Raw genomic sequence first — 56045 nt, forward strand, 5'->3', positions numbered from 1 at the left:
ATCGAACCACTGGTTTCCGGTATGCGCATGTTTGCCGGCTATGCCGAGTGGGGCCCGGGCCAGCTAGAAGAGGAAATCGAGGCCGGCGAATGGTTCGTCTCGCCCGCTTTGGCCCAAGACGTTATCACGCCGGGCGCAGCCGATCTTTGGGCCGACGTTATGAAGCGTCAGCCCATGCCGCTGCCGCTTTACTCCACTTACCCGGTCAACGTGGAAGACAATTAATTCCTATCGCGCTGCAGGCGGTGGGCTAGACTAGCCCGCATGCGCGCGGATATTTCTCAAGGATTACGGGATACATGGGCCGCCGCTATCGGCCTTATTCCCCTCGGCCTAGCTTTCGGCCTGCTCATGGTCCAATCCGGCTTCAGCTGGTGGTGGACACCGATTTTCTCCCTCGTCATCTACGCCGGCTCCATGGAATTCTTGGCCATTTCCATGGTCACTGGTGGGGCTACCGCCCTTACCTCGCTGGTTACTGGATTCATGGTGAACTTTCGCCATATTTTCTATGGACTCACCTTCCCCCGGCATCGCATTTACTCACGGGTGGGCAGGGCTTATTCCACTTATGCGCTTACCGACGAAACCTATGCCATCGTCTCCTCTCTCCCCACCGATGATCGACCGAGCGGAACGCGCATCCTCACCATCCAAATCTTTTGCCAAGCTCTGTGGATAGGAGGCGGCATCGTCGGTGCCCTTGCCGGTCAGGTAATCCCTTCTTCCATACAGGGCATGGAATTCGCGCTCGTGGCGCTCTTTGTTGTTTTGGCAATGGATTCTTTCCGCAATAATCAGGATTACTCTCTGCCGTTAAGCGCGGCGGTCTTGGGCATTTTTGCTGCCGCCTTTGCCCCAGGACAACTCCTCATGGCGGCGCTTAGCGCCTACTTCTTATTGCTAATTATCCGCTACCTGTCCCCGCGCGTCGACACCTTCCTCAGGCTGCGCCGCCCCGTGCACCGTGCGAATTCCAAGGAGTACCGCTAATGCCCGCTGGAGTATCACTCGCTGCGATAGCCACGGTACTGATCCCCGTTGGGATTATCACCGTTGTGCTGCGCCAGCTTCCCTTCTCCTTTGTGAAATGGATGAAGGACAGCGAGTTTTTCTCATTGCTCGGTTTGATGATGCCAGTGGGTGTCATGACGATTCTGGTGGTCTATACCGTTCACGGGCAGGCTGGCGCCCCCGGTGGCATCTGGGCGGCTTTACTCGGCGTGCTCGTTACCTTTTTACTCCACCTGTGGAAGCGCGAGTCAGCGCTGTCCATCTTTGGCGGGACCGCCTTCTACATGCTCCTCGTCAACGTAGTCTTTTAGTCTCCGCAGTTCCTATAGCCCGAACTTGGCGGTGGCTTCGGACCAGAGGGCGTCGAACCGAGACTGGTCCACGTACTGCGCGTTAATGTCTGGGAAGTCATCATAAGTGTCTGGGTGTGGAACGACTTCTTGCGGCTGATCAACGTTTCCCGTGGAACTATGTGGCGTCGCCACTCCGACGATGGCATCCGATGGATCCAGGGCAATCATGCGCACCATGCGACAGTTGCGGGCATCTTGTTCTTCCATCTCCGCCATATGGATCGCAGAGCCTACCCCAGGCACATTCAGTTCGGTCCGTATGTATAGGTAATTCGTCATGGCACCTAAGTGTAGCTACGGCGTGGAGCGTTGAGCGTACCGGGCCGCTAGCCATGAGCACATCATCAGTTGGACTTGGTGGTAAATCATCAAAGGAAGGATTAGTAGGCCAAGGGACGCTCCACCAGAGGAAAAAATGACTGAGGCCATCGGGAGTCCAGTAGCCAAAGACTTCTTTGAACCACAAAACTCAATCGCGATAATATCTGCGCGGCTAAATCCTAGCTTTTGGCTCACCTTTTTAGTCAGCCACAGCATAAATGCGACGAAAGCTGCCGCGAACCCTACTAGGAAAGCTAATTCCCACATGGAGATGGACGTCCAAATTCCGTCCACTACCCCTTTGGAGAAGGCGGAATAAACAACCATCGCGATGGATCCGCGGTCTACTACCTTGGTGGCCTTGCTTTGGGCGATCTTTCCTATCCAACGCCGTGAGAGCTGTCCCAGAACGAAGGGTGCCAACAGTAACAGGGCGATTTCTCCAAATACGGAAGTATCGATGTGGATCCCTCCCCCAGTTCCCATCAGGAGCATGACGAGAAGCGGCGTGATAATGACGCCCACCAAGTTGGAGGCAGAGGCTGAGACTATTGCACCGGCCACGTTTCCCTTCGCAATCGAGGTAAAAGCAACCGAGGACTGCACTGTGGACGGAACTAACGTGAGAAATAAAATGCCTAGGTACATGTCGTGCGACACGACTGCAGTAAGTGGGCGCAGCGCGATACCAATGAGCGGATAGACCACGAAGGTAAATGCCAGGATGGTCAGGTGCAGGCGCCAGTGCTTTAGTCCGTTGAGGGCCTCTTGAGTGGATAACCTAGCTCCATACAGAAAGAAGAGAACCGCAATCGCTACGTTCGTCAGTTTGCCGAATATTTCGGCAAAATTTCCCCTAGCCGGTGCGAGAACCGCAATGATGACTGCGAGAATGATGAGGACAATGAGCGGGTCGGGCTTTTTTAGGCGCTGCAGCATGCTAAGAGTGTAGACCCGTCTTCGCCCCACCCGCATGAAAAACGCGGCGCGCACAATGTAATGGCCTGGTTTCACGTGAAACCAGGCCGGGGAGCGTTTAGGCGGTAGTGACGTTTGAACCGTCTTGTTTTACTTCGTATTCCTCCAACGGGTCACGGCCAGGGCCGGAGATGACGCTCCCGTCGCTGAGGTTATAGGACGTGTTATGCGCAGTGCAGGTCGCTGTCATGCCTTCAATCTCGGTGATCGGATTGCGTTGGTGGGGGCATGTTTGGGAATAGGCCTTAAACTCCCCTTCTTTAGGCTGGGTAAAGATAACTCCATCCACAATTTTTGCAGAGCCAATCGGAATATCGGTTGCAGCGATCTCCGCGGACGGTGTTGAGCCGCAAGCCGCCGCGTAAACGCCTGCGAAAGTCGTTGCGGTTCCGAGCAAAAACATTCGGCGCGAGCACATAGTCATGCCTCTACTCTAGTCCGCTGTGGCCCCCTAATGTGAGCGAGTTAAGGTTTCGCCCAGGGTTTGAGTTTCACGTGAAACACAGTAGTTTAACCGGCTAGAACCCCTTCCCATGTTTCGGGAGAACCGTTAGAAGTTGGAGTGAGTTCGTAGGTGCCGGAGTCAATACCCAAGTCGTTTACAATGGCACGTGCGGATAGCTGGGTCTGCGCTTCAGCGACGTTAGGAATTTCCTTATCGCCTTGCTCGGCATAGGCCCCAATGGCAAAGGTGGAGGCGGCGATGGCTGCGAGGGCGGTTCTTTTCTTCATGCGTTTCATTGTGCCCTTATTGTCGTGCTGGGCGCGTTGAGAAATGGAATGTTAGGAAAGCTATACGCAAGTTCTATCCTTATTCGCAGGAATTGCAATGAGGGGTTGCGCCAATAATGAATAAGAGCAATCATTGCTGTTTTCAATCGAAAACCTAGGAGGGTTAATTGTCAGTGACTAAATAGGAGGGACAAAGGTCATACGATTAATACCGTCACAGTGTCTAATATGAGGTTTCTTCCTAAGCAATGGAATGTGGGACACAGCAGATAGAAGTATCCCCCTCCGGATGAAGATTGAAATTTCTCCGAAAGGGGTGAGTAGCGCAGTACTGTTTTCTACTTATCCGATTCACGCGCCGCGTGGCGGAGAGCGTTGACATCGACTTGGGGAGTGGCTGTCTCGCCAGCTGCTTCCCCACTGCAGCCGTCCGAACCACAGTTGCAAGATTCCCCGCAACCTTCTTCATTAGCGTGTGCTTGTTCATAGAGAAAAGCGGCGCGCGACCCGAGATTGGATCCGATAGATAGGGCAAGAATCGCTGCAACGAAGGTCAGGGCTGGAATGAGCCACATCCACCCTTCAGCGCGCAGGGCGACTATCCCACCGAAAACCAGGCATACTCCGCTGAGAATCCAAAATGGTCCAGCAATGCGATGGGCATTGTCCCATGCCTCGCGGGATCTGCGAATTTCTTGTAGACGCAAGCCAATGTAGCTATTTCCGGGCAAGCGCCTAGTTGTAGCGAGGGTTCCCACAACGATGAGGAATACGGCGAGGACTAAAAATATGATTCCTACTGCGATCATGTATTCAGTTTAACCTTGTAGCGCCTAGATAGAAATTGCCTCTGGGGTGAATGTTCTGACTATGCGATGTGTCGGGTAGTATGCCTTTAAGGTCGAGTGATAGATATTATCTCGGCTGTTGCCACTGCACAGCTTTGTTTCGTCTCGGTAGTTTTCACCCGAGGTGGAACACTCAACATTGATTGTAAGTACATGAATCTCAAGAAGCTCTCGGAATCTTTGTTATTCCGTATTATCGTCGCCATAATCCTTGGCGTGGTGGTGAGCCAATTCGCGCCCGAGTGGTTTGGCCGCGTATTTGCCACCTTCAATGGCCTGTTTAGCAACTTCCTCAATTTCTTTATTCCGGTCTTAATTTTTGCGCTAATTGCGCCGTCGATTGCGGGTCTTGGACGCGGTGCCGGAAAGTGGTTGGGTGTGACTGCCGGCATTGCTTACGGCTCAACGATTATTGCCGGTCTTCTTGCCTACGTACTTGCGCACTGGCTCTACCCCACTATGCTCAGTGGCCAAAACTTGATTACCAATGTCTCCGATATTGATGAGGGCGCGCTCTCTCCTTATTTTGAGGTAGAAATGGCGCCGCCGTTTGAGGTTATGACGGCCCTTTTGCTGTCGTTTTGCATCGGCGTAGCAATGACTACGGTGAAGTCTGACACTTTGTACGCCGTTACGAAGGAATTGGAGAATGTCGTAGTCAAGGTCATCTGGGGCTTCGTCGTTCCGATTCTCCCCTTCTATATCTTTGGCATGTTCCTAAGCTTGGGAATGAACGGTAATTTGGGCGATGTGCTTTCGGCCTTTGCCAAAGTACTGATCTTGGCCGTTGTCATGACCTTGGTTTACCTGGTGGTCCAGTACATCATCGCTGGTGTGATCACGGGTAAGAACCCCTTTAAGGCCCTGCGCAACATGATGCCTGCGTACTTTACCGCCTTGGGCACCTCCTCCTCGGCTGCTACTATTCCCATTTCTTTGGAGTCGACGCTTAAGAATGGCATTTCAAGGCCCGTAGCTAACTTTGTCATTCCCTTGTGCGCAACCATTCACCTATCCGGCTCCATGATTAAGTTGACGCTCTACGCCTTCGCGATTGTCTATATGGCGAACCTAGATATCAGCACGAGCACCGGTTTGGGCTTCATTTTCTTGCTCGGCATCATGATGATCGCTGCTCCGGGTGTTCCTGGTGGTGCTGTGATGGTTGCAGCTGGCCTCTTGGCAGACATGATGGGCTTTGATGATGGCATGGTAGCGCTGATGATCGCTGCGTATATTGCCATCGACTCCGTCGGTACCGCAGCCAATGTCACCGGCGACGGTGCTATCGCGATGATCCTTGACAAGTTCGCGGGTAATCGGGAGGACGCTACTAAGGAAGAATCAGCAGACACAACCGCCTAGGATTTTGTCTCAGCGAAACCCCTCGTCAGTGCGGAACAGTTCGGCACTGACGAGGGGTTTGCTGTATTTGGGAGAACTACTTTTGTGTGGCGGCTTTCATGCGGGAGACGAATTCGGTGAGCTCTTCATGTAGTGCTGTTTCATTATCAATGCGCCCAGGCGTTCCTTCGAGCGGAATGCCATCCGTATCGGTTTCACGTGAAACGTGTCGGTCGATTATTTTGGTCATGGCGGAACCAGTAATGGCACCAGCCGCCCCAGCGGCGATGGCGTCCTGAACATGGGTAGGCTCGGAGATGCCGAAGCCAAGCAGGACCGGTGGACCGTCGAAGCGCTGTATATTTGATACGACCTCTTCGAGACCGAGCGTCTCGGATTGCTTTTCGGTACCGGTTACGCCATCGCGGGATATTGCGTAAATATATCCCTGCGAACTTTTAGCGACGCCTTTCAAGGTCTCCTCGGCGGCGCGTGCAGGGGCAATAAAGATGGGATCAATATCGGCCTTCTGTGCCGCCGCAATAAAGGGTGCGCCTTCGCGTACGGGGACGTCGGGAAGCAAGATGCTATCAGCACCGGCCTGTGCGAACTCCGTGTAGAAGCGGTCGAAGCCGCGAGTGAATGCGACGTTGCCGTAAATCAGCATGCCAATGGGTAGCTCCGGAAACTCGGTACGAATGGTGCTAATCAGCTCCAAAGCGTTGTCCACCGTTGCGCCGCCATCGAGCGCCCGGAGGTGAGAAGCCTGAATGGTCGGGCCGTCGGCTACCGGATCCGAAAAAGGCACGCCCAGCTCGAGCGCGTCAGCTCCCGCCGCCACAACGGTACGCACAATCTTCAGTGAGTCCTCTGGCGTCGGGTCACCCAGCATGATGAAGGGGACAAACGCGCCTTCTCCTCTTTCGTGCAGGGAGCTAAATAGGTTTTCGTAACGGGGGCTCATTAGTTCTCCTCCTGGAGTTCCAGTTCAGGGTGGGTGTCTAGGGTATGGCGGACATGGTCGATGTCCTTATCGCCGCGGCCGGAGAGGGAGACGAGGATGGTGATGTCCTCGTCCTTACGTTTTAAGGCATAGGCTAACGCGTGCGAGGATTCGAGGGCGGGAATAATGCCTTCTCTCTTGGAAAGAAGCTGGAATGCCTCGAGGGCTTCGGCGTCAGTAATGCCGACGTATGTGGCGCGGCCGCTGGCGTGTAACTGGGCATGCTGCGGCCCAACGCCTGGGTAGTCCAACCCAGCGGAGATGGAGTAGGATTCTTCCACTTGTCCATCCGCATTCCGCATAAGGTAGCTGCGGGCGCCGTGCAGGATGCCTACCGTCCCGTTATTGATGGTGGCACCATGCTTGCCGGAGTCCAGCCCTTCCCCGCCGGGCTCAGCGCCGATAAGCTCCACGCCTTCCTCTGCGATGAAGTCCGCGAACATGCCGATCGCATTGGATCCGCCACCGACGCAAGCAACCACGACATCGGGTAGCCCACCGGTACGCTCCAGCATCTGTGCCTTGGCCTCTTCAGAGATGACCTTGTGGAATTCTCGGACGATGGTTGGGAATGGGTGCGGTCCGGCTGCGGTCCCGAGGAGGTAGTGGGACTCGTGAAAGGAGGCGGTCCAATCTCGTAGCGCTTCGTTCACCGCATCCTTGAGGGTTCCGGATCCAGTATCGACGGATACCACCTTCGCCCCCATCAACTCCATGCGGAATACGTTTGGCTGTTGGCGTGCTACGTCTTTGGCGCCCATATACACCACGCACTCAAGTCCCAAAAGTGCGCAAGCGAGGGCCGTAGCCGTTCCGTGCTGGCCCGCTCCGGTTTCCGCGATGATGCGGGTCTTTCCCATTCGCTTTGCCAGCAGTGCCTGACCGAGGACTTGATTGGTCTTATGCGCGCCGCCGTGGACAAGGTCCTCACGCTTGAGGAAGATGCGTGCCTTTCCGCCGAGGTTCCTCGCCTCCGTAATCGGCGTGGGTCGGCCAAGATAGTCGCGCAATAAGGTACTCAACTCTTCCTGGAAAGATGGGTCGCTCTGTGCCTCAACAAAGGCCTTTTCTAGTTGGTCTAGGGCTGGGATGAGGGATTCGGGGACGTATTGTCCACCGAATTCGCCAAAGTACGCTGGGAGGAGCGTTTCACGTGAAACGGTCATGGTTCTGTTCTTTCTATGAGTGGGTGTAATTTCGGATAGCGCTAAAGGCTTGCGAAATGAGTGCGGAGTCCTTGCGTCCGGGCGCGTATTCCAGGCCTGAGTTAAGGTCTAAACCGGCCGTGCCAATGGACAGCGCCTCGTCGAGGTTGCCAATATGCAAGCCGCCGGCGAGGAAAGACTTGCTCTTTACCTCTGTAGGGGCGGTCCTCCAATCAAAACGCGTCCCAGTTCCGCCGTTTCCGGAGTCCAAAACGAGCGCGTCAACTTCAGGGAAAAGCTGCCCCGAAAGTGCAGCAAAGTCGGCCTCGCGCATGTCCACGGCACGCCATATATCTAAGCTGCCGGCTGCCTCGCGTGCGCGGCGGAGGAGCTGCCTCTCCCCTTCCAAATCACCTTGGAACGGGGCGTGTAATTGAAGGGCGTGCAGGCCGGGAATGCCGGCTAGCCTTTTCAGTTCCTTGACATCTGTAGAGCGCGTCACAGCGACGTAATCCAATCCCGGCTCCGCCGCGATGATGTGGTGCGCGGTTTCACGTGAAACACTGCGCGGAGAATCCGGTGCAAAGATAAGGCCTCCGTAGCGGGCTCCTGCAGCGCGTGCGGCCTGTGCAGTCGAAGAGCTCGTGATGCCGCACACCTTATTTCTTCCAAACACGAGGTCCCGGGCCGCGCGGTCAATGTCTCGCTGGGAGGTGAGATGTGAGCCTACGAGGAAGGCGTGAGCGTGCGAGCCTAAGCGACGAACAGTGGCGTTGTTGCGGATGCCCGACTCGGAAACGATGACCTTTCCAGATGGAATACATTGGGCGAGGCGTTCGGTGCGTCCTAAGTCGATGCTGAGATCGTGAAGGTTACGGTTATTAATCCCGATGATATCTACACCGAAGCTCACCGCTCGGTTCACTTCTTTCTCGGTAATGGCTTCTGTTAGCACGTCTAGGCCGAGCCGGTCCGCCAATGCCTTGAGCTCGCCATAGGTGTCATCGTCCACGATGGACATCATGAGCAAGATGGCATCGGCACCGTAATAGCGCGCAGCATAGACCTGAATGGGATCTACGATGAAGTCTTTGCACAGCACGGGCAGGTGTGTGGACTGCGCAACGGTCTGCAGGTGGTCATAGTCGCCGCCAAAGCGCTCGGGCTCGCATAGCACCGAAATTGCTGAGGCATAGCGCGAATAAATGCGGGCGATATCGCCGGGGTGGTATTCCGCGCGAATAAGGCCGAGGGACGGCGAGGAAGACTTGCACTCCATAATGAAGCGGTTGGTGCCCTGGAGGGCGTCGTAAAGTGAGCGCTCCGAGCGTGGAATATTCTTCAGATCTACATGGGCTAGGCGCTCCCTAATCGCGGGCAGGTGCGTGCGGCGCTTGGCGACGATCTCTTCGAGCACCGTGGGCAATCTATTCTGGACCATCAGGACTCCTCCCCTTGTGCGTAGTTCGCGGCTTCGTGGATGGCGAGCCACCTTTCAACGTGGCCGCTATCGATGAGCTCCTTGGCGTGCGTGACTCCGACCGCGATGGTGTCCGTGGTCCCGTTGAGATAGAACATCGCACCGGCGTTGGCGGTAATAGCGTCATAATGGGCGGGGGCGCCGTGGCCGGCAAATACCGCACGGAGAGCTTGGGCGTTCGCTGCCCCGTCCCCACCGGCGAGCTCTGCTAGGTCGTGGCGTGTAATCCCGAGGTCCTCCGGCGTCAGCTCGTAGGTGGAAATCTCACCATCCTTGAGCTCCCACACCAGCGTGGTGCCGTGGGTGGCAATCTCATCGGTGCCGGTGCCGTGGATGACAAGGGCCCGTTCGCGTCCGAGCTCGCGGAACACCTCTGCAATAAGCTGGCCCTGGTCCGGCTTTGCGATTCCCATGATTTGTAGTGCGGGGTGGCTAGGCGAAAGTAGCGGGCCGAGAGTGTTGAAGATGGTAGAAATCCCCAGCGCCTTACGCACTGGTTGCACATGAGCCACCGCCGGGTTGTAGGCGGGAGCAAATAAGAACGTGAAATTCGAGGCTGTAAATTGGCGGACGGCTCGCGCGGCATCCAAATCGAGTGGGATATTGAGTGCCTCGAGGACATCGGCTGAGCCGGACTTGGACGAGACCGACCGATTGCCGTGTTTGACCATCTTTACTCCCCCAGTGGCGGCAACGAGGGAGGCACCGGTGGTGATATTGATGGTATTGGCGCCATCGCCCCCAGTGCCAGCCGTATCCATGAGGCCTGCGCCGGTGATGGGAAAGGGATAGCCCACCTTCAAAAAGGCTTTGGCTGCTCCCGTCACGTCGGCGAAGGTCTCGCCTCGGGTTCGGATGTGGGTAAGGAGCGCCGCGATTTGGATATCGTCATAGTCGCCGACCGCCAAGGGGGTAAATGCCTCGGTGGCCTCTTCGACGGTGGGCTGGTTGTTGTCTAGGAATGCCTGGAGGGTGTGTAAAGGGGTGTGTTTCACTTTAATGCTCCGAATCTATAGTGGGTGATGTTGAAAGTTGGGTAATACAACGCTCGAGCATCAGCGGTCCGCTCGGTGTCAGGATGGACTCTGGGTGAAATTGCATGCCGAGTGCTAGACCGTCAGTTGTTTCGGCGGCCATGGTTACCTTGCCTATGTCCGTTGCTGCATGCGCCAAGGAACGCATGCCTTGAGGGACGACCCTGCAGCCGAGGGAGTGATAGCGTGCCACCGGAACTTGCGTACCGTGCCTGCCAGGTTGATCGGGACCGGTATCGATAGCAAGGCCTTGGAAGACGGGATGCTGAATGCCGGCTTCGGTAAGGACCATCGGAACGGATTTGCCATGTACAGGTCCGCACGGCGTGACCGTACCGCCGTGGTGCTCAAGCAGCGCCTGGAAGCCAAGGCAGATACCGAGGATGGGAATGGTGCCAAGGGTGGCACCGACAAGCTCCCTCATGCAGCCTGCATCGCGAGGATGTCCGGGCCCGGGGGAAAGAATAATTATGTCGGGCTGTGCGTGGAGCACGTCCTGTACCGAAACGGTATTGCGGAATACGGTGGTATCGAAGTCTGCTAGGGCATCAACCAGGTTGTAGACAAAAGAATCGTGGTTATCTAGTAAGACAACGTGTGGCGATTTCATCGCTGTACCTCCAGTTCAGCCCCGTGTGCCACCGCAATGGCATTGAGTACGGCGTAGGCTTTATGCACAGTTTCATCGGCCTCGGCCTGTGGCACGGAGTCCTTGACCACTCCGGCGCCGGCCTGCACCACCGCCGTCCCGCCTTTGACATAGGCCGAACGGATGACGATGCAGTTGTCCATGGCACCGTCACCGCGCAGGTAGCCCACCGCCCCGCCATAGGATCCGCGGCGTTTGCCCTCAATGCGACGGACTAGCTCGGTCGCACGCAGCTTGGGCGCTCCCGTCAAGGTGCCCATGTTCATGCAAGCGCGGTACGCATCGAGCGCGTCAAAGTCTGGGTGAAGCCGCGCCGTGACCCTGGAGACTAAGTGCATTACGCGGGAATAACGGTCAACCTGCAAGAGCTCCGCAACCTGGCGGGTGCGGGGTACGGCCACGCGCGCTACATCATTGCGAGCTAAATCGACCAGCATCGTATGTTCCGCAATCTCTTTTTGATCGGTGCGCATTTCCAATTCATTGCGGATATCAAGTTCATGGTTCACGCTGCCATCTGGGTTGAGACCACGCGGCCGGGTACCTGCGATGGGATAGAGCTGCACTTGCCTATTTCCCGGTGTGAATTTGAGGTTGGATTCCGGTGACGCCCCAAAGAGTTCATAGTCGGCGCCGCGGGCATAGAACATATACGGCGAAGGGTTGGTTTCCCGCAGCGTGCGGTAGGCGGCCAAGGCGTCTGGGCATTCCAGAGTGAAAGAGCGCGCTGGAACCACTTGGTAGATATCTCCGGCGTGGATATTGCCTTTGAGCTTATCGACGCCCGCGCGAAACGCCTCATCATCCATATCGGCTACCGCCTTGACCCTTTTTCTTCGCGGTCCTACAGGGGCGGCAGCCGTCGGTATTGCTGCCAGAAAGTTCAGCTCCTCTTCCAAGCGGCCTTGGTCAGTGTCCCAGCCTTCCAGTCGTGCGGTGCCCTTTAAGTGATCTACCGTTAAGACGGTTTGCGCTACCAAGAATTCAAAGTCTGGGTACTCATTGGGACTGGGACCAACTTCTGGCAGGGATTCGAAGGTAGCCAAATAGTCATAGGCAAACCCACCTGCCAGAAAGGGCAGTAAGGAAGATGAATAGTCCGCCTTAAGTTGCAGGAATCGGAGGATATCTGCGGTTGATTCGGCTAAGAGCCGTTCCCGCTCGTCAGCTTGCGTGGCAATCTCGAATTCAAATACAGCGGTAGTCGTTTCACGTGAAACCAAGCGGTGGCGGAATCGGTTGGCCAAGGAAGGCAGGAGCGCCTCGCCCGCCTTTGTCAGGGCGCGGGTCTCCACCCGCTGGCCGTGACACGTGACCTTTAGAGCGGCCGTGAGTACAGCCAAACAGTTGAGGTTCTTCTTGGTTTCGATGTCCGCACTTTCAAGCAATAAGGAATCTCTTGGTTGTGCTAGTGCGTCGAAAAGTGCGGCCGCGTCGCGGTCATAACGTATATCGCGGGTGGCGGTATATGGCATTGCAGTGCCCTCTCGGAGGTGTTGGGAAGGTAGGAACGGAATATGAGCTTCCGCGAGCAGAGGCACTAAAACGCCAAAAGGCCCGCAGAATGCGAGCCTGAAAATGGGTTGTGAAGAAAGGCCCGCGGGTTACGCGTGCCACCACCAAGCAGTAGTCATGTTCTTCATATCGGTCATACTAACCTAAATTTCTATAGCGCGGAAGATAATGCTGAGAAATATTCTCGAGTCACCGTCTGGTGGCCAAAAGTCATGGTTGGTACGGGGTACCCAAGTGGAATGAGTGCGGTACTGTTGGGTCCATTAAGCAAGAGAGGAAAGGTGATGTAAATGACGTTGAATACAAGTGAGGTATTGGCAAAGGTTCCAACCAAGCTTTTGATTGCCGGCGAGTGGCGCGAGGCATCCTCTGGGGAGACCTTCAACGTAGAAAATCCGGCTACCGGGGCGACTATAGCTACACTAGATTCTGCGAACTCCGCTGATGCGGTGGCCGCCCTCGATGCTGCCTGCGCGGTTCAAGATGAATGGGCACAAACCACCCCGCGTGAACGGGCCAATATCCTTCGCCGTGCATTCGAGCTGGTGCACGAACGAGCTGATGAGTTCGCGACTTTGATGACCCTTGAAATGGGAAAGCCTTTTGCCGAGTCTCAAGGTGAGGTCACCTACGGCGCGGAGTACCTCCGCTGGTTTAGTGAGGAGGCTACCCGTGATTATGGGCGCTACTCCCCCGTTCCGGAAGGCACGCTGCGCATGGTCACCCGCCGCAAGCCGGTAGGGCCTTGTCTGTTGATTACCCCGTGGAACTTCCCTCTTGCGATGGCCACCCGAAAGGTGGCCCCTGCCGTAGCAGCAGGCTGCACCATGGTTCTAAAGCCGGCTAAGCTTACTCCGCTAACCGCACAGTACTTCGCACAAACCATGCTTGATGCTGGCCTTCCTAAGGGTGTACTCAATGTAGTTTCTGGCAGCTCTGCGTCGGCCATTTCGGAGCCCCTGCTTGCCGACGCCCGTCTGCGGAAGCTCTCTTTCACTGGCTCCACCCCAGTGGGCAAGACCCTCCTTAAGGGTGCCGCAGATAATGTACTTCGCACCTCCATGGAACTCGGCGGGAACGCACCGTTCATCGTCTTCGAAGACGCGGATATCGACCAAGCCGTGGCGGGGGCTATGGGGGCCAAGATGCGCAATATTGGTGAGGCATGCACTGCGGCAAACCGTTTCTTGGTGCACGAGTCCGTCGCTGAGGAATTTACGCAGAAGCTCGCCGCTGAGTTTGAAAGGCTCGTCGTTGGCAATGGCATGGATGAAGGTGTTACTTGCGGCCCCCTCATCGAAGCCAAAGCACTCGATAATGTTGCTGGCCTAGTGGAGGATGCTGTGAACAAGGGCGCCACTGTGGTTACCGGTGGCAAGCGTGGCGAGGGCGAGGGCCATTTTTACGAACCTACGATTTTGAGCAATGTTTCACGTGAAACTCGCGTGGCTCAGGAGGAAATCTTTGGTCCCATCGCACCGATCTTGACCTTTACCGAGGAGTCCGAGGCCTTAGAGATCGCAAATGATACGGAATACGGACTCGCCTCCTATGTCTTTACGGAAAATTCTGATCGCCTCTGGCGCGTGGCCGATGGCCTTGAATTTGGACTCATGGGATTCAACGCCGGTGTCGTCTCGAATGCCGCAGCCCCATTTGGTGGTGTGAAGCAATCTGGTCTAGGCCGCGAGGGTGGCGCCGAGGGCATTGAAGAATACACCACTGTTCAATATCTGGGCATCCGCGATCCCTACGCCAATGTCTAGAGAGCCCACGGCTTAGCGAAGGCAAGAAAACCGGCCAGGCCCTCCGTGGGCCCGTCCGGGTGGCACACATGTAAACACTCGGCCCGCGATTAACCCAAATTTACAAAAATGTGACATAACTGGCCGCAACTTGTTGTTTGGCCAGTTCAGACGGCCTTGTGTGATTGCGGCCAGCCGCAAAAACTCGGCGTCGACAAAGCGCTTTAGAGCCTTTTGATTAACTTTTGAAGCCGCCGAAGCGTATAGTTCCTCACCGAATAATTTAATTTGTATTTCCTTCGTCCACGTTGCGGGGCTTTTGCCGGCACGGGGAGAGGGAATTTTCTTTTTGTTATTTGGAGTGAGTTTATGACGTCTACTGAATCTGCGGCGGGTAAACCGCGGCTGCTGACTCCCACGTTCGCCTTAGCGTGGGTGGCCAATTTTTGTCAGTTCTTGGTCTTTTATTTGTCCGTGACCACCATGGCCCTCTATGCGGTAGAAAGCTTTGGGGCATCGGATACAGTCGGCGGCTTTGCTTCCAGTGCCTTCGTTTTGGGAGCTACCTGCATGCGCGTGTTCTCAGGCTGGATCGTGGATCGTGTGGGCCACAAGAAGGCAGCCCTGACCTCTTTGGTCTTCGTCACAGTTGTTGCTGTGGCGTATTTTTTTGCGCATAATGTTGCGGTCTTAATTATCGTGCGTATGTTGCACGGTGCGGGCTATGCTTTGACCTCTACCGCGCTCATGGCAGTTGCGCAATCCGTCATCCCGCATGAGCGCCGTGCGGAGGGCACCGGCTACTTCGCATTGGGCACTACCCTGGCTACTGCGTTTGGCCCAGCAATCGGCCTCTTCTTGGCTAATAACATCGGCTACAACACACTGTTTAGTGCTGCGCTGGCCGCTAATATTGTCTCTTTGGCGCTGGCCCTTATCCTGCGCTACCCAGCTGAGCCTGCCGGCGAGGAGAAGCCATCGTTCAGGTTGCGCAATGCCATACACCCTGACGTCGTTCCCATCGGTGTATTTATGCTTCTTGTGGGTATCGCCTACTCTGGCGTGGTTACTTACCTCAATGCCTATGCGCGCAAGGAAGACCTCGCTACCGGTGCTGGGCTCTTTTTCATTGCCTACGCCCTAGTGATGCTCATTATGCGTTTCGTCCTCGGTCGCATCCAGGATCACCACGGCGATAACGCGGTTATGTACCTCGGGCTGGGTTCCTTTGCCATTGCCCTTCTAATTATGGGCTTTCCTACGAACGATGCCATGTTGGTTGCCGCCGGCGCTTTCACCGGCTTGGGCTACGGCACATTGAGCCCAGCCTGTCAGGCCATTTCGGTGCGTTCCGTGCCCGCTACGCAGATGGGCGCGGGTATTTCCACCATGTTCCTGTTGATGGATTTTGGAATCGGCGCCGCCCCCTTTGGACTGGGGCCCATTGTTAGTGCCACCGGATTCGGGGCGATGTACCGAATCCTGGCCGGGCTGATCGTCATCGCGGCCGCCTACTACTTCTTCGTCCACGGCCGTCTTCCCAAGGCTAAGAGCCACCACTTGGAATATGACAACGTTTAATATTCAACCGCTCTCCTACTCCCCGGCCTAAGCGAAAGCACGTCAGCTATAGAAGCTGACGTGCTTTTGGTTTGCTTTTACCTTGGTTGTTGGAGCGAACCATTCGGATACTGTGGCTGGGGCCAAACGACTATCAGCAAGACGATCGCCGGCTTCTGCGCTGAGCTAAAACCGTGACAGAGCCTTCGGTTCTGGACATAGAGTAGGCGGCTAATGGCCACAGGATGAACGTTGGCAGTAGTTTGTCAGCTCCGGAGTCTATTCGCGGAGAAACAAACATCTCACGCCGCAAAGTTGAGGAGTGCTACCCGCTGCTTTGGAGAAAGATACCGATGATCTAGCAACTAGAACGCGGGCTGGGCGGAGATTTTGTCAGCATTGCTGATATCGAGGGTGCGTGCTCTAGCGGGTCTGATTAGTCCAAGATCAGGCAAGCTCACGCGTGGCGTAATGGCAGATTATCAGCGACTCTGCGGTTAAGTACGAAGCCTATTTTGCTGGTGAGCGGGCAGGCAGCCGGCATCAATAACGCGCTGGGCAAGGGCACGATCGCCCATTTTGGCGGCAAACGCCATGCGCATGGTGATGTCGTGGCTGGGCGGGGCATCTAGTTCGATGGCATCGCCGGGGCGGATGCGGCCGGGGGAAATGATGCGCAGGTAGGTGCCGCAGTCGCCGCGCGCGGTCCAGCGTTTGAGCCAGCCGCGCTCGCCTAGCCAGCCGGCAAAGGTGGCACACGGTTGGCGGGGCACAGACACTTCAAGTACAGCGGTGCCGATGCGAAGGCATTGGTTGATGAGCAAAGCGGAGAGATCGATGCCCTGTGTGGTGAGGTTTTCACCAAAGCAGCCGGATGCCAGCGGGCGCGAGAGCTCGGATTGCCAGTAGTCGAGTTCCTCGCGGGAGTAGGCGTAGACGGCCTTATCGTTGCCACCGTGATGTTGGGCGTCACCAATAATATCGCCGTGCACGCCGGAGCCATCGCCATAATCGGGTCCGGGTGCTGCTACATCAATGAAGTCTTGGGGCTTTTTGTCAATGCCCGAAAACTCATGCCGCCCGCTCGGGTCCGGCCGGCGGACGGCGACATTGGTGGAGATGACCTGCATGCCTGCCACTCTAGTTCAGCGTCAGCGCCTCTGCGGTGAGAATATCGCGATAAAACAGCTGCGGGGCGAGTGAGACGGCCTCGGCAAGCTGCGGGAGGGCGTCGTCAAGCGTGGCGGCGAAAGCAGGGTCAGCCAGCTTCCCATTGGCCACGCCGCGTGCCGTGATGGCGAAGACATAGGAAATAAACGGTATCCACGCGGAATCGCCGAACTCCGCATTGCCATCGCCAAAGGCATCAAGCGCGAGCAGGGTGTGCAGGACGGACTTATCGACGCCCAACTGTTGCAGCGTTACCCGCAGCTGCATGGCGGTGCTGCGCAGCTTGGAGATGGTGCCTAGGCGGGTGAGGGCAAGGTCGTTGGCAAAGCACTCACGTAGCGCGGCAATGCGGTGGGCATCATCGCAGAGCTGATCACTTTCCGTCGACGGCGTGGGAGCTTCGCCCGTGGCGCTCATCAGCAGCATCGGGCGGGTGACATCATCGACCCCAGTGGACGGCACGCGCGCAAGCGAGGCGGAGCCGTGTGCTTCGACGTAGTCATGGGCGGCATCGGCAAGCGCGGCTAGTAGCGAGGAAGGCTCACTGGCTGGTTCTTCGCCGCGGAAGCTGCGGGAGACCAATCCGGTGCGGACAAAGGCGCGCATGCGCTGGCCCGGCTCAAAATCCGCGGCCATGAGTGCATCCATGCTGGCGCGCGGGTCGGCCTCAATATCCTTGATGAGTGCCTCAAAGGTCTCCTTGGTCTTCGGCGCAAGGCGGCGCATGGCCGCGTAGGTGGGCCACATTCCCTCAGAGTTTTCGGTCTCACCGTCTTGGAAGATGATGAGTGCGCTGGCCGGCGGATACTGCGGTGCGGCCAAGTCGCTGGCCGGCTCATCCTCGCGGAAGTCCACGATGAGATGGCCGGCGTCCAGCAGCTCCTCGGGCAGTTCAAAGCCGTCCTCAGTGGGCTCCAGCGGCAGCGGCTCGCCCGCGGGATTGCCCAGTGGCCAAGCCCAAGCCAGCAGCTCTACCTCTTCCTCGTGCGGCTGCTCGGGGACGAGGATGCCGGCCTCAATGGTCGCGCGGGAAACCAACGGTGCCTTGCGCACGGTGGCGATGGCGGCATAGATGAGGTCGCTAGCCGCAGTGGCCTCATACTCCATGACGCGACGCTCTACGCTGCGCTTTTGGTGCGCTGCGCGCTCCTTCTCCGGCAGGCCCTTTAGGTACTCCTCATAGGACAGCGTGGACCACAGGAGGTAAAGCTCCAGCGAGGTCTTTTTTGTCAGCGCAGACTTCAGCGCGCGGTTTGGTACCGATAGGCTGGTGGCTGCTTCCGTGGAGCCATTCGCGGTGACAAGGTCTCTAATCTTTTGGTTCTTATCAATAACCACGAACTTCGCCAGTGGAAGCGGCTCTGGCGAGTGGATTGTGAAAAGTGCATCGGCATCGAGCTGGTCTGCCAGAATGACCTGTTTATCCAGATAATCCACGGGTTCGGCCGCGGTACGCTTGACGCGGGTACGAATCGTCGCCGGTTCCACCTGGAAGGTCAGCTCATAGCCAGCCTCGCTGCCGATGGTCTCTTCGCGCACGCTCTCATCCTCACCAAAGACGCGCTGGCCCTTTTCCATCTGGATGGACTTGCCCGGTGCAGAAGCCAAGGCATAGCTAAACGGCGAAAGGTTGCCCAGGGCGTCGATAAAGCGGAAATTAGTGCCGCGCGGACCCTCGTTCTTCGCGCGCATGTGCAGTGATTCTGCGAAGTTGAGGTACTGGATATCCACCAGTTCCTCGTCCTTGTACAAGGTGAAGCGGTAGCGCCCTACCCAGGGATCTTCAAAGGTGTCTGCTGGGAGCACCTCATGAATGCCCTCCGGTAGCTCGTCCTCCAGCACGGCCTCCTCTTCCCCACCAATAGGGACGTAGGTCAGCTCCATGCTGAGTTCGGTATTGGCGATGACCCGCGGCGACTGGGTATAGACCAGCTCGCCATCCAGCCCGTGGGCATTGGGCAGAGACTTGACGGCCATATCCCAGGCAAAGTCGGGGCTGCCGGAGACCTTGATAGTGGCAGGCTCCTGGCGCGGAACCTCCACGGTGAAAGACTGGCTCACCTCTAGCGGGAGGATGGACCAACCTTCCCACGCGCCGTGCGGGCGAGCTTCACCAGCTTTAGCCTTGGCGATTTCGGTACCAGTGGGGGCGATGAAGGTATACGAGCCCTTAGATACCGCTGCGGTGGTATCGACCGGCAGATGGGTGGAATCCAGCAGCAGGCCGCCATTGGCCACGCCGGCAAACTCCAAGGTGTGCTCCTCAAAGGAGACACTGAGGTGGCTGAAGGGGCTCGGCATGCTGATCCACAGCCCGGGCTCCTCGCCCTCCACATAGTAGAATTTGCGGGTGTCTTCGCTACCATCGAGCAGCTGAGAAGACACGGTCCACTGGGGATCTTCTGGCTCATAACCTGCGGTTACGGCTGGCAGGTACAGCTCCAGAGTGTGGGTAGCTGGGGAGAGGCGCAGGTGCGGAATCCCCTGAAATACCGCTGCGTCTGCAAAAGATGAAAGCTGACTGCGAAACTTCTCCTGGCTCATTTACCCCAGCCTAGATCATTTTCATGCAGATCTGCATTTTGGCTGCGAGCGGGGGAAATGACTCCAAAAGCCGGAGCTCTTCCGGCTAAAAAATAGGTGCGCTTGTGAAGGGGAACGCGGAAAGCATAGGGAACTACCCCGCGCAGGGATGCGGCTATTACACTGTGTGACTATGACTACCCAGAGCGATTCCACTTCGTACCGCTATACCCCGGAGCTGGCGAACCAGATCGAGAAGACCTGGCAGCAGTACTGGAAAGACAATGGCACCTTTAATGCCCCGAATCCGGTAGGCGAGCTCGCCACCAGTGAGGGCGAGCTGCCTAAGGAAAAGCTCAATGTGCAGGATATGTTCCCTTACCCGTCCGGTGCGGGCCTGCACGTGGGACACCCCCTAGGTTATATCGCTACCGATACCTATGCCCGCTATAACCGTATGCTGGGCAAGAACGTGCTGCACACCTTGGGCTACGATGCCTTTGGCTTGCCAGCCGAGCAGTACGCCATTCAGACCGGTACCCACCCACGCACCACCACTGAAGCAAATATTGAAAACATGCGCCGCCAGCTGGGGATGTTGGGCTTGGGGCACGATCCGCGCCGCTCCGTGGAATCCACCGACCCGGAATTTTTCAAGTGGACCCAATGGATTTTCCTGCAGATTTATAACTCTTGGTTCGATGAGGAGCAGCAAAAGGCGCGCCCAATTGCGGAGCTCATCAAAGAGCTGGAGGCCAATAAGCGCACCACCAAGGACGGCCGCTATTACGAGGTCCTTACCGAAGAGGAAAAGGCCGCGGCTATCGATGAGTTCCGCTTGGTGTACCTGTCTAATTCCACGGTGAATTGGTGCCCAGGCTTGGGCACCGTGCTGGCAAACGAGGAGGTCACCGCGGAGGGCAAGTCCGAGCGCGGCAATTTCCCTGTCTTCCGCAAGAACTTGTCCCAATGGATGATGCGCATTACGGCCTATTCCGATCGCCTGCTCGATGATCTAGAGCTTTTGGATTGGCCGGAGAAGGTTAAGTCCATGCAGCGCAATTGGATTGGGCGTTCCCGAGGCGCAGAGGTCTCCTTCCCAGCTGAAGGCTACGAGATCGAGGTCTTCACTACCCGCCCGGATACCCTCTTCGGCGCCGAGTACGTGGTGCTGGCCCCAGAGCATGAGCTTGTCGACGCCCTCCTCTCCCCCATCCCCTATGACGATGACGTGGATGAGCGTTGGACCTACGGCCACGATGATCCGAAGGAGGCCGTGGAGTCCTACCGCACCGATATTGCCGCCAAGTCTGATCTAGAGCGCCAAGAAAATAAGGAAAAGACCGGTGTCTTCCTCGGCACCTATGCCACCAATCCAGTTTCCGGCAAGAAGGTGCCGATCTTCATCGCGGACTATGTGCTGACCGGCTACGGCACCGGTGCCATTATGGCCGTTCCAGCGCACGATACCCGTGACTACGAGTTTGCTAAGACCTTCGGCCTGCCCATCACGGAGGTTGTCTCTGGCGGAAACGTAGAGGAAGAAGCCTGGACCGAGGACGGCGCGCTGGTCAATTCCGCCAATGACAAGGGCCTAGACCTTAACGGTCTAAATAAGGCCGAGGCCATTGCCAAGGCCATCGAATGGCTGGAGAAGGATGGGTTCGGACGCGAAAAGGTGCAGTACAAGCTGCGCGATTGGCTCTTTGCCCGCCAGCGTTACTGGGGCGAGCCCTTCCCCATCGTCTATGACCAAGATGGCTTCGCTCACGCCCTGCCGGAATCCATGCTGCCGGTGGAGCTGCCGGAGGTAGAGGACTATAAGCCCGTGTCCTTCGATCCGGAGGATAAGGACACCGAGCCACAGCCACCACTGGCTAAGGTGCGTGATTGGGTCGAGGTAGAGCTGGACCTTGGTGACGGCCCCCAGACCTACTTCCGGGATACCAATGTCATGCCGCAATGGGCGGGTTCTTCCTGGTACCAGTTGCGCTACATCGATCCCCGCAACGACAATGCATTCTGCGATTTAGAGAATGAGCGCTACTGGACCGGCCCACGCCCAGACCAGCATGGCCCGCAGGACCCTGGCGGCGTAGACCTGTACGTCGGCGGCGTCGAGCACGCCGTGCTGCACCTGCTCTACTCCCGCTTCTGGCATAAGGTGCTCTTTGACCTGGGCTTTGTCAGCTCTCAGGAGCCCTACCGCCGCCTGTACAACCAGGGTTATATTCAGGCCTATGCCTACACGGATTCCCGCGGTGTGTACGTGCCGGCCGCTGAAGTAGAAGAAAAAGATGGCAAGTTCTACTACAACGGCGAAGAGGTCAAGCAGGAGTACGGCAAGATGGGCAAGTCGCTCAAGAATGCCGTGGCCCCGGACGATATCTGCCGCGACTTCGGTGCCGATACCCTGCGCGTTTATGAGATGTCCATGGGCCCGCTGGATACCTCCCGCCCGTGGGCTACCAAGGACGTCGTAGGTTCCCAACGCTTCCTGCAGCGCCTGTGGCGCCTGGCCGTCAATGAGGATACCGGCGAGCTGGCTACTACCGACGCCGAATTGAGCGAGGACGATCTCAAACAGCTCCACCGCACCATTGCGGGCGTGCGCGATGATTACGAGAACCTGCGGCTGAATACCGTTGTGGCCAAGCTCATCGAGTACGTCAATTACCTGACTAAGACCTACCGCGCCCAGGCCCCGCGCGCCGCCATAGAGCCGATTGCACAGTTGGTCTCCCCCATCGCCCCGCACATCGCGGAGGAGCTGTGGCAGCGCTTTGGACATGACGAGACCATCACCTACCAGCCTTTCCCCACCTTTGAGGAAAAGTACCTGGTAGACGATGAGATCGAGGTGCCGGTGCAGATCAACGGCAAGGTAAAGGCCCGCATCAACGTAGCTGCTGATGCTGACCAGGATGCGGTCTTCGAGGTTGCCCTCGCCGATGCCAAGATTGCCGAGCTGACCAACGCTAAGAACGTAGTCAAGAAGATCTACGTCCCTGGCCGGATGGTCAACCTCGTGGTCAAGTAGAGGGTAAATCTAGTCCCAAAATTCCGTGGCGCACAGCGCAATGCCGTGCGCCCGGATTCCTTGGCCGACCTCCAGCTTTTCGTTCACAATCAGCGGTAGGCCGTCGAGGTCGCATACCCAAAACTCCCCCATGCCTAGCTCGTTGCTGTGCTTGGCGACGCCCCCAATAGTCCCCGCCACCTCCACCTGCGGGTTCAACATGCTGGGCTTTAAGTTCCGGTAAAAGCGTTCGGTAGCGGGCGAAGTGAAGGAAAACTCCTCTGGCTCCCCTACTTCGTAATTCAACGCCGCCACCGTCGGCCGCAATGTCCCCTCTAGCTTTTCTCCGCCGACCGGGTTGCCCGCCGGCAGCGCAAACGGTGCATCCGTAAGGGCCGCGAACCGCAAATCCCCCGTTTCTACAATGCCGATATAGGGCGTTGCCCGGTATATGGTCCCCGGCGTCTCTTCCCCACCGCGATACGAAGGAACAGCAGCCCATTCCCCTTCGTATTCCATCCCTGTGACCGCCATGCCGGACGGGTCCGCGTAGAAAATCACCCGATCGAATCCTGGCGCATCCCACAGTTCGTGTTCTGTCGGCAGCTCCGCAATGAGTTCATCTATATCTAAAAAGTCGAATCCGCACGTGCCAAATAGCTTATCCATGACCGCAATTCTAAACGCTTCGCTCCATTTGGCCGGTCGCGCTTAGTGCCCTTGCGGGCCAACTTTAATCGGCAAACCTCATCACCCATTCAATTTCTAACCTAAGACTATCCCGTTCTACATAGTGGAATATCTCTAGAGATAGCTATACAAAAGGAAACAAAATATGTTTTCTAGCCAAATATGTTGGCTGATGAAATTGTTGTCTATGTATACCCACCCCGCAGGGAAGTAGTAGGAGTTGTCATATCAACCCATATGGCAACGATGAGTTGCTAGATCAACCTTGCTGTATAAACTGTTAAATACAACCGACTCTAGGAGGACGCGATGCGCTTGGAGCAGAGTGCAGCATGGGGCGACTTTGTCGCCATGCAAGAGGCGTTGCATGCGCGGCTGTCTGGACAGCTCCAGAGCGGCTCTAACCTGAGTGAAGCGGACTACGCGGTTTTGGCGGTGTTGCAGCGTCGTCGAAAAATTCATACGAGACCGCATGAATTGGCGGTGGAGCTCGGGTGGGAGAAGTCGCGATTGCATCGTCAGCTGTTGCGCATGGAGTCCCGAAAATTGGTTTCCAGGCGGGACGCGCCGGAGTTGGGAACTCGAGCTATTGAAGTCACAGTGACGGAAAAGGGAAGTGCCGCTTTCAGTGCAGCCATCGCGCGCCATACCGCCGCAGTCGATGAAATAGTAGTGGGCACCCTTAGTGACGAGGACCTACATACTTTGGGCAGGATCTCCCGTAAATTGTTGAGAGGGGTTGCTAAAAGCGGGGCTTCGGAAAGCTAGCTGTCCGCGCTGACCGGTGCATGTAAAAAGGCACCCGCCATAACAGCAGGTGCCTTACAAGATTGGCTAGGCGGGATCTAGGAAATCTTAAGAACGGTGCGTCCGTGGTGGGTGCCCTCGAGGAGGGACTTGGATTCTTCGACGACGTCCGACAATGGAATCGTATTGGTCAGGGACTCAAGGATGGACCGGTCCAGCTTGCGTGCGAGCAGTTGCCAAGCGTTCTGGCGGTAGTGCAATGGGGCGTCTACAGAGTTGACGCCGGCAAGGTGTACGTTGCGCAGAATGAACGGCAAGACGGTGGTGGGCAGGTCTGGACCGGCGGCCATACCGGTAGAGGCGACGGTGCCGCCCCACACAGTGCGGGCCAATACATTTGCCAAGACGTGGGAGCCGGAGGTATCAACCGCACCGGCATACGTTGCCTTCTGCAGGGGCTTTCCGGCCTCAGCAAATTCGGCGCGGTCCACAATGGTATGGGCACCAAGCTCGTGGAGGTACTGGGAATAGTCATCCGGGCGGCCGGTCATCGCGTGAACCTCGTAACCGGCATTGGACAGCAGATTCACGGCGATGGAGCCCACGCCACCGGTGGCGCCGGTGACCAGGACGGGGCCATCGGGAAGTCCGCGCAGGGAGTTAACACACAGGGCGGCTGTGTAACCTGCGGTTCCCACGGCGGCCGCCTGTTCTGCGGTGAAGTCTGCTGGCAGCGCGACGGTCGCCTGGGAATTCACACACTGCTTTGGGGTGTAGCCACCGTGGCGAAACTCGCCTAGGCCATCACCGAAGGAAGCTACTAGGGTGCCAACTGGGAGGCGTTCCACGCTGGATTCGGCAACGGTGCCGACCACGTCGATGCCCGGAACCAGCGGGCTGGTGCGCATGACGCCACGATCGCCGGCAATCGCCATGGCGTCCTTGTAGTTCAGCGAAGAATAAGACACATCGACGGTAAGGTCGCCCTCGCCGAGGAACTCTCCCTCTTCAAAGGAGGTCGTAACGGATTTATCTTCGTTGCGAGTAACTAGTAGAGTGCTCATGCTCACCATCGTACGTTAAATGTGATGCAGACATTTAACAGCGAATCTCACGGAGAATTTTCAGGCTCGCTTGTTAATTTGAACAACATGACGATGACCACGATGCCTACCCGCGCCTCGCGCCAGATTGGTGCGCGTGGCATGCCAGCTAAGCGCACGCTGTGGCGCAGTGCAGCCGTAGCCTGCGTGGTTGTCATGGTGGCTATTGCAGTAGCTACGGTGGGCAAGCCTTTCATAGATATCCCCGGTGTGGTCGATGCGTCAGCGCACGCACGCCGCAGCCTAGATTTGCAGATGTTTAACGGGTTTAATAACCCTCATCCGTGGTGGGGTCCGTGGACCAATACTTTGGGTAATGTTTTCCTCTTTATGCCGCTGGGTGCCTGCTTGGTGGTGATGGGACAAAATTCGCGGCGCGTCCGCTTCGGACGCGGCGGCACCATCCTTTTAGGGATGATGCTCAGCCTAGGCATTGAAATCGCCCAGTACATATTCTCATTGGGTTTCAGCGATGTTGATGACTTGGTTTTCAATACGCTTGGCGCGTCTTTGGGCGCGTTCCTAGTAAGCCGCAGCAGCGCGAAAGCGCAGCTACGAACCGTACGAGTAATCGGGTGGCTGGCAGCGTTGGGCTTGGGTGCTTTACTGGTTGCCGTTATTGCAGGGATCGTTGTCTAGAAGCTAGACGAGTGGACGCCCGCACGCGCTGGGGTAGGGCGGTGAGCGGTGAGCCCTAGGCCGGTTGCAGCTGGTTGGGATCCTCTGGAGCCGGACTTTCATGCTGAGACTGCTTGCGCTCTTTAACAATGCCTGCCGTTAAGGCGCAAAGGCCAACCGCAATCCAGGCCAGGAGAATCCATACTTCGGCGCTAATCGAAGCGATGGGGAAGTAGTTTGCCGAGCGGGTTAGGGAAGCGGTGGCCGCATTAGGGAAGAACTGACCTACGGCTCCCCATGGTTTGGCAATGAATTCCTTGGGGGCCATCGTTCCGGCTAAGGGGTTGCCAATCAGCATTATGGCAAGTGCGCCGAGCCCAAACCCTGCAGTTCCGAACAAGGCACGGAGTCCAACAATGAAGGATGAGGAGGCGGCGATGCCAAGAGTAAACACGCCCGCTGAAGTCCAGAAGCCAGCCGGCAGCAGATCGAATACCCCGCTAAAGACCCAGGAAACGAGGAGGCCTCCGAGCGGTGCGTATACAGCGAAAGCGAGCAGGCGTTGGGTGTTTTTCTGCAATGTGAAGGAGATCAGTGCCGCGCCGATCATGCCGCCGATAGCAACGGGCAGGATAGAGACGTTGATGCCCGTTCCTTGTGGATCCCGGCTATCCAAGGGGGCTACATCTGTTGCTTTGACCTCAACGGAGGGAACTTTGCTCTCAGGAAGACCCTTAGCTTGAGCGGCGGCCTTGGCTTGGTGGTTTGCCATCTCACTCAATGGCTGTGACAGGTTTTTGATGATATTCGCCTGGGGCAAGCCCGCTGCCGAAGTGAAAAGAACCTCGGGCTCTTGGCCAAGGACGATTGCACCTGATACCTCACGTTGTTGAATGAGCCGTTCAGCTTCGGCTCGATCCGCGGCGGGCTGTGTCTTAAGTAAGCCGGGTTTCTTCTCATCGAGAGCGTTTTGTATCTGTGTAACTTGCTGCGGCTCGCCAACAACAGCGGTGGAAATATCGCGGGGTTCCATCGTAGCCATCGGCCAGAGGAAGGCTAGAAGGAAGAGCGTGAGCGCTAAGGGGGCGAGAATCCCGACGGTTAGCGCCTTCTTTGCGTTTTGCATGGGGTACCTGCTTTCGGTTCGTACGGGGAGTCCGTTAACCGTAATTCAACGGACGTTGAACATGCTAATTCAACACCTGTTGAAATTCAACAGGTGTTGAAAATTCTCGATTGGGTAGCGGTAAAATAGCCGTCATGGAAAACAAAATTGCAGGGCGTCGGCCTCGAAATGAGGAGACTCGAGAGAGAATTCTGTCTGCAGCATGTACGCGCTTTGGCGACGTAGGCTTTGAAGCCACAACAATTCGGAGTGTGGCAGCAGAAGCCGAGGTAGACCCCGCGTTAGTGATGCACTACTTCAAAAACAAACAAGGCCTATTTGGCGCAGTCGTCTCTAGCCTGCAAGAACTTCCAGGGCAATTAGAAGACGTTGCAGACCTAGAAGGCTTTATTGCCCAGTACTTAAGGCTTTGGGAAGCAGAAAACATGGGCTCGCGGTTGAAGGCGGTTTTGCGCGCTGGAGTGGGCTCCTCTCATGCCGCCGGAGTTTTGAGGCACTATATGGACGAGCAGTTTTTGGAGCTGGTGTCCCAATCTAAATTGGGTTCAACGGTTTTCAATACGCCAGAAAAACGGCAACGCATTCCCTATATCGGCGCCATGCTGGTTGGCGTCGCAACTACCCGCAACGTGATTCTCGTTCCCTATTTGCGGGAGAAAACCGTAGACGAGCTAGCAGAGATCTATGCAGCGGCATGCGAGGCGATTTTGGAGGCGCGTTCTTAGGCGGATAATTCCGCTCGGTGACCCCATTCGAACATGGCGGTGGCTGCATCGGTGCCGCTCAAGCCCTCGAACATAGCGAGGGGAGACGTGGGGAGCATTCCGGTGACTTGTGATACCCCGTAATCCTCAACGAGTACCGGGGCCAGTGGGGTAGTGGGGCCTAGGATGACATTAAAGGCATCGCGGGAGAGCTCCAGTAGGCGGGGAGCGGTCTTATTCACAAAGGCGGACCCGGTAATGAAGACATAATCGCACTCGGGCAGTATGTACTCGGCAGCGGAATCGGGGTAGTCGCCCTCATTGAGCGAACGCTCCAGCATATAAAAATCCGCCGCTTGGGTGAGCGCCTTGGGCGCAAAAGGGAAGTGGCCAATGACCGCGACCTTCTTTCCAGCGACGGCCTCGCGGAAGGGATCGAAGATGTGGGGCCAAGGGGCGTCGGCAAGCGTAAAGCCATGCGAATCTGCCACGGAGGGCGTGGCGTAATAGGAATTCAGCGCGGCCATGCCAAAGGAAGCCTCCGAGAAATTCCAACTCTTAGCTAACTGTGCGATGGCGCGTAGGGGAACCCCGGAATACTCGGCGCGCATCTGGGCTGGGCGGGAGGTGGCTGACATCGTCATTGCCATACCGCAGCTAGGGCTTTCGGTGAATATGCGGGTCCACCGTGGGCCTTGGGCGGCGCGGGAGACCGTAATGTCACGGGGAATGGCATCGATGAGGTCATCGTAGAGATCCCAGGCAGACATGTATAAACCAGCTTTCCCAAATCGTGTCGCACTACCTGCCAAAAGGCAGTTTAGTCGAATTAGCTGGGACTAACCTATTGCTTTAGTCACATATATTCGCGACGTCCTGCGCTGCCTGCTTGGCAAAGGGGCTAACGCCAGTAATGGTTGCGGAGCCTGGACCGGTCCAAGTGCCATAGCCCACGAGGAAAAGGCCGTCGACGGTGGGGGAGGTGCCGTCGAGTAGCCGGCGAATGGGGCGGAGCGCGGGACGGAAACCGGTGCACCAAATGAGGTGATCTGTGTTGACTTCATCAAGAGAAGTAAACATCGGGGTGGCCTGCAAAAGCTCGGAATCCCGTGCGCGTAGGACCGGTGGGACCATTACGATATCGCCCAGATTGGTATCCGCGCCGGGGTCTGGTTTGCCGCGGAGCATGGCGTTGAGGCGGGCGCGATTGCGCTGAAAGAGCACGCGGCCGTCAACGTCGTCGGGCATCCACCGCGGGGAGTTGCGGGTATACCAGGTTGTCTTCACGCCGGAGAGAAGGAGCTCGGCCGAGATCTGGGCGCCGGAATTTGCTGCGCCCACGACCGCCACGGTGGAGCCAACAAAGGCCTCGGGGCCGGGGTAGAAGGCTGAATGCCATTGCCTACCGGCAAAGTCGCCGGGGTAGTAGGGGATAAAGGGCGCAGACCACGTGCCTGTGGCCGCCACGACCGTGCGCGAGGCCAGATGCTCTTTGCCGGCGAAGACGTGAAAGCACGAGCCATCATGGTCGACCTTATCCACTTTGACTGGCCGGCGAATGGGCAGCTCATAGCGCTGTTCATAGCGTGCAAAATAATCAATAACGTGGCTAGCTGGCGGAAAGCCATCGTGGTGGGGCATGGGCCACCCAGGCAGGTTGGAGGAGGCGGAATTGCTAAAAAGCGTGAGTGAGGGCCAGGTATGGCGCCAGGCCGCGCCGGGGCCGGGCTCTGCATCCAGAATGACAAAATCTAGGCCCTTTTTGCGCAGGTAATAACCCACCGCAAGGCCCGCCTGGCCGGCGCCGATGACTATGCAGTCCAGCATTAAATGAGCTTTCGCTCGCGCGCCACGGTGACCGCAGCGGTGCGGGTTTCCACGCCCAACTTTTGAAAAATGTGGATGAGGTGGGTTTTTACCGTGGCTTCAGAAATGAATAGCTGCTTGGCTAGTTCCTTATTGGAGGAACCGCTGGAAAGCGCCCGCAGGATTTCTAGCTCGCGGGTGGAGAGCGATTCTTGCGGCCGGCCCACACGTTGGGCGAGGAGATCTACCACCTCCGGCGCCAAGGTGCGGCGGTGCGCGGCGGTATTGAGGACGGCCTCGTGCAGCGCCTGCTCCGGGGAATCCTTGAGCAGATAGCCCATTGCGCCGGCCTCCACGGCGGCGAGAATATCGGCCTGCGTGTCATAGGTAGTCAGGATGAGCACCGGTGGGCCGCCGGCCTCCACCACACGCTTGGTGGCTGCGATGCCATCCATGCCGGGCATCTGGATATCGCAGACCACGGCGTCTACCTGCGGGGCGTCATCAGTAAAGAGCTTATCCACATCAGCACCGGTGGAACCTTCCATGACTACCTCGACATCGGAGAAGGTATTGAGGATAGCGCGCAGACCGGCGCGGACCACTGGGTGATCGTCGATTAGCATGACATTAACCATTGCTTCGCTCCTTCAGGGGGATACGGACGGCTAAGGCAGTGCCATCGCTAGATTCTAGGTTCATGGTGCCACCTACACGCTCCACACGGGTGCGCAGGCCCGCGAGCCCGAATCCGTGGTCCTTCTCGCCGGTACTAGGGGAGGCGGATACGCCGCATCCATTATCAACGACGTCCAAGGTCACCGCATCCTCGAAGAGGCCGAGCGTGACCACCGCGCGCGAGGCATGGGCGTGTTTGATGACGTTATTGAGTCCTTCCTGCGCAGCGCGTACGATGACCTCTTTGATTCGGCCGGGTACCTTGCCGCTTCCAGATACCACCAGTTCGAAGGTGGTTTCTTCCCCCAAAGCCTTCACGCGGCTGCGCATCTGGGACAGCAGGGAAGTGAGCTGGGTTTCCAGTCGCTCATCGGGGCCAGCGAGTTCGCGGACAAAGCGGCGGGCCTCGGCCAGATTCTCGCTCGCGACATCCTCGATGACCGCCAGCTGCTCTTCTTTGGTGCGGGGATCATCGGTGCCGCGGGCCGCGCGGGAGAGTAACAAAATGGAGCTAAGGCCTTGCGCGACGGTGTCATGGATCTCGCGGGAGAGGCGCTCGCGCTCCTCCAGCCGGCCGGCTTGGTGCTCGCTGGCGGCCAGCTCGGCTTGGGTTTCGCGCAGCTGCTTGGCGATGTCCCTGTGGTGCGCCGCTTCTGCTTGCAGCCGCCGCTGGATGAAAAAGACCGTTGCCGCAAAGGCGGTGCCGATAAGCGGTCCCACGGCCGCAGCGATGGACCAACCTTCTGGGTGCAGCCAGGCGGGGATGAACGCAGCCGCTGCCCACAGCACGGCGATGGAGATCAGCCCGGGCACGGTGGGCAAAGCGCGCAAAAAGACAAAAATAAGCGGGAATTCCAACCACATGAAATCCTGCGCATGGACCATCAGGCCCAGCCACAGCAGGCATAGCCCGCCTAGCCATAACCATGTGGGCAGCCAACGTTGTGCGGCGTACACCACGGCGAGGGCGATGGCTAAGCCGATAACCCGGGCGTCGAGCCGGCCATCCACATAGGCGCGCGCCACGCCGAAGACCAGCAGAAACGCGAACATGGCGTGCAGGCCATAGACCCATAATTTCTGTCCTCTAAACACAACCACCCAGGATATCCGCGCACGGGTGGACAGTGAATCAACCACTTGGTTGAGTGGAGGTTCAGCGAGCTGGCCGATTACTTCTGACCTGCGCAAAGCAAATATAGAAGTATGTTCCTAGCAATCAGAGAAATCACCACAGCGCGCGGCCGCTTCGCGCTCATCGGCGGCACGGTTGCGCTCATTACCCTTCTACTCGTGATGCTCTCCGGCCTGACGGAAGGCCTTTCCAAGCAAAATACCTCTGCGCTGGAGGCCTTGGAAGAGGATTATCCATATATTTCCTTTTCTACCGAGGATCCTTCTTTCAGCGAATCCGAGATGCACGCTGGCGATATCGCCAGCGATGGCATTCCTCTAGGCGCAGCCCAGACCAAGCTGGAGGGTCATGGCGGCATTGCCGTTCTCAGCCTGCCGGCCGGCACGCAGGTTCCGGGAACCGATAAGTCTATTCCGGAGCAGGGCGTGCTCCTGTCGGATTCCATCGACGAGACTGATTCAGTCACCTTGGGCGGCACCGACTTCTCGGTGGAGGGCACCGTCCCAGAGACGATGTATGCACATTCCGAGGTGGTATGGGCATCTACCGAAACCTGGCAGCGCATCAGCCACGCTCCGCAGGGCGTGATTGGTACGGCAGCGCTATATAAGCAAGAGGTTCCTGGCTCCGTAAAGATGTCCAAGTCCTTCTCCGGCTTGGCGGCCTATCAGTCTGAGCGCGGTTCGCTGCTGACCATGCAGGGCTTCTTGTACGGCATCTCCGCCCTAGTCACCGTGGCCTTCTTGACTGTGTGGACCATCCAGCGCACCCGCGACCTTTCGATTCTGCGTGCGCTCGGCGCCACTGTGCGTTACCTGCTGCGCGATGCCTTGGCGCAAGCGGCCATCATTTTGGCCGCCGGCACCATTGCAGGCGCCGTTATCGGTTGGGCGCTCGGTGCGCTTGCCTCCGGCACCGTGCCATTCGATGTCTCCCTGCGCACCATTGCCGTACCCGCCGTTGGTATCTGGGTCCTCGGCATGGCCGGTGCCCTCGTCGCAACCCGCCGCGTAGCTAAAGCTAACCCACTCGATGCTCTTGGAGGAAATGCTTAATATGTCCACCATTCTTGATATCCGCAACGCTACCGTGACCTACCAGGACGGTGAGACAACGACTACCGCGCTAGCCGATGCCTCCCTCAACGCCGAATCCAATTCCCTGACCGCCATCGTGGGTGAGTCCGGTTCCGGCAAGTCCACGCTGCTTTCCGTCGCCGCCGGGCTTATCACCCCGGATTCCGGTTCCGTGCAGGTGGATGGCACCCGCTCCATCATCTTCCAGCAGGCCAACCTGCTGTCCTCGCTCAATGTGCGCGACCAGCTGCTGATTATGGACCACATCGCCGGCCGCAAGTTGCGCCCGCAGCGCGCCGATGAGCTGCTGGAGTTTGTGGGACTAGCGGGCATGGGGAATCGCCGCATGGGCCAGATGTCTGGTGGCCAGCGCCAACGCGTCAATATCGCCCGCGCGCTGATGGAGCAGCCAGACCTGCTCTTGGCCGATGAGCCTACCTCCGCGCTCGATTCCCACCTCTCGCAGGAGATCATCCGCCTTTTGCGCGATGTCACCCAAGAGATGAAGACCGCCACCATGCTAGTAACCCATGATCGCTCCTTGCTGAATTTTGCGGATCGTGTGGTAGAGGTCAAGGACGGTCACGTCTCTGAACAGGAGAAGGTTTCCGCGCTCAGCTAGCGCTGCATGGCGAGCAGCCGTGCGATTGCCTGCGGCACGGCTGCGGCAATCTGGGAGGCGGAGCAAATCCCAAAGCCGTCCGGGGTATGGGCGGCAATAGCGGCGGCATGCTGGTGTATGGCCGCGGCATGCAGGATTTCCATAATTACCGCCTCCGCACTTACTTCAGCGATATCCAATTGCGCGAGCGTCGCGCCGAGGATGCCGGAGAGCACGTCGCCGGATCCGGCGGTGGCTGCGTAGGAGTGCCCAGCGTTCATGCCATAAATGTCCTGGCCGGGGGCCGTGACCGTGGTGATCCGGCCCTTGTGCAGAACAAAACAGTCGAGCGCAGAGGCAAGCTCCTTTAGGCGTATTCCGAGCCCTTCTGAAAGATCGAGCTCGCGGCCGAGCGCGGCCTTATACAGCCGCTCAAATTCCCCGGCATGTGGAGTCAGGACGGCGCAGGGGTGAACGCGTACGAGTTCGCGTAGATCCCCATAGGTCGAAAGCACTGTAAGCGCATCGGCGTCGATAATCGTGGGCAGGCCGCGTTCTAGCACGGTACGCAACTCTGCGGCCGCTTCTGGGTCGGTGCCTCGCCCTGGGCCGATTACCCAGGCTTGGGCGTGGACTTTTTCTTGTGCGCTCGCATGGGGCACTACTTCGGGCAGGCTTGTGGTTACGGAGTCGTTGCCCACGACGCGAACCATCGAGGGCGTGGCGCGCACCGCGCCCGTGGCAGCGAGGATTCCCGCGCCGGGATAGGCGCTGCTGCCAGCGCATACGGCGGTGACCCCGCCGGTGTACTTGGTGCTTTTCGCCCCCGGCGTCGGATCCAGAATGGGCCCCGTGCACCCTACCGGCTTCGGGGCGGTAACCACGCCCTGCTCCCCCGTGAGGACTGGTTCAGATGGCCACTGATAGGGCAGGGGGATGGTGGGTTCATTGGCAATATGGCCTACTGGTTTAGCGGCGGCAGAAAGCTCTTCTGCAAAGGAACGCGGGGCACCTGGCAAGAGCAGATCGCACAGCACTACTGCGCCGCATTCCGGGGCAAAGATATGCCCGGCGCGGGCCCAACCAAAGCTAATGGTCACGTCTGCTTCCACCGCCTCGGCTGCAGCCAACCCGGTATCGGCGTTAATACCGGAAGGGATGTCCACTGCTAGAACCGGAACACCACGCTTTTTGGCTTCGCCGTAGGCTCGCAGCGGCGCGCCGGAAAGGCCGCGGGTGGAGGCCAGGCCGGCGACGGCGTCGATAAGCAGGTCGGCTTCCCCTAGATGCTCGGCCACGGTGCCGCCGGCCCCGGTAAAAGCCTGCAGCGCGGGTTCGTGTGCGGCATCTGCCGCGAGGATAGCCACTACTGAATAGCCTTCCTCCGCCAAGAAAGCGCCAGCGTAGAGGCCATCGCCCCCGTTTCCTCCCGGGCCAGCGAGAATAGTCACGCGCTGCCCTGGGGCAAGCATGGCCGTGGCCGTGGCGGCCACACCCCGAGCGGCTAGGCGCATGAGCGCATCGGCATGGTTCTGCTGGGCTAGAAGAGTGTCCTCCGCTGCTCGGACGGCAGCAACGCTATAGGCATGTCGCATGCCCGCCAGGATAGGCCTTTAAGGAGCAGGTTGGCAGGTGGGGCACCAAAATAGGTTGCGTCCCTCCATGACCTTTTCCGCTACTGGAGTGCCACAGATATAGCAGGGCAACCCGGCGCGGCGGTAGACGTAGACCTCCCCGCCGTGGTCGTCCTTGCGCGGTTCGCGGCCCATGGCCTCGGGTGAGTGCTCGGGGCGTACTGTATCGATGCGGCCGTGCTCCACCCCGTACTCCATCAAATCCACCAGGTCCGCCCATGTGGCGTCAAAAGTTTCACGGGAAACCTCACGGCCAGGCAGGAAAGGGGAGAGACCGTGGCGAAAGAGGGTTTCCGCGCGGTAGATATTGCCCACGCCGGCATAGAGGTGCTGGTCCATCATCAGCGAGCCAATGCTGCGCCGCGACCTGTGTACCTTGGCCCATAAAGCCTCCACATCGGCGTCCGCGCGCAGCGGATCTTGGCCCACCTTGGCCAGCTGGGTGCGATACTCTTCTTCCGTGAGCAGGCGGCAAAACTGCGGTCCGCGCAGGTTAGCGGCCTCGGTGCCATTATCGATGCGCACTCGGATCTGGCCGGCAGTCTCTTCCCGCGGTTCGAAGCGCAGCTTTCCAATGAGCCCCAAATGGATATAGAGGATATGGCGTGGGTTTTCTGCGTTAAAGTGCACAAAAAGGTGCTTGCCGTAGGTCTCCGCCATCTCGATGCGCTCCCCGTCGAGGATCTTCGATTCTTCCGCGAATCGTCCCTGCGGGCTGGTCACGCGCAGCGGCATGCCGCGATAGTTCGCGTTGAATTTATGGGCTAGGCGGTGGATAACGTGACCTTCAGGCATGAGATCTAGTCTAATCGGGAGGATTTTTCGGCCAAACTGGTGCTCAACCAGCCCACTTATTTGCTGGCTGCCTTTAGCGTAAACTCGAAATGCGGAATGATTTAACTCAGGGGAAGGCTTTCAAATCATGACGCAAAAAATCGGCTTTGACCGCGAGAAATACATTGAGCTGCAGTCGAAGCACATCCACGCCCGCCGCGAGGAAATCGGCGGCAAACTCTACCTAGAGATGGGCGGCAAGCTTTTTGACGATATGCATGCCTCTCGCGTGCTGCCCGGCTTCACCCCGGACAATAAAATCGCGATGCTGGAGCGCATTAAAGAGGACGTAGAGATCCTCATTTGCATCAATGCGAAGGATATTTCCCGCCAGAAGGTGCGCGCGGACTTGGGCATCCTCTACGAAGATGACCTGCTACGCCTCGTGGACGTATTCCGCAGCCGCGGATTCTTGGTAGAAAACATCGTCATGACTCAGCTCGAGGAGGGCAACTCCCAAGCCGAAGCCTTCATTGACAAGGCGGAGCGCCTCGGCCTCAAGGTGGCCCGCCACCGCGTTATCCCTGGATACCCCACCAATACTGACCTCATTGTGTCCGAAGAGGGCTTTGGCCGCAATGAGTTCGCGGAGACCTCCCGCGACCTTGTCGTTGTCACCGCGCCGGGCCCTGGCTCCGGCAAACTGGCTACCGCGCTTTCGCAGGTCTATCACGAGCATCAGCGCGGCAATAATGCCGGCTACGCCAAGTTTGAAACCTTCCCTATCTGGAATCTCCCCCTTGAGCACCCCGTGAACCTGGCCTATGAGGCGGCCACGGTGGATCTTAATGATTCCAATATTATTGACCACTTCCACTTATCCGCCCACGGCGAGTCCACCGTGAACTACAACCGCGACGTGGAAGCATTCCCGCTGCTGCGCACCCTTTTGGAAAAGCTCACCGGCACCACCCCGTACCAGTCGCCGACGGATATGGGCGTGAACATGGCCGGCTTCTGCATTACTGACGACGCCGTGTGTAGCGCGGCCGCCCAGCAAGAAATCATCCGCCGCTACTTCAAGGCCCAAGTGGAAGAGGCCCGCGCAGGGTTGGGGACTGAGCAGTCCGAGCGCGCCGCCGTCGTCATGGCCAAGGCCGGCATCAAGGTAGAAGATCGCCCTGTGGTGGCGCCTGCTCGCCAGCGTGCGGAAGAAACCAGCGAGCCTGCCTCTGCTATGCAGCTGCACGACGGCACCATGATCACCGGCCGTACCTCGCCATTGCTGGGTTGTTCTGCAGCTATGCTGCTTAACGCGCTAAAGCACTTGGCGGGTATCAATGATGATATCCACCTGCTTTCGCCCGAATCCATCGAGCCGATTCAAACGCTCAAGACCAAACACCTAGGTTCCAAGAATCCCCGCCTGCACACCGACGAGGTGCTCATCGCCTTGTCTGTATCTGCAGCGAAGGATGATAATGCCCGCAAGGCGTTGGAGCAGATCAAGGAACTTGCTGGTTGCGACGTCCACACCACCACCATCCTGGGCTCTGTGGATGAGGGAATCTTCCGCAACCTGGGCGTGCTCGTGACCTCGGATCCGGTCTTTGCCCGCAAGAAGGCGCTGTACCAGAAGCGCTAGATCCCGCGTGCTAAAGATTCGGCCCTTTCAGCCTGTGCTGGAGGGGCCGCAGTCATATAAAGGAAAGGTACAAGATTGGGGATCTGCACAGCTGCGGGCCTAAGATTGGGGCGTGACTATTGGCAAAGTTCTCCTATATTACTGCTTTACCCCCATCGAAGATCCCACCGCAATCATGCTGTGGCAGCGCACCCTGTGCGAGTCCCTGGGGCTCAAGGGGCGCATCCTCATTTCCGAGCATGGCATCAACGGCACCGTTGGCGGCGATATGGAAGCCTGCAAGCGCTACGTCCGCCAGACCAAGGAATACCCAGGCTTTAAGCGCATGCAGTTCAAGTGGTCCGAGGGCGGCGCGGATGACTTCCCACGGCTTTCGGTCAAGGTGCGCGATGAAATCGTGGCCTTTGGCGCGCCGGGCGAGCTGAAGGTCGATGAAAACGGCGTCGTCGGCGGCGGTGTGCACCTCAAGCCGGAAGAGGTAAATAAGCTGGTAGAAGAGCGTGGCGAGGAGGTCGTTTTCTTTGACGGCCGCAACGCCATGGAGGCAGAGATTGGCAAGTTCAAAAATGCCGTCGTGCCCGATGTGAAAACCACGCATGACTTCATCGAGGAAATTGAATCCGGCAAGTATGACTGGATGAAGGATAAGCCGGTGGTGTCTTATTGCACCGGCGGCATTCGTTGCGAAATCTTATCCTCGTTGATGAAGAACCGCGGCTTCAAAGAGGTTTATCAAATCGACGGCGGCATCGTGCGCTACGGCGAAAAGTACGGCAATGATGGGCTGTGGGAAGGCTCCATGTATGTCTTTGACAAGCGCATGCACCACGAATTTGGCCAAGGACTCCAAGACCCAGGCTTTATCCAGCTGGGCCACTGCGTGCACTGCGGTAAGGGCACCAATACCTTCCACAATTGCATCAATGAAGACACCTGCCGCCAGCAGGTACTCATCTGTGATGACTGCATCCAGCACGTAGAGACCCAACACTGTGGTCGGCCGGATTGCGTCGAGGTGGCAGCGCACCTAGCTAAACAGGAGAGCTAGTCGCGCTCCGTTTCCTTGCGGAAGCAGCCCCACCACCATTGTTGCCACGCGGTGGTATGCGGGCTGTGCGGGGGATGGATGATGCCGGTGGGGGCGTGTAGTTCGCTGACCGGGCTAATGCCGTGGAGCGAGTTGAGGAACCACAGGGGGAATTGCGCCGCGAGCTCTGGAGTGAGTGGGCGCGTTTCGGTATGCATACCTAGGTCCGCAGCGCGCTGAGTGACTTGGCGCAGGGTGATGCTGGGCAGCGCCTGACCAGTGTGGAGGATGAGCGTCTCCCCATCCCAAGCGACGAGCGCGCCGGTGGTGGTCTCCGTCATGGCACCGGAGGCATCCACGATGGCGGTGTCATCGGTGCCATCAGCCTGGTACTCGGTGCGGTAGCGGGCCAGCGCTGGGAAATCAGGGCCCTTGACTAAAGGTTGTGAGCGCGGGTCGGCGGCTTGCACATAGGTCAGCCGGGTGGTTCGGCGCGCAGGGGGTGCGGGGCGAATATCGAGGCGCAGCTGCCCAGAGGCAAGAGAAATACGGGGAAAGAGATCGTCGGGGCCGAAAAGTTGAAGCATCGCGGGGACGAACCCGGCGGGAAGCGGTCCGGTCACCGACTCGAAGCGCTGGAGGTGCAGGGGGAGGGCGTTTGAGTGGGCGTTGCCAAGCATCCGCCAAGAATCCGCAACGTCAAAGGGGCCGGGGTGGGGTTGGCTTGGAATAAAGCGGCCTTCGCGCCAAAGGTAGGTGCTCATTGCCACGCCCCCAACACGGATTGCGTCTTGAGATTGCGCTCCTCTAGCTCGGCGGCCGGATCCGAATCCAGGACGATGGCCCCGCCGGCGCCGATGGTGATCTCACCGGCCGCCCGCACGGCCGTGCGGATGACCACGCTGAGATCGGATTGCCCATCAAACCCCAGGTAGCCCACCACGCCGGAGTACACGCCGCGTGGGCCCGTTTCGAGTTGGTCAATGATGTCGCAGGTGCGCAGTTTCGGCGCGCCCGTCATCGATCCGGGAGGGAAGGTGGCGCGGAGGGCATCGACCGCCGTGGCACCGGTGCGCAGCTGCCCAGTAATAGTGGATACCAACTGATGGACGGTGGCATAGCTTTCTACCTGCATCAACTTGGGCACGCGCACGCTGCCGGGCTCGCATACCCGGGAAAGGTCATTGCGCAGTAGGTCGACGATCATGAGGTTTTCGGCGCGTGTCTTCGGGTCCGTGGTCAGCAGCGCGGGATCCTGGTCGGCCGAGATAGTGCCCTTAATCGGCTTGGCCTCTACCTTACGGCCGCGCACGGTGAGGAAGCGCTCGGGTGAGGCGCTGCATACTTCCACGCCGTCGAAGACGAGGTGCGCGGCGTAGGGAGCGGGATTGTGCGCGCGCAGTTGGGGATAGAGCTCCCCCTCGGCCGCGGCCGAGTAGGTATCGGTCAGGCAGACTTCGTAGCTTTCGCCCGCGTGCAGGAATTCTTGGGCGCGCTTAATCCGCTCCAGGTAGCCGGGGCTGCGCCAGAAGCCCGCGCTTAGCGACGCCCCACCGTCCTCCCCCGTGGGCCGTGGTTCCTCCGTGCCCAAGGCGGCTTCCAGACGCTCAAGCAATTCCTCGGCGCCGTCACCGGCAAGGCAGCACAGGTGCGCGGTTTCTGTGTGGTGGTCATAGACGATAAAGGACTGCGGCCGCACAAAGTAGGCATCTGGGTAGGGAGAGCGGTGGCTTAGCTCAATCGGCAGGGTTAACTGGGCGCATTCGTAGCCTAGGTACCCGATGACCCCGCCGGTAAAGGGGAGGTCTGGGGCATTGTCGATGCGGGTGGCGAGCTCGCGGTCGAGGAGGGCGAGGATATCGGGGGCGTCGCCAAGCCGGTAGCGAAAAGAGCGACTCAACGCGCCCGCTGTATCGCCGAGGATCGAATAGCGCCCGCGGGGATCCGCGGAGTCAAGGAAGAAGGCATCGTTGCCTTCGGCGCGCAGGGCGGCAAAGACCCGCGGGCAGTCCACCGCGCCGGGCACCTCGCGGTGGAGCAGGCGGAACCCGCCCAGAAAATTGCGCATAATGTCCCTGCCGTAGTGCGTGAGCACCGACTCGGGGTGGAATTGCACGCCCCAGTGCGGCAGCCCATCGACCTTGAGCGCTTGTATGACGCCATCCTCGCTGCGGGCATGGACGGTGATGCCGGGAGCCTCTTCTATGTGCAGGGAGTGGTAGCGCACCACTTCGAAGTCTTGCGGGATTCCGGCGAAGATGCCTTCGCCAGAGTGGCTGATGGTAGAGCCAAAACCGTGGCGCGGCCGCGGCGCACGCGACACCCGGGCCCCAGCGAGTAGGCCTAGCCCCTGATGGCCAAGGCATACGCCCAGCACTGGAATCTCGGCCGACGCTGCGGCGGCAATAATGTCCCGGGCAGTACCGAAATCCTGCTCCCTCTCTGGCGTGCCCGGGCCAGGAGAAATCACCACGTGAGAAAATTCGCCCGCACGGACGCGCTCGGAAAGCCTTTCTGTTTCGCCGGCGGGAACAACGAGCGGCTCGCGGCCGGCTACTTCCGCAATGAGGTGGGCGAGATTGAAGGTATAAGAATCGTAGTTATCAAGCAGAAGGATCATGGGGCGGGATATTCTATGCGGCAGCCGAGTCCATGAGGAAAAGCTGGATATCAGTGATGGTCCACAGCATAAAGTTGCAGGCCATCACCCAGAAAATGGCCATCCAACTGCGCCACCGCAGATAGCGGTGCAGCTTGCGCACCATGATAACGGCGCAGCCAATCATGCCAAAGAAGGGAATGATCGGGGTGGTAAGGCTAAAGAAGGTGCGCTGGCCTTCGGTGCAGAGCCACGCGGCGGTGCCATTTTCACACAAGGGACCGCCGGAGAGCCGAGTGATGAGCGCGACTGCGAAACCATAAAGCGCGGAGAGAACCAGAACACCGATCATGTACCAGATGGCCTGGCGGGTAGAGCGGCGGTTGGCGGCAGCAACCTCTAAGGGATCCGGTTCATCAGCCAGCTCATCAAAGCTCCGCGGTTCCGGGCGGCGCAGGTTGGCATAGTCCGCATCGGAAGTCAGATCGTTTTCGGGATGCTCTGGTCGCAGGCTCATGCCCCAATCCTAACCACAGGCTGGGTGGACTAGGATAGGCACCCGAATATGCGGCAGGAGCTCCGTGGCGGTAGATCCCAAGAACACGCGGGCGATGGGGCCTTGCGGGGTGGAGGCCATAAGCATCAGATCGCCCTTCTTCCATTTGAGCGAATCCACCGCCCCACCCCAGCCCGCACCAGAACCGATTTCTGAGGTGACATCCAAATCGGGGAATTTTTCTTGGATGCTATCGCGGGCGCGGTCCAACATGGCAAGGGAATCCTCGAGCCACTCGGCTGCCAGCTTGAGCGCCATATCGTACTTGTCCTTTGAAGGGGTGTTGAGCAGTCCCTTTGCCGAAAAGGCAAGCAGACGCAGTGGCAGGTTCCAGCGATTGGCAAGTTCCGCCGCGGCGAGCATCTCATGGTCCTCGCGCGGGCTGCGTTCGGTGATGGCGAAATTAAAGCGGGTGACGCCGTGCTTGGACAGCTTTACCTTGCGGGGCACCAAACCCAACGGCTGAGGGGAATAATGCAGCAGGGTATCGGCCGTAGAGCCCGCAAAGAAACGGCCCTTGGGTGCTGCCTGGTTGGGCCCAAGGATAATGAGGTCTGCCTTGAACTTCTTGGCCATTTCCGTCAGCAGCTGGGGACGGGAGGGCCCGTCCACCAACAAAGAAGGTTTCTCATCCCAGCAGGTGCGCGGGACCCCGGCCTCATCGAGGGCGGCACGGGTAGCGGCGGCGCAGGCTTCCTTTTGGCCCTTAAACCACTTCTTATACTTCCCCCCGAGTTTGCTGAGGGAAGTCGTAGTCCACGGCTGGAACACGGTAGAGATGACGCGTACTTGGATATCTGCGGTGCGGGAGAGCCACGCGGCGCAATCAAGCGCCTCGGTACCAGAGGAGGAAGGACTCCAAGAGATGAGAATACGAAGGGGTTTATCGGCCGAGCCCTTGCTCAAGGCCGGAAGATGCCCATCGGAAGAATCTGTTGCCATAGGGTGTGAACTAGTGAGAGATTACGGTTTTCGCTTCTCTCAATTATCGCGGTATTGCGAAGAAAAATGAAATCACCGCGGGCGAAACTAGCGCTGTTCGCCGTTCATTGTGGGGCGATAGACATCTGCGAGCTTTGAGATAACGGTGGCAACTTCGTGCGCGGTGTCCAAATCTTTCGGATCCAGCCACCGCATGATCTCCGCCAAGGCGGAGGCGCGCTGTTGTGAGACGATGGCAAGCTCAGATTCGCCCAATTGCGTCAGCGCTACCAGAACACCGCGACGGTCCTCTTCATCGCGGTGTCGTTCCACAAAGCCACGGCGCTCGAGCTGATAAAGCGCGTTGGACGCAGTAGGCATGCGGATAAGCTCCGCCTGCGCAATGGTGGATACGCGGGAGGGACCGCGCATCCGCAGCTGGTTCATGATGGATACCTGCGAGGTGGTCAAAGATGATCCCTCAGCCGTGCGCTGGAAAATAAGGATGAGCTTATTGAGCGCCGGCTGGATAGAACGCGCGACCTCGACCGCATCCTCGTATGTAGATGGGGACTGAGCGGGGCCTTTCTCATCATGTTGCTGCGTCATGGAAAACGATTGTATAGGCCAGTTTCCTCGCGCGGTAGTTCAGGAGTAAAAAAGTTAGCTTCCGTTAATAAAATCTTCTAGCTCGGCGCGCGCCACATCATCGGCCTTTTGCACCGGTGGGGACTTCATCAGGTAGGACGAGGCCGGCAATACTGGTCCGGCAACGCCGCGATCGAGGGCAATCTTGGCCGCACGTACGGCATCAATAATGATGCCTGCCGAGTTAGGGGAGTCCCAGACCTCCAGCTTGTACTCCAAGTTCAGCGGTACTTCGCCAAAGGCAGAGCCTTCCAAGCGGACATAGGCCCATTTGCGATCATCGAGCCATTCCACATAATCGGAAGGTCCGATGTGTACATTGCGGTCCTCGCGTTTGCCGGCGATGGGCGAGTTGTGCAGATTAGAGGTTACGGCCTGCGTCTTAGAGATCTTCTTGGATTCTAAGCGCTCGCGCTCGAGCATGTTTTTAAAATCCATATTGCCGCCGACGTTGAGCTGCATGGTGCGCTCCAAGCGCACGCCGCGGTCCTCAAAAAGCTTGGCCATAACGCGGTGGGTGATGGTGGCGCCCACCTGAGACTTAATATCATCGCCGACAATGGGGAGACCAGCATCTTCGAACTTTTTGGCCCACTGCGGGTCAGAGGCAATAAAGACCGGCAAGGCATTGACAAAGGCGCAGCCGGCATCGATGGCCGCTTGGGCGTAAAATTTATCCGCCTCCTCGGAACCGACGGGTAAGTAGGAGACTACGACGTCGGCGCCGGACTGACGGAGTATAGCGGGGACGTCGGCAAGCGGGGCTTCTGATTCCGCGATGGATTCCTGGTAGTACCGGCCTAGGCCGTCCAAGGTAGGGCCGCGCTGCACGGTAACGCCCAGCTCAGGGACGTCAGTAATGGAAATGGTGCAATTGGGCGAGCTGCGCGTAGCCTCTGCGAGATCCTTGCCCACCTTGTCCGCATCCACATCGAAAGCGGCAACGAATTCCACATCGCCTACGTGGTACGGACCGAATTGTGTGTGCATTAAACCGGGAATATCTGCATCTGCTGCAGCGTTGCGATAAAACTCCACGCCTTCAATGAGGGACGTGGCGCAGTTGCCGACGCCCACGATGGCGACCTTTACTTTTTCAGACATGTTGTACTCCTTTATATCCATGAGTTGTGGATGCCAGTGACTGCGCAAGACTAAGCCGAAAATTATGCCCTGTGGTGGCATAACACCATGTGGATCGATCAAGAAGAGGTAATTAGGATGATCCGGGTGAATTCCATTGCCTACAAGCATGTGCTCTCCCATGAGTGGGAACGCGCCTATCATCTGCGCGAATTTCGCGCCGGGCAGCTCACGCGGGAGGACGTGTGTGATGCCGATTTTCTGCTGCGCGCCGCAGCCGAACACCACGGCCGCACCATGGATAAGGAATGCCCAGTCTGCGGCGAGCCTTTGCGGCTAACGCGCTGGGTCTATGGAGAAAACCTTGGCAGGCGCGCCGGGAGCGCCCGCAGTGAAAAAGAAATTGCGGAATTTGTGGCCGAGGGCTTGGAGTTTACGGTGCACGAGGTGGAGGTGTGCCGCAGTTGCCGGTGGAACCATTTGTTGCGTTCTGCTACTGCTTTTAACGCGTGTTAGTTTCCGACGCACCGCCTTAGGCAGTAAGCTGCAATTATTTAGTTTGTGATCAGGGATGAATGAGGACACGAATCAGTGACCGAGAAGGAATCTACCGGCAAGTCCACTAAGGTGGCTCGCCCCAGCAAAAAGCAGGCGAAGAAGAAGCGCCGCATCTGGCCGTGGGTCGTTTTGGCGTTCCTACTGGTCTTTGTGGCACTGCCTGCAGGACTTTTTGCCTACGCATACTCGCAATACTCCGTTCCGGAACCAAAGGACTTGGCCAATAACCAGGTCTCTACCATTTACGCTGGCGATAACCAGACCCAGCTTGCCCGTTTGGTACCGCCGGAAGGCAACCGCACCCACGTGCAGTTGGACGAAATTCCAGAATACGTGCAGGACTCCGTGCTTGCCGCCGAGGACCGCGACTTCTGGGATAACTCCGGCTTCTCCTTCACCGGCCTCGGCCGCGCCGTGGTGGGTAAGGTAACCGGCAACGAAGACGCCGGTGGTGGCTCCACTATCACCCAGCAGTATGTGAAGAACACTCTGGTGGGCAACGAGTATTCCTACGTGCGTAAGATTCGCGAACTTATTTACTCGGTGAAGATGACCAATGAGTGGGACAAGAAGGATATCCTCAATGCCTATCTCAACACCGTGTATTTCGGGCGCAATGCCTACGGAATCCAGGCAGCGTCTAACGCTTACTTTGATAAGGACGCCAAGGAACTCACCCCAGAGGAAGGCGCTATGCTCGCCGGACTCATCCAGTCCCCGTCCGGACTTGACCCGCGTGTAAACCAGGAGGCTTCCGAGGACCGCTGGAATTATGTCCTTGACGGCCTAGTGGGCATGGGCGATCTCACTCAGGAACAGCGCGATGGCATGGTCTTCCCGGAGACCCGCGATCCGGCCGAGTACTCCGCCTACACCGAGGCCCCAGGCGCTAATGGTCATATCAAGGACCAGGTCATTCGCGAGCTGGAAGAGGTAGGCATCACGGAAAACGAGGTGTCCACCGGTGGCCTGCGGATCACCACCACCATTGATATGAATGTGCAGAACAACACCATTCAGGCGGTAGATGATCAGATGGCTCCGCTGCAGGAAGATGCGCGTGCCGCTTCCGTAACCATCGATCCGAAGACCGGTGCGGTCCGCGGATACTTTGGCGGCCACGATTCCAATGGTTGGGATTATGCTAATGCCCCGCTGCAGACGGGCTCTACTTTCAAGATCATGGCGCTAGCGGCCGCCCTACAGCAGGGAATTGGCTTGGACACCAACTACTCTTCTGCCCCTTATCAGCTGCCGGGCTCTGACTTGGTAAACAACGTGGGCAGCGGTTGCGGCGTGTGTAGCTTGCGCGAAGCTACCAAGCAGTCTCTGAATACTTCCTTCCTCCGCCTGCAGGCGGATCTCAAGCACGGTACGCAAGACACTGCGGACATGGCACACGCCCTTGGCGTGGCCAAGTCCTTGCCCGGAATTGATAAGACCCTGACCGAAAAGGGTAAGCAGCCATTCGAAGGTATCGTGCTGGGCCAGTACCAGTCCCGCCCGCTCGATATGGCTACAGCCATGTCCACCTTGGCAAACCAAGGCGTGTGGCATAACCCCCACTTTGTTCAGCGCGTAGAAAATGCCGCCGGTGACGTGCTTTATGAGCACCCAGATGATGGCGGGGAGCGCCGCGTATCTTCCAACGTGGCAAATAACGTCATCGAAGCCATGGAGCCGGTTGCCGCATGGTCCAATGGCGCACTTGCTGGAGGCCGTACCTCGGCCGCCAAGACCGGTACCACCCAGATGGGCGATACCGGCAATAACAAGGATGCCTGGATGGTGGGTGCTACGCCGCAGTTGGCTACCGCAGTGTGGGTAGGCACCGCGGATAATACATCTGCCATCTTCGATCAGTACGGCGGCATCATGTACGGTGCGGGCGCACCTACCAAGATCTGGAAGGCCGTCCTGGATAACTCCTTGGCGAACGCGGAGTTCCAGAACTTCCCAGCCGCTTATCCGATGGGATTTGGCAACACGGGCGCCGGAACCGCGGCACCAGCCTATGACCCAAGCTGGGATAGTGGAGCCGAAGATACGCAGAACTACGAGACCCCGGTTGAGGAAGCAGCTCCGGAAGAAGAGACCAAGCCGGCCCAGCCGCAAAAGAAGCCGGAGAGCCCGAAGCCGGCCCCGAGCCCGCAGCGCGGTAATAATGGCAACAACAACCAGCCACCGGCCCAGCCGGAAGCCCCGTCGTTGGATGACCTCCTTGGCCCCGATGGTGACTTGGCCGATCTCCTAGGGTAGGCGGCAGTGACAGCGAATCCGCAACAGCGCATTCCCGCTTCCGCAGAACCCATGGCCCGCGGGGTAATTGAATTCCTCGGCGGGCCAATGGGCCGTTTTGCAGGCGTTCGCCGCACCCAATGGTGGACCCCGCTGCGTGCCATCATCGCCGTCGGCTGGGTTTTCCTGGCTTGCGGATTCCTTTCCAAAGCCAATTGCGCCGGCGGCACCCGCGGCGAGGACGGCGTCATTAGCCTGAACTGGGCGGGCAACCGCCAATACACCTCTTTTTGCTATAACGACATCATCCCGCTGTACGGCGGCCGTGGCCTAGATGAGGGCGGCTTCCCTTATGCCTTTTCATGGCAGGAGGGCGACCTGACCCGCTACATGGAATACCCAGTACTTGCAGGTCTATTCCAGGGATTGATGGGTTGGATCGCTCGCCATACATACTCACTGGTTGAATGGGCCGGCATACCGGAGGCTGGGTGGTACTTTGGCCTAACCGCCTTAGTCATGTCCTGCATCTGGGTTGGTGTGCTGTACATGGTCTACCTATTGGTGGGTAACCGCACTTGGGACACCATCTTGGTAGCGGCCAGCCCGCTTATCATCATCCATGCTTTTAGCAACTGGGATATTCCCTCCATCGCCTTTGCCGTGGGCGCGTTGCTGGCCGCCGCGCGCAAGCGCCCTGTGTTGGCCGGCGTTCTCATCGGTCTTGGTACGTCTTTTAAACTCTGGCCGCTCTACCTCTTGGGAGCCTTCTTCGTCTTAGCAGCGCGCAATCACCGCTGGGTGCAATTTTTCCAGGCCGTACTCGGCACTGCTGGGGCTTGGATTGTAGTCAACGTACCGGTGGCACTGAAGTACCCGGAGGCATGGCGCGAATTTTTCCGCCTCAACCAAGAGCGCGGTGCGGAGTGGACCACCATCTACTCGGTGCTCAGCCGCAATACTGGGATTAGCTTTAGCCCAGAGTTTCTCAATACCTTCAGCCTGGTGGCGTTTTTGGCTCTATGCGCGGCGATTGCGGTTCTGGGTTTGCGCAGCTCGCGTACTCCGCGCATGGCCGAGTTGGTCTACCTCATCGTTGCAGCCTTTTTGTTGGTCAATAAGGTGTGGTCGCCTCAGTATTCGCTGTGGCTGGTAGTTCCCGCAGCCCTAGCGCTGCCGCGGTGGCGATTGGTCTTTAGCTGGGCGCTTGTTGACGCCCTGGTGTGGCCGCTACTTATGTGGCACATGCTGGGTACGGATAACAAGGGAATTCCGCACGAGCTTCTCGACGTCGCCATTATCGCCCGCGACGCCCTCATTATCACCATGGCCGTACTCATCATTCGCCAGATGTGCGGCAAGACGGCGGATAAGGTGCGCGATGCGCATGGCGGCCGTGACCCATTGGCAGGAACATTCGCATGATCATTACCTATATCGGGATGGCATCCATCTTTTTAGGCTTCCTCTGCGTCATGGGGGCTTTTTGGCTCTTTCACAACCGCGAGGATCGGCGGGGTCCAATCACTTTAGGGCTTTTGGCTATCCTTTTCTTGACCATTATTCCGGCGACGGCTGCTGTGTTCTTCGCCGCAACTACCACTGGTTAGATTTCTTTTCGCCGGTCACTTGCGGTACTGTAGTGGGGTTGCTTGACGCAACGTACCCTCCTGCTGCATCCGCAAAGGTGATGCAGCCGAAAACTACTAGACCATAGGAGGTGATGAGGTCCGTGCGTCACTACGAAGTCATGATCATTCTGGATCCTAATCAGGATGAGCGCACCGTAACCCCGTCCCTGGATAAGTTCCTCGAAATCGTCCGCCAGGAAGGCGGCAAGGTTGAGAACCTTGATGTATGGGGCAAGCGTCGTCTTGCATACCCCATCAACAAGAAGGAAGAGGGCATTTATGCCGTCGTCAACCTGGAGTGTGAGCACACTTCGGTTGCCGAGCTCGACCGCCGTCTGAACCTGAACGACACCATCCTGCGTACCAAGGTTCTGCGCACCGACAGCAAGTAGCGGATACTGGGATCAAGCACAATCCACGTAACCGATAAGGAGTAAAGACATGGCACAGGGAGATACCAATATTACGGTGGTGGGCAACATCGTTGCTGACCCCGAGCTACGCTTCACCCCGGCGGGTGCGGCTGTAGCAAACTTCCGCGTCGCCTCCACCCCTCGTCGCTATAACTCGCAGACGAACCAGTGGGAAGACGGCGAAGCTATGTTCCTGACCTGCAACGTATGGCGTCAGGCGGCGGAAAACGTCGCGGAGACCATGTCCAAGGGCATGCGCGTCATTGTTACCGGCCGCTTGAAGCAGCGTTCCTTCCAAACCCGTGAAGGCGATAACCGCACCGTATTCGAGATTGATGTCGACGAAGTCGGCCCATCCCTGCGGTACGCCACCGCTCAGGTAAACCGCAATCCTCGTGAAGGCGGCAATAACTTTGGCGGCGGCGGCCAGCAGCGCTCGAATAACAATAACCAGGGCGGTTTTGGAGGCGGCCAGCAACAGCAGTCGCAGCAGAGCCAGGCTCCTTCTGAAGATCCGTGGAACTCCGCACCACCTGCTGGTGGTTTCGGAGGCGCTGATTCTGAACCTCCGTTCTAAGTCTGTCACCCGCAACTATTCAACTAACTCAATTGAAAGGCAGGGATCATGAAGCTGATCCTCACCGCTGCCGTTGAGAACCTCGGCGCCGCTGGCGAAATTGTTGAGGTTAAGGACGGCTACGGACGTAACTACCTGCTTCCTCGCGGCCTGGCCATCGTGGCTACCCGCGGTGCAGAGAAGCAGATTGAGGGCATCAAGCGTGCCCAGGAAGCTCGCGAGATTCGCGACCTGGATCACGCACGTGAGGTCCGCAACCAGCTCGAGCAGCTGACGGATGTCAAGGTAGAGGTCAAGACCTCCGAATCCGGTAAGCTCTTCGGTTCCGTTCAAGCAGAAGACATTGTCAACGCCGTCTCCAAGGCCGGTGGCCCCAAGCTGGATAAGCGCATCGTTGTGCTTCCTAAGGGCCTGGTCAAGAAGACCGGCAACTACCAGGTCGAGCTGAAGCTGCACGCTGATGTTATCGGCAAGGTGAACTTCTCGGTCGTTGCTGCCTAACTGGGCGCACGACGGTCCATATAGACCCAAAGACAACAGCAACGCTTTAGGCCTCAAGTTCCTGCTATGTGAGGTGGCAGGTTCTTGAGGCCTTTAGCGCGTTTTTACCAGGTTGTGGATAACTGTGGAATTTTGTGGATAACTGGCTCCCCAGTTTACTTTCCGTTAAAGCGTACGCTGCTTTCTTAACCCGCAGGTCAGAGCTTCTATCCACGGATCTGTGCTTATTTTCACACCCTTAAAAACCGCTTCTGAACTGGCCATTTAGTTTCTGCTGGTCAAGCCCTTTTTGAGTTATCCACAACCTTGCGCAGGGCAAATATGAGAAGGGGTCCTCCCGACCTGCGGTTTCCACAACGGCCTGTGGATAACTACGAAAGTTATGCCCAGGGGGTGGCTTTTGAGCTCTAGGCTAGACTGAGATTCCGATACGCTCGGTCGCTCAAATAGCTTCAAGGGGAAGACATGACCAACGCCAGCTTTGATGATGAACACCTGCCGCCGGAGCCGCCTCCTGAGGATGGCTCAGCGCCCCGCCGCCGTTTTCAGCAGGAAGAACCAAAGCGCTATGGCGAGTTCCGCCAACCCCCAGCGGACCGAGAAGCTGAACAGGGCGTACTTGGAGCTATGCTGCTCAGTCCTCATACAGTGATGGAAGTCATCGAGGAGTTGGAACCGGAAGACTTCTATTACCCAGCTCATGCATTGATTTACCGTGCCATGCTGGATCTGTATTCAGAGGGCAAAGATGTCGATGCGGTGATCTTGTCCTCTCAGCTGGATCGCTATAACAATCTCGAGCGCGTCGGTGGAGCACCGTATCTGCACACGCTGTTGGCTACGGTCCCAACGGCGGCAAACGCACGCTACTACGCAGAAATTGTGGCCGAAAAGGCCGTGTTGCGCAGGCTCGTTGATGCCGGTACGCGCGTAGTACAGTTAGGTTTTTCAGGCACCGAAGACGCCGAAATTGAATCCGTCTTGGACCGCGCACAGCAAGAAGTCTTTGCCGTCGCGCAGCGCAAGACGGCAGAAGATTATCGAGTCTTGGGTGATCTTATCGATCCCACTATCGACGAGCTAGCAGCGCTACAGCAGGCGGGCGGCGTAGAGCTGGGCGTGCCAACTGGGTTCATTGATCTAGATAAGCTGACTAACGGTTTGCATGCAGGGCAGATGGTCATCGTTGCTGCTCGCCCTGGTGTGGGTAAATCCACCCTGGCTATGGACTTTATGCGTTCCTGTTCTTTGCAGCACGGTAAGTCTTCGGTGATTTTCTCTCTCGAGATGTCAGCTTCAGAGATTGTTATGCGCCTACTCTCGGCGGAATCAGAGGTGAAGTTGGCCGATATGCGCGGTGGGCGTGTATCCACTGAGGACTGGGCGAAGATAGATGAGACCCTCAACCGGGTTCAAGATGCGCCGCTGTTTATTGATGATTCGCCGAACCTCACCATGATGGAGATCCGTTCCAAAGCCCGCCGCCTAAAGCAGCAGCACGGGCTGGATCTCATTGTTTTGGACTATCTACAGCTGATGTCTTCGGGAAAGAAGGTCGAGTCCCGTCAGCAAGAGGTCTCCGAGTTTTCTCGTCAGCTTAAGCTCTTAGCTAAGGAGCTAGAAGTTCCCCTCATCGCCATCTCGCAGCTCAACCGTGGTCCAGAGGCTCGTACCGATAAGAAACCACAGCTTGCTGATCTTCGTGAATCCGGTTCTCTGGAGCAGGACGCCGATATGGTTATGCTGCTGTACCGTCCCGACTCCCAGGATCGCGATAATGAGCGCGCCGGCGAGGCGGACATTATCTTAGCTAAGCACCGCGGTGGTCCGATTGACACTGTCCAAGTGGCGCACCAGCTGCACTACTCCAAGTTCGTCAATATGGCGCACGGATAAATTACAGGTCCACCACCGCGTTGGGATCGCCCAACCGTGGGCCGAGTATGACCAATACCAAGAAAGCCGCCGCTGCGGCAAGGGCTAACCAGCGCCACACAGGGAAAAGACGTTCGCCGCACAGATGCGCCAATACAGCACCGATGAGCGCGCCCACGGTGTTAAATATGAGGTCATCAATATCCGTTCGCCCAAGCGCAAACGCATATTGGCACACCTCCAGCACTAGGCTCAGGCCAAATCCCCACGCCGCCGCAGTTTTAATGGAACGGCACAGACTAAACACCAGCATTCCAAACGGGATAAAGAAGGCTGTGTTTCCCGCGTACTCAAATAGCGGACCAAACCAGCTGCCGCCGGAGAATTCATCCAGTGGCACCCAGCGCAGTTCTCGCGCACGCTGATTTTCTGGCTTCCACAAATAGCCGATTTGGTAGAAAGGCTTGAGCGTGGTCAATGCGACCATAACGGCCGTCCACGCGGCGAGGGAGAGCCTACTGAGCAAGCGCTATTCCTTTCTGCTCGGGCAGACTGAAGGCGGCGGCAGCCGCAATGGCAAACGCTGCGGCGAATACAACAAATAACCAGGCCGTCCCACCCGCAGCAAGCAGTGGCGGGACAATGAGTGGCGCCACAATAGATGCTAGCCTACCGAAGCCTGCTGCCGCTCCCGTACCACGTCCTCGCAATGAAGTGGGATACAGCTCCGGACCGATGGCATAGAGGGCTCCCCATGCGCCGAGGTTGAAGAAGGAGAGCAGACAACCAGCCAGGATGATCAACGCTTCCGTAGCTGCTGCTCCATATAGGCCGGCCGCTGCTGCCGAGCCGAGCAGGAATACCGCGAGGGTTACCCGCCTGCCCCAGAGCTCGATAAGCCAAGCTGCCACCGCGTAGCCAGGCAGCTGGGCAAGGGTGATGATGAGGGTAAAACTAAACGACTTCACTAGGGAGAAACCGTCGGCTACTAGCAGAGAGGGAATCCAGATGAAGGCGCCATAGTAGGAGAGGTTTACACAGAACCAAATGGTCCACAACGCTGCCGTCCGCCTTCGTAACTGCGGACTCCAGATAGACGCTGCGGGGGAAGGTGTGGGGTCTGGGAGGGCATCGTCCAGCGGGCGATCTTCCGCCGCGGCTTCGAAACTGGCAACGATAGCTTCGGCCTCATCATGGCGGCCCTTGGATTCAAGAAAGCGGACAGATTCTGGTAGACCGCGGCGCACATAGATTGAATACACGGCTGGCAGCATGCCAAGGGCTAGGGCCCAGCGCCAGCCGGATTCAGATGTGCTCACCACGAAAGTGCCGATGATGGCCGCAAGGATCCATCCCAATGCCCAGAATGCCTCGAGAATGACTACCATCCTTCCGCGGACCCGCCGAGGCGCGAATTCGGATATGAGCGTGGAGGCAACTGGTAGCTCGGCTCCGAGGCCCAACCCAACGATGAATCGGAAGAAGATGAGAACCGCAAGTCCCCCAGCTAGCGCGGATGCCCCTGTTGCCAAGCCGTAGATAAGCAAGGTGAGAAAAAAGACATTGCGGCGGCCAAATTTATCTGCCAGCAACCCGCCAAAGGTTGCGCCGAGCGCCATGCCAAGAAAGCCTGCTGAGGCCAACCAGGAGGTCTGGCTAGCGTCTAGATCCCAGTGAACGGCAAGGGCGGCCATGATGAAGGAGATTAACCCTACATCCATAGCATCAAGCGCCCATCCAAGGCCAGAACCTAGGAGTAGGCGCTTGTGCTTAGAGGTGACGGGAAGGCGATCGAGACGTTCGGTGCGGCTGAGCATGCGATAATCCTATCGCTGAACAGAAAAACCTTTCAGGCGCAGTGAGTTGGTAACCACAAAAACCGAGCTCAGTGCCATCGCGAGGCCGGAAAATAATGGGTTAAGCAGGCCAAGCGCGGCGACGGGAATGAGTATGACGTTATAGGCAAAGGCCCAGAAAAGGTTGCCCTTGATAATTGCTAGCGTGCGGCGCGAGAGCCGAATAGCGTCAGCAGCGCAACGCAGATCGCCATTCATGAGGGTGATATCGGAGGCTTCGATTGCGACGTCTGTACCCGCGCCCATGGCGAGGCCAAGGTCTGCTTGGGCAAGCGCGGCGGCGTCGTTAATGCCGTCGCCTACCATCGCCACGGTATGCCCGGAGTCCTGCAGTTCCTTGATGCTATTTACTTTGTCTTCTGGGAGGACCTCGGCGCTGACGTGATCGATTCCAACTTCGGCGGCCACGGCGCGCGCGGCCCCAGCGTTATCGCCTGTCAGCAGGTAAGGGGTGAGCCCCAGCTCCTTCATTTGGGCCACAGCGGCCGCCGAGCTGGGCTTGATAGTATCGCGGACCTCAATTATTCCGGCAGGTTGGCCGTCCACGGAGACAACCACCGGCGTGGCACCAGAATCTTGTGCCTCGCGGAACGGTGCTTCTAAGTCACCCAAGGGGCCTTGCGGCTTGCCGACGCCCACCCGGACCCCCTCCACAGTTCCTTCCACGCCGCCTGAAACTACTGCAAAATCGGTAGCAGGTTCCACCGTGCATTCTCGGGCGATAGCGCGAGCGATGGGGTGCTCAGAACTGTGCTCCACGGCCGCGGCCAGTTCGAGCACGTCACCGTGGACCGCGGTGACAGACATCTCTCCGGCCGTGACCGTGCCGGTCTTGTCCATGACGATGGTGTCGACTTGCCGGGTAGATTCCAGGATCTCTGGGCCCTTAATGACGAGCCCGAGCTGTGCCCCGCGGCCGGTGCCGACGAGGATGGCGGTGGGCGTCGCCAAGCCCATAGCGCATGGGCAGGCCACAATGAGGACGGAGACCGCGGCAATGAAGGCTGGCGCCACCCCGCCGAAGAAGAGATGAACAATCAGCGTAAGTGCAGCTACTGCAATTACTACGGGGACAAAGACTTGTGCGATGCGATCTACGAGGCGTTGCACTGGAGCTTTGGATGTTTGGGCATCCGTGACCAACTGGGCCATCTGGGAGAGAACAGTGTCCTCACCCACCTTGGTCGCGCGTACCTCAATGCGGCCCGAAGCGTTGATGGTGGCACCGGTAACCGCATCTCCAGTACTTACCTCTACGGGGACTGGCTCGCCGGTAATCATGGAAGTATCGACGGCCGAGCTGCCCGCCACCACGATGCCATCGGTGGCGATCTTTTCTCCTGGGCGGACTACAAAGACATCGCCCACTTGAAGCTCTGCAATGGGCACGCGGTGTTCGCCCTCCGCGTCTAGGACCGAGGCCTCCTTTGCTCCCAGGGAGAGCAACTCGTGCAATGCTTCTGAAGATTGACCCTTTGCTCGCGCCTCGAACCAGCGGCCGAGCAGTAGGAACGTAATCACCATACCCACGGACTCAAAATAGATATGATCCATATGCGCTGCATTCGCATCTAGGGTCATATGCATCTTCATGCCCGGCTCGCCCGCGTTACCGAGAAAGAGCGCCCACAGCGACCAAAAGTAGGCCGCTGAGGTTCCCATGGTGATTAGGGTGTCCATGGTGAAAGAACCGTGTTTGAGGTTTGTCCACGTCGCTGTGTGGAAAGGCGCGCCACCGAAGACGAAAACGATGGTGGCTACGATGGCACAGGCCCATTGCCAATTCTGAAATTGCAACGCCGGCCACATCGATACCACCATAAGCGGTAGCGATAGTGCGCCGGAGATGATGGTTCGCCGCAGTAGCTCGCCGCCACCATTGGTCTCGGTGCGTGGCTCTTCCTTTTCCTCTCCAGCCATGTCATAGGCGCCGTATCCTGCGCCTTCGACCACCGAGATGAGCTCCTGCGGGCTTACCGCCTCAGTGTCATAATCGATGGCCGCGGCCTCGGTGGCGAAGTTGACGCTGGCGCTTACCCCGTCAAGCTTATTGAGCTTGCGCTCAACGCGGGAGGAGCAGGAGGTGCACGTCATGCCCGTGACGCCAAGGTCCAGGTGGGACATAGTCTCGCCTACTTCAGTGTGTAGCCGGCTTCTGCTACGGCGGCCGCTACCTGCTCGTCGGTGAAATCGGTGCCGGTAACCGTAACTGCGCCGGTGGTGTGGTCAGCAGTGACTTCACTAACGCCGGAAATCTCGCCGACTTCTTCCTTTACCGACATTTCGCAATGTCCGCAGGTCATGCCCTCTACGGTGTAGTTCTTGGTGCTCATGATGATCCTTCCTATGGGTTGATTTCCCTGGCAAGTTTATACCCCCAGGGGGTATATGACAAGGTTAATTCAGGTACGTTGGGGAATAAAGCGAAACACAAAGGAGTTAGAGCGATTATGGCTACTATCGATGTCACCGAAGAAAACTTTGAAGAAACCGTCACCGGCGAAGGCATCACGCTTGTAGATGCGTGGGCCGATTGGTGTGGTCCTTGCAAGCGCTTTGCGCCGGTTTTTGAAAAGGCTTCCGAAGAGCACACGGATGCCACCTTTGCCAAGCTCGACACCGAAGCAAATCAGGGCTTGGCATCCGCGTTGGAGATTCAGTCCATTCCTACGTTGATGATCTTCCGCGATGGCATCCTTGTCTTCCGTGAAGCTGGAGCTCTGCCTCCCGCGGCTTTGGAGGACCTGTTGAAGCAAGTGAAGGACCTCGATATGGAAGAGGTTCGCCGCCAG

55 protein-coding genes (2 of these 55 only partly in view) are annotated in these 56045 nt (G+C 58.0%); 23 read left to right on the forward strand and 32 right to left on the reverse strand.

Features of this window, described 5'->3' with window-relative positions:
* The 3 genes in view from L8V01_RS08650 to L8V01_RS08660 are tightly spaced (at most 39 nt apart) and all read left to right on the forward strand, a layout consistent with a single transcriptional unit that may run on beyond the window.
* A protein-coding gene (locus L8V01_RS08650) for a YqgE/AlgH family protein (protein ID WP_269946721.1) crosses the window boundary here: on the forward strand, positions 1 to 225 show its end. Its footprint begins 372 nt before the window's first position; the window shows 225 of its 597 coding nt (coding positions 373-597); the start codon falls outside the window, past its left edge; its stop codon occupies positions 223 to 225.
* Between the two features lie 39 nt (positions 226 to 264).
* Positions 265 to 993, forward strand: a complete 729-nt coding sequence (locus L8V01_RS08655; protein ID WP_269946671.1) for an AzlC family ABC transporter permease — start codon at positions 265 to 267, stop codon at positions 991 to 993.
* On the forward strand, positions 993 to 1325 hold the full coding sequence (locus tag L8V01_RS08660; protein ID WP_269946672.1) for a branched-chain amino acid transporter permease: 333 nt from the start codon (positions 993 to 995) through the stop codon (positions 1323 to 1325). The genes L8V01_RS08655 and L8V01_RS08660 overlap by 1 nt, the downstream gene beginning before the upstream one ends.
* 12 nt (positions 1326 to 1337) lie before the next feature.
* Here the strand turns inward: L8V01_RS08660 and L8V01_RS08665 are convergent, their stop codons facing one another.
* From L8V01_RS08665 to L8V01_RS08685, 5 genes are all read right to left on the reverse strand, one after another.
* Positions 1338 to 1646, reverse strand: a complete 309-nt coding sequence (locus L8V01_RS08665; protein WP_269946673.1) for a hypothetical protein — start codon at positions 1644 to 1646, stop codon at positions 1338 to 1340.
* A gap of 15 nt (positions 1647 to 1661) precedes the next feature.
* Positions 1662 to 2627 (reverse strand): bile acid:sodium symporter family protein, encoded by a 966-nt coding sequence (locus tag L8V01_RS08670; RefSeq protein ID WP_269946674.1) that lies wholly within the window; start codon positions 2625 to 2627, stop codon positions 1662 to 1664.
* Positions 2628 to 2724: 97 nt separating this feature from the next.
* Positions 2725 to 3090 carry a Rieske (2Fe-2S) protein gene (locus tag L8V01_RS08675; RefSeq protein ID WP_259887429.1) on the reverse strand — a complete coding sequence of 122 codons (366 nt, stop codon included), beginning with the start codon at positions 3088 to 3090 and terminating at the stop codon, positions 2725 to 2727.
* Between the two features lie 86 nt (positions 3091 to 3176).
* On the reverse strand, positions 3177 to 3398 hold the full coding sequence (locus tag L8V01_RS08680; protein WP_269946675.1) for a hypothetical protein: 222 nt from the start codon (positions 3396 to 3398) through the stop codon (positions 3177 to 3179).
* Between the two features lie 338 nt (positions 3399 to 3736).
* Positions 3737 to 4207 carry an SdpI family protein gene (locus L8V01_RS08685; protein ID WP_269946676.1) on the reverse strand — a complete coding sequence of 157 codons (471 nt, stop codon included), beginning with the start codon at positions 4205 to 4207 and terminating at the stop codon, positions 3737 to 3739.
* 192 nt (positions 4208 to 4399) lie between these two features.
* On the opposite strand from L8V01_RS08685, the gene L8V01_RS08690 reads away from it, so the two are divergent.
* The gene (locus L8V01_RS08690) at positions 4400 to 5611 is read left to right on the forward strand and encodes a dicarboxylate/amino acid:cation symporter (RefSeq protein ID WP_269946677.1); all 1212 of its coding nucleotides are present in this window, start codon (positions 4400 to 4402) and stop codon (positions 5609 to 5611) included.
* A 76-nt stretch (positions 5612 to 5687) separates the two neighbouring features.
* On the opposite strand, the gene trpA is transcribed toward L8V01_RS08690, so the two are convergent.
* Genes trpA through L8V01_RS08720 form a run of 6 tightly spaced genes read right to left on the reverse strand, consistent with a single transcriptional unit; the run spans position 5688 to position 12376 of the window.
* Positions 5688 to 6554 carry a tryptophan synthase subunit alpha gene (gene trpA / locus L8V01_RS08695; protein WP_269946678.1) on the reverse strand — a complete coding sequence of 289 codons (867 nt, stop codon included), beginning with the start codon at positions 6552 to 6554 and terminating at the stop codon, positions 5688 to 5690.
* Positions 6554 to 7759: a tryptophan synthase subunit beta gene (gene trpB, locus L8V01_RS08700; RefSeq protein ID WP_269946679.1), complete on the reverse strand. Its 1206-nt coding sequence runs from the start codon at positions 7757 to 7759 to the stop codon at positions 6554 to 6556. The genes trpA and trpB overlap by 1 nt, the downstream gene beginning before the upstream one ends.
* Positions 7760 to 7772: 13 nt before the next feature.
* Positions 7773 to 9179, reverse strand: coding sequence for a bifunctional indole-3-glycerol-phosphate synthase TrpC/phosphoribosylanthranilate isomerase TrpF (gene trpCF, locus L8V01_RS08705; protein ID WP_269946680.1), 1407 nt, complete (start codon positions 9177 to 9179; stop codon positions 7773 to 7775).
* Complete coding sequence (gene trpD / locus L8V01_RS08710) at positions 9179 to 10213, reverse strand: anthranilate phosphoribosyltransferase (RefSeq protein WP_269946681.1); 1035 nt, start codon at positions 10211 to 10213, stop codon at positions 9179 to 9181. The genes trpCF and trpD overlap by 1 nt, the downstream gene beginning before the upstream one ends.
* 1 nt (position 10214) lies before the next feature.
* Positions 10215 to 10862 carry an anthranilate synthase component II gene (locus L8V01_RS08715; protein WP_269946682.1) on the reverse strand — a complete coding sequence of 216 codons (648 nt, stop codon included), beginning with the start codon at positions 10860 to 10862 and terminating at the stop codon, positions 10215 to 10217.
* Positions 10859 to 12376: an anthranilate synthase component 1 gene (locus tag L8V01_RS08720; protein WP_269946683.1), complete on the reverse strand. Its 1518-nt coding sequence runs from the start codon at positions 12374 to 12376 to the stop codon at positions 10859 to 10861. The genes L8V01_RS08715 and L8V01_RS08720 overlap by 4 nt, the downstream gene beginning before the upstream one ends.
* Positions 12377 to 12706: 330 nt before the next feature.
* On the opposite strand from L8V01_RS08720, the gene L8V01_RS08725 reads away from it, so the two are divergent.
* Together L8V01_RS08725 and L8V01_RS08730 are read left to right on the forward strand one after the other, a co-directional pair.
* A complete protein-coding gene (locus tag L8V01_RS08725; RefSeq protein WP_269946684.1) occupies positions 12707 to 14182 on the forward strand; it encodes an NAD-dependent succinate-semialdehyde dehydrogenase in 1476 nt (491 codons plus the stop codon).
* A 348-nt stretch (positions 14183 to 14530) separates the two neighbouring features.
* Positions 14531 to 15742: an MFS transporter gene (locus tag L8V01_RS08730; protein WP_269946685.1), complete on the forward strand. Its 1212-nt coding sequence runs from the start codon at positions 14531 to 14533 to the stop codon at positions 15740 to 15742.
* 476 nt (positions 15743 to 16218) lie between these two features.
* On the opposite strand, the gene L8V01_RS08735 is transcribed toward L8V01_RS08730, so the two are convergent.
* Together L8V01_RS08735 and L8V01_RS08740 are read right to left on the reverse strand one after the other, a co-directional pair.
* Positions 16219 to 16851: an MOSC domain-containing protein gene (locus tag L8V01_RS08735; RefSeq protein ID WP_269946686.1), complete on the reverse strand. Its 633-nt coding sequence runs from the start codon at positions 16849 to 16851 to the stop codon at positions 16219 to 16221.
* A gap of 10 nt (positions 16852 to 16861) precedes the next feature.
* Positions 16862 to 19435, reverse strand: a complete 2574-nt coding sequence (locus tag L8V01_RS08740; RefSeq protein WP_269946687.1) for a hypothetical protein — start codon at positions 19433 to 19435, stop codon at positions 16862 to 16864.
* 172 nt (positions 19436 to 19607) lie between these two features.
* On the opposite strand from L8V01_RS08740, the gene leuS reads away from it, so the two are divergent.
* Positions 19608 to 22454, forward strand: a complete 2847-nt coding sequence (leuS, locus tag L8V01_RS08745; RefSeq protein WP_269946688.1) for a leucine--tRNA ligase — start codon at positions 19608 to 19610, stop codon at positions 22452 to 22454.
* A gap of 9 nt (positions 22455 to 22463) precedes the next feature.
* Here the strand turns inward: leuS and L8V01_RS08750 are convergent, their stop codons facing one another.
* Positions 22464 to 23102, reverse strand: coding sequence for a hypothetical protein (locus L8V01_RS08750; RefSeq protein WP_049359148.1), 639 nt, complete (start codon positions 23100 to 23102; stop codon positions 22464 to 22466).
* A gap of 330 nt (positions 23103 to 23432) precedes the next feature.
* On the opposite strand from L8V01_RS08750, the gene L8V01_RS08755 reads away from it, so the two are divergent.
* Positions 23433 to 23891 carry a MarR family winged helix-turn-helix transcriptional regulator gene (locus tag L8V01_RS08755; protein WP_269946689.1) on the forward strand — a complete coding sequence of 153 codons (459 nt, stop codon included), beginning with the start codon at positions 23433 to 23435 and terminating at the stop codon, positions 23889 to 23891.
* A gap of 77 nt (positions 23892 to 23968) precedes the next feature.
* Here L8V01_RS08755 and L8V01_RS08760 read toward each other — a convergent pair whose 3' ends face one another.
* Positions 23969 to 24943 (reverse strand): MDR family oxidoreductase, encoded by a 975-nt coding sequence (locus tag L8V01_RS08760; protein ID WP_080971180.1) that lies wholly within the window; start codon positions 24941 to 24943, stop codon positions 23969 to 23971.
* Between the two features lie 78 nt (positions 24944 to 25021).
* Between L8V01_RS08760 and L8V01_RS08765 the strand changes: the two genes are divergently transcribed.
* Entirely contained in the window at positions 25022 to 25612 is a 591-nt protein-coding gene (locus L8V01_RS08765; protein ID WP_239659018.1) for a VanZ family protein, read from the forward strand.
* A 55-nt stretch (positions 25613 to 25667) separates the two neighbouring features.
* Here L8V01_RS08765 and L8V01_RS08770 read toward each other — a convergent pair whose 3' ends face one another.
* Positions 25668 to 26717 carry an ABC transporter permease gene (locus L8V01_RS08770; protein WP_269946690.1) on the reverse strand — a complete coding sequence of 350 codons (1050 nt, stop codon included), beginning with the start codon at positions 26715 to 26717 and terminating at the stop codon, positions 25668 to 25670.
* 134 nt (positions 26718 to 26851) lie between these two features.
* Here L8V01_RS08770 and L8V01_RS08775 point away from each other — a divergent pair, with 134 nt between their 5' ends.
* A complete protein-coding gene (locus L8V01_RS08775) occupies positions 26852 to 27442 on the forward strand; it encodes a TetR/AcrR family transcriptional regulator (RefSeq protein ID WP_269946691.1) in 591 nt (196 codons plus the stop codon).
* Here L8V01_RS08775 and L8V01_RS08780 read toward each other — a convergent pair.
* From L8V01_RS08780 to L8V01_RS08795, 4 genes are all read right to left on the reverse strand, one after another.
* On the reverse strand, positions 27439 to 28191 hold the full coding sequence (locus L8V01_RS08780) for a DUF364 domain-containing protein (protein ID WP_049359161.1): 753 nt from the start codon (positions 28189 to 28191) through the stop codon (positions 27439 to 27441). The two genes, L8V01_RS08775 and L8V01_RS08780, sit on opposite strands and share 4 nt — an antisense overlap.
* 82 nt (positions 28192 to 28273) lie before the next feature.
* A complete protein-coding gene (locus L8V01_RS08785; RefSeq protein WP_049359162.1) occupies positions 28274 to 29248 on the reverse strand; it encodes an NAD(P)-binding domain-containing protein in 975 nt (324 codons plus the stop codon).
* Positions 29248 to 29865 (reverse strand): response regulator, encoded by a 618-nt coding sequence (locus L8V01_RS08790; protein WP_150850579.1) that lies wholly within the window; start codon positions 29863 to 29865, stop codon positions 29248 to 29250. Before L8V01_RS08790 ends, L8V01_RS08785 begins: the two co-directional genes overlap by 1 nt.
* Entirely contained in the window at positions 29858 to 31006 is a 1149-nt protein-coding gene (locus L8V01_RS08795; RefSeq protein WP_150850584.1) for a sensor histidine kinase, read from the reverse strand. The genes L8V01_RS08790 and L8V01_RS08795 overlap by 8 nt, the downstream gene beginning before the upstream one ends.
* A gap of 105 nt (positions 31007 to 31111) precedes the next feature.
* On the opposite strand from L8V01_RS08795, the gene L8V01_RS08800 reads away from it, so the two are divergent.
* Positions 31112 to 32095, forward strand: a complete 984-nt coding sequence (locus L8V01_RS08800; protein WP_269946692.1) for an ABC transporter permease — start codon at positions 31112 to 31114, stop codon at positions 32093 to 32095.
* Between the two features lies 1 nt (position 32096).
* Positions 32097 to 32738 (forward strand): ABC transporter ATP-binding protein, encoded by a 642-nt coding sequence (locus L8V01_RS08805; protein ID WP_269946693.1) that lies wholly within the window; start codon positions 32097 to 32099, stop codon positions 32736 to 32738.
* Here L8V01_RS08805 and L8V01_RS08810 read toward each other — a convergent pair.
* Together L8V01_RS08810 and L8V01_RS08815 are read right to left on the reverse strand one after the other, a co-directional pair.
* Positions 32735 to 34312 carry a bifunctional ADP-dependent NAD(P)H-hydrate dehydratase/NAD(P)H-hydrate epimerase gene (locus L8V01_RS08810; RefSeq protein WP_269946694.1) on the reverse strand — a complete coding sequence of 526 codons (1578 nt, stop codon included), beginning with the start codon at positions 34310 to 34312 and terminating at the stop codon, positions 32735 to 32737. The genes L8V01_RS08805 and L8V01_RS08810 overlap by 4 nt on opposite strands.
* Before the next feature lie 18 nt (positions 34313 to 34330).
* Positions 34331 to 35146, reverse strand: a complete 816-nt coding sequence (locus tag L8V01_RS08815; protein ID WP_269946695.1) for an Fpg/Nei family DNA glycosylase — start codon at positions 35144 to 35146, stop codon at positions 34331 to 34333.
* 127 nt (positions 35147 to 35273) lie between these two features.
* Between L8V01_RS08815 and L8V01_RS08820 the strand changes: the two genes are divergently transcribed.
* Positions 35274 to 36770, forward strand: coding sequence for a DUF1846 domain-containing protein (locus L8V01_RS08820; RefSeq protein WP_269946696.1), 1497 nt, complete (start codon positions 35274 to 35276; stop codon positions 36768 to 36770).
* 112 nt (positions 36771 to 36882) lie between these two features.
* Complete coding sequence (trhO, locus tag L8V01_RS08825) at positions 36883 to 37818, forward strand: oxygen-dependent tRNA uridine(34) hydroxylase TrhO (protein ID WP_269946697.1); 936 nt, start codon at positions 36883 to 36885, stop codon at positions 37816 to 37818.
* Here trhO and L8V01_RS08830 read toward each other — a convergent pair.
* The 6 genes from L8V01_RS08830 to L8V01_RS08855 form a co-directional block, all read right to left on the reverse strand.
* Positions 37815 to 38561, reverse strand: a complete 747-nt coding sequence (locus tag L8V01_RS08830) for an aminotransferase class IV (RefSeq protein WP_269946698.1) — start codon at positions 38559 to 38561, stop codon at positions 37815 to 37817. The two genes, trhO and L8V01_RS08830, sit on opposite strands and share 4 nt — an antisense overlap.
* Complete coding sequence (locus L8V01_RS08835; protein ID WP_269946699.1) at positions 38558 to 40417, reverse strand: chorismate-binding protein; 1860 nt, start codon at positions 40415 to 40417, stop codon at positions 38558 to 38560. Before L8V01_RS08835 ends, L8V01_RS08830 begins: the two co-directional genes overlap by 4 nt.
* A 13-nt stretch (positions 40418 to 40430) precedes the next feature.
* The gene (locus L8V01_RS08840; protein ID WP_269946700.1) at positions 40431 to 40913 is read right to left on the reverse strand and encodes a hypothetical protein; all 483 of its coding nucleotides are present in this window, start codon (positions 40911 to 40913) and stop codon (positions 40431 to 40433) included.
* Between the two features lie 9 nt (positions 40914 to 40922).
* Positions 40923 to 41894: a universal stress protein gene (locus tag L8V01_RS08845; RefSeq protein ID WP_269946701.1), complete on the reverse strand. Its 972-nt coding sequence runs from the start codon at positions 41892 to 41894 to the stop codon at positions 40923 to 40925.
* Between the two features lie 87 nt (positions 41895 to 41981).
* A complete protein-coding gene (locus tag L8V01_RS08850; protein ID WP_269946702.1) occupies positions 41982 to 42482 on the reverse strand; it encodes a MarR family winged helix-turn-helix transcriptional regulator in 501 nt (166 codons plus the stop codon).
* A gap of 54 nt (positions 42483 to 42536) precedes the next feature.
* Positions 42537 to 43625: an inositol-3-phosphate synthase gene (locus L8V01_RS08855; RefSeq protein ID WP_269946703.1), complete on the reverse strand. Its 1089-nt coding sequence runs from the start codon at positions 43623 to 43625 to the stop codon at positions 42537 to 42539.
* Between the two features lie 117 nt (positions 43626 to 43742).
* On the opposite strand from L8V01_RS08855, the gene L8V01_RS08860 reads away from it, so the two are divergent.
* From L8V01_RS08860 to dnaB, 8 genes are all read left to right on the forward strand, one after another.
* Positions 43743 to 44120: a DUF5318 family protein gene (locus tag L8V01_RS08860; protein ID WP_269946722.1), complete on the forward strand. Its 378-nt coding sequence runs from the start codon at positions 43743 to 43745 to the stop codon at positions 44118 to 44120.
* A gap of 75 nt (positions 44121 to 44195) precedes the next feature.
* The gene (locus L8V01_RS08865) at positions 44196 to 46421 is read left to right on the forward strand and encodes a transglycosylase domain-containing protein (protein ID WP_269946704.1); all 2226 of its coding nucleotides are present in this window, start codon (positions 44196 to 44198) and stop codon (positions 46419 to 46421) included.
* Between the two features lie 51 nt (positions 46422 to 46472).
* Complete coding sequence (locus tag L8V01_RS08870; protein WP_274707407.1) at positions 46473 to 47825, forward strand: glycosyltransferase family 87 protein; 1353 nt, start codon at positions 46473 to 46475, stop codon at positions 47823 to 47825.
* Entirely contained in the window at positions 47822 to 48010 is a 189-nt protein-coding gene (locus L8V01_RS08875; protein ID WP_259887388.1) for a hypothetical protein, read from the forward strand. The genes L8V01_RS08870 and L8V01_RS08875 overlap by 4 nt, the downstream gene beginning before the upstream one ends.
* A 122-nt stretch (positions 48011 to 48132) precedes the next feature.
* Positions 48133 to 48423, forward strand: coding sequence for a 30S ribosomal protein S6 (gene rpsF, locus L8V01_RS08880; protein ID WP_005326996.1), 291 nt, complete (start codon positions 48133 to 48135; stop codon positions 48421 to 48423).
* 49 nt (positions 48424 to 48472) lie between these two features.
* Positions 48473 to 49021 carry a single-stranded DNA-binding protein gene (locus tag L8V01_RS08885; protein ID WP_049377055.1) on the forward strand — a complete coding sequence of 183 codons (549 nt, stop codon included), beginning with the start codon at positions 48473 to 48475 and terminating at the stop codon, positions 49019 to 49021.
* 48 nt (positions 49022 to 49069) lie between these two features.
* A complete protein-coding gene (gene rplI, locus L8V01_RS08890) occupies positions 49070 to 49522 on the forward strand; it encodes a 50S ribosomal protein L9 (protein WP_005325949.1) in 453 nt (150 codons plus the stop codon).
* Positions 49523 to 49987: 465 nt separating this feature from the next.
* Entirely contained in the window at positions 49988 to 51418 is a 1431-nt protein-coding gene (dnaB, locus tag L8V01_RS08895; RefSeq protein WP_269946706.1) for a replicative DNA helicase, read from the forward strand.
* Position 51419: 1 nt separating this feature from the next.
* Here the strand turns inward: dnaB and L8V01_RS08900 are convergent, their stop codons facing one another.
* Genes L8V01_RS08900 through L8V01_RS08915 form a run of 4 tightly spaced genes read right to left on the reverse strand, consistent with a single transcriptional unit; the run spans position 51420 to position 55586 of the window.
* Positions 51420 to 51923: a VanZ family protein gene (locus tag L8V01_RS08900; RefSeq protein ID WP_420869462.1), complete on the reverse strand. Its 504-nt coding sequence runs from the start codon at positions 51921 to 51923 to the stop codon at positions 51420 to 51422.
* Positions 51913 to 53214, reverse strand: coding sequence for an MFS transporter (locus L8V01_RS08905; RefSeq protein WP_269946707.1), 1302 nt, complete (start codon positions 53212 to 53214; stop codon positions 51913 to 51915). The genes L8V01_RS08900 and L8V01_RS08905 overlap by 11 nt, the downstream gene beginning before the upstream one ends.
* Before the next feature lie 9 nt (positions 53215 to 53223).
* Complete coding sequence (locus L8V01_RS08910; protein WP_269946708.1) at positions 53224 to 55377, reverse strand: heavy metal translocating P-type ATPase; 2154 nt, start codon at positions 55375 to 55377, stop codon at positions 53224 to 53226.
* 8 nt (positions 55378 to 55385) lie between these two features.
* Positions 55386 to 55586, reverse strand: coding sequence for a heavy-metal-associated domain-containing protein (locus tag L8V01_RS08915; RefSeq protein WP_005325954.1), 201 nt, complete (start codon positions 55584 to 55586; stop codon positions 55386 to 55388).
* A gap of 78 nt (positions 55587 to 55664) precedes the next feature.
* On the opposite strand from L8V01_RS08915, the gene trxA reads away from it, so the two are divergent.
* On the forward strand, positions 55665 to 56045 hold the 5' portion of the coding sequence (gene trxA / locus L8V01_RS08920; RefSeq protein WP_394371655.1) for a thioredoxin. Its footprint extends 27 nt past the window's final position; only the first 381 of its 408 coding nucleotides appear in the window; it begins with the start codon at positions 55665 to 55667; its stop codon lies off the right edge, out of view.

It is taken from the genome of Corynebacterium curieae (assembly GCF_027570035.1).
GTDB lineage: Bacteria > Actinomycetota > Actinomycetes > Mycobacteriales > Mycobacteriaceae > Corynebacterium > Corynebacterium curieae.

Bases quoted from the DNA above. Each gene is read 5' to 3' on its own strand.
- L8V01_RS08680 (WP_269946675.1), bottom strand. From the start codon at position 3,398: ATGAAGAAAAGAACCGCCCTCGCAGCCATCGCCGCCTCCACCTTTGCC.
- L8V01_RS08655 (WP_269946671.1), top strand. From the start codon at position 265: ATGCGCGCGGATATTTCTCAAGGATTACGGGATACATGGGCCGCCGCT.
- L8V01_RS08850 (WP_269946702.1), bottom strand. From the start codon at position 42,482: ATGACGCAGCAACATGATGAGAAAGGCCCCGCTCAGTCCCCATCTACA.
- L8V01_RS08740 (WP_269946687.1), bottom strand. From the start codon at position 19,435: ATGAGCCAGGAGAAGTTTCGCAGTCAGCTTTCATCTTTTGCAGACGCA.
- L8V01_RS08665 (WP_269946673.1), bottom strand. From the start codon at position 1,646: ATGACGAATTACCTATACATACGGACCGAACTGAATGTGCCTGGGGTA.
- L8V01_RS08885 (WP_049377055.1), top strand. From the start codon at position 48,473: ATGGCACAGGGAGATACCAATATTACGGTGGTGGGCAACATCGTTGCT.
- L8V01_RS08765 (WP_239659018.1), top strand. From the start codon at position 25,022: ATGACGATGACCACGATGCCTACCCGCGCCTCGCGCCAGATTGGTGCG.
- L8V01_RS08785 (WP_049359162.1), bottom strand. From the start codon at position 29,248: ATGCTGGACTGCATAGTCATCGGCGCCGGCCAGGCGGGCCTTGCGGTG.
- dnaB (WP_269946706.1), top strand. From the start codon at position 49,988: ATGACCAACGCCAGCTTTGATGATGAACACCTGCCGCCGGAGCCGCCT.
- L8V01_RS08715 (WP_269946682.1), bottom strand. From the start codon at position 10,862: ATGAAATCGCCACACGTTGTCTTACTAGATAACCACGATTCTTTTGTC.
- L8V01_RS08780 (WP_049359161.1), bottom strand. From the start codon at position 28,191: ATGTCTGCCTGGGATCTCTACGATGACCTCATCGATGCCATTCCCCGT.
- L8V01_RS08720 (WP_269946683.1), bottom strand. From the start codon at position 12,376: ATGCCATATACCGCCACCCGCGATATACGTTATGACCGCGACGCGGCC.
- L8V01_RS08910 (WP_269946708.1), bottom strand. From the start codon at position 55,377: ATGTCCCACCTGGACCTTGGCGTCACGGGCATGACGTGCACCTCCTGC.
- trpB (WP_269946679.1), bottom strand. From the start codon at position 7,759: ATGACCGTTTCACGTGAAACGCTCCTCCCAGCGTACTTTGGCGAATTC.
- L8V01_RS08725 (WP_269946684.1), top strand. From the start codon at position 12,707: ATGACGTTGAATACAAGTGAGGTATTGGCAAAGGTTCCAACCAAGCTT.
- L8V01_RS08750 (WP_049359148.1), bottom strand. From the start codon at position 23,102: ATGGATAAGCTATTTGGCACGTGCGGATTCGACTTTTTAGATATAGAT.
- L8V01_RS08770 (WP_269946690.1), bottom strand. From the start codon at position 26,717: ATGCAAAACGCAAAGAAGGCGCTAACCGTCGGGATTCTCGCCCCCTTA.
- L8V01_RS08820 (WP_269946696.1), top strand. From the start codon at position 35,274: ATGACGCAAAAAATCGGCTTTGACCGCGAGAAATACATTGAGCTGCAG.
- trpA (WP_269946678.1), bottom strand. From the start codon at position 6,554: ATGAGCCCCCGTTACGAAAACCTATTTAGCTCCCTGCACGAAAGAGGA.
- L8V01_RS08875 (WP_259887388.1), top strand. From the start codon at position 47,822: ATGATCATTACCTATATCGGGATGGCATCCATCTTTTTAGGCTTCCTC.
- L8V01_RS08830 (WP_269946698.1), bottom strand. From the start codon at position 38,561: ATGAGCACCTACCTTTGGCGCGAAGGCCGCTTTATTCCAAGCCAACCC.
- L8V01_RS08675 (WP_259887429.1), bottom strand. From the start codon at position 3,090: ATGACTATGTGCTCGCGCCGAATGTTTTTGCTCGGAACCGCAACGACT.
- L8V01_RS08810 (WP_269946694.1), bottom strand. From the start codon at position 34,312: ATGCGACATGCCTATAGCGTTGCTGCCGTCCGAGCAGCGGAGGACACT.
- L8V01_RS08835 (WP_269946699.1), bottom strand. From the start codon at position 40,417: ATGATCCTTCTGCTTGATAACTACGATTCTTATACCTTCAATCTCGCC.
- L8V01_RS08905 (WP_269946707.1), bottom strand. From the start codon at position 53,214: ATGCTCAGCCGCACCGAACGTCTCGATCGCCTTCCCGTCACCTCTAAG.
- L8V01_RS08730 (WP_269946685.1), top strand. From the start codon at position 14,531: ATGACGTCTACTGAATCTGCGGCGGGTAAACCGCGGCTGCTGACTCCC.
- L8V01_RS08660 (WP_269946672.1), top strand. From the start codon at position 993: ATGCCCGCTGGAGTATCACTCGCTGCGATAGCCACGGTACTGATCCCC.
- L8V01_RS08755 (WP_269946689.1), top strand. From the start codon at position 23,433: ATGCGCTTGGAGCAGAGTGCAGCATGGGGCGACTTTGTCGCCATGCAA.
- L8V01_RS08845 (WP_269946701.1), bottom strand. From the start codon at position 41,894: ATGGCAACAGATTCTTCCGATGGGCATCTTCCGGCCTTGAGCAAGGGC.
- L8V01_RS08760 (WP_080971180.1), bottom strand. From the start codon at position 24,943: ATGGTGAGCATGAGCACTCTACTAGTTACTCGCAACGAAGATAAATCC.
- L8V01_RS08870 (WP_274707407.1), top strand. From the start codon at position 46,473: ATGGCCCGCGGGGTAATTGAATTCCTCGGCGGGCCAATGGGCCGTTTT.
- L8V01_RS08855 (WP_269946703.1), bottom strand. From the start codon at position 43,625: ATGTCTGAAAAAGTAAAGGTCGCCATCGTGGGCGTCGGCAACTGCGCC.
- L8V01_RS08915 (WP_005325954.1), bottom strand. From the start codon at position 55,586: ATGAGCACCAAGAACTACACCGTAGAGGGCATGACCTGCGGACATTGC.
- L8V01_RS08805 (WP_269946693.1), top strand. From the start codon at position 32,097: ATGTCCACCATTCTTGATATCCGCAACGCTACCGTGACCTACCAGGAC.
- L8V01_RS08790 (WP_150850579.1), bottom strand. From the start codon at position 29,865: ATGGTTAATGTCATGCTAATCGACGATCACCCAGTGGTCCGCGCCGGT.
- L8V01_RS08670 (WP_269946674.1), bottom strand. From the start codon at position 2,627: ATGCTGCAGCGCCTAAAAAAGCCCGACCCGCTCATTGTCCTCATCATT.
- rplI (WP_005325949.1), top strand. From the start codon at position 49,070: ATGAAGCTGATCCTCACCGCTGCCGTTGAGAACCTCGGCGCCGCTGGC.
- L8V01_RS08860 (WP_269946722.1), top strand. From the start codon at position 43,743: ATGATCCGGGTGAATTCCATTGCCTACAAGCATGTGCTCTCCCATGAG.
- leuS (WP_269946688.1), top strand. From the start codon at position 19,608: ATGACTACCCAGAGCGATTCCACTTCGTACCGCTATACCCCGGAGCTG.
- L8V01_RS08815 (WP_269946695.1), bottom strand. From the start codon at position 35,146: ATGCCTGAAGGTCACGTTATCCACCGCCTAGCCCATAAATTCAACGCG.
- L8V01_RS08775 (WP_269946691.1), top strand. From the start codon at position 26,852: ATGGAAAACAAAATTGCAGGGCGTCGGCCTCGAAATGAGGAGACTCGA.
- trpCF (WP_269946680.1), bottom strand. From the start codon at position 9,179: ATGGTCCAGAATAGATTGCCCACGGTGCTCGAAGAGATCGTCGCCAAG.
- L8V01_RS08800 (WP_269946692.1), top strand. From the start codon at position 31,112: ATGTTCCTAGCAATCAGAGAAATCACCACAGCGCGCGGCCGCTTCGCG.
- L8V01_RS08690 (WP_269946677.1), top strand. From the start codon at position 4,400: ATGAATCTCAAGAAGCTCTCGGAATCTTTGTTATTCCGTATTATCGTC.
- L8V01_RS08840 (WP_269946700.1), bottom strand. From the start codon at position 40,913: ATGAGCCTGCGACCAGAGCATCCCGAAAACGATCTGACTTCCGATGCG.
- L8V01_RS08685 (WP_269946676.1), bottom strand. From the start codon at position 4,207: ATGATCGCAGTAGGAATCATATTTTTAGTCCTCGCCGTATTCCTCATC.
- L8V01_RS08735 (WP_269946686.1), bottom strand. From the start codon at position 16,851: ATGCAGGTCATCTCCACCAATGTCGCCGTCCGCCGGCCGGACCCGAGC.